Origin of the sequence: Streptomyces hokutonensis (assembly GCF_000376565.1) — a bacterium.
GTDB classification, from domain to species: domain Bacteria; phylum Actinomycetota; class Actinomycetes; order Streptomycetales; family Streptomycetaceae; genus Streptomyces; species Streptomyces hokutonensis.
Window position 1 is genome coordinate 168,438 of record NZ_BARG01000031.1, and the last position, 57,671, is coordinate 226,108.

At 70.3% G+C, this 57,671-nt stretch carries 46 protein-coding genes and 1 pseudogene (2 of these 47 cut by a window edge); 28 read left to right on the forward strand and 19 right to left on the reverse strand.

Annotation, left to right across the window (positions count from 1 at the left end):
• Positions 1-41: the 3' end of an alpha/beta fold hydrolase gene (locus SSP08S_RS18335; protein WP_019069068.1), read on the forward strand. Its footprint begins 835 nt before the window's first position; 41 of the gene's 876 nt are visible here — the last part of the coding sequence; its start codon lies off the left edge, out of view; it ends in the stop codon at positions 39-41.
• A 37-nt stretch (positions 42-78) separates the two neighbouring features.
• Positions 79-861 (forward strand): alpha/beta fold hydrolase, encoded by a 783-nt coding sequence (locus SSP08S_RS55500; RefSeq protein ID WP_019069069.1) that lies wholly within the window; start codon positions 79-81, stop codon positions 859-861.
• Here the strand turns inward: SSP08S_RS55500 and SSP08S_RS18345 are convergent.
• Together SSP08S_RS18345 and SSP08S_RS18350 are read right to left on the reverse strand one after the other, a co-directional pair.
• Positions 839-2,761: an LTA synthase family protein gene (locus SSP08S_RS18345; RefSeq protein WP_019069070.1), complete on the reverse strand. Its 1,923-nt coding sequence runs from the start codon at positions 2,759-2,761 to the stop codon at positions 839-841. The genes SSP08S_RS55500 and SSP08S_RS18345 overlap by 23 nt on opposite strands.
• A 131-nt stretch (positions 2,762-2,892) precedes the next feature.
• On the reverse strand, positions 2,893-4,512 hold the full coding sequence (locus SSP08S_RS18350) for an acyl-CoA synthetase (protein WP_019069071.1): 1,620 nt from the start codon (positions 4,510-4,512) through the stop codon (positions 2,893-2,895).
• A 166-nt stretch (positions 4,513-4,678) separates the two neighbouring features.
• Between SSP08S_RS18350 and SSP08S_RS18355 the strand changes: the two genes are divergently transcribed.
• The 8 genes from SSP08S_RS18355 to SSP08S_RS18390 all read left to right on the forward strand — a co-directional run bounded on the left by SSP08S_RS18355 (position 4,679) and on the right by SSP08S_RS18390 (position 13,775).
• Complete coding sequence (locus SSP08S_RS18355) at positions 4,679-5,479, forward strand: crotonase/enoyl-CoA hydratase family protein (RefSeq protein ID WP_019069072.1); 801 nt, start codon at positions 4,679-4,681, stop codon at positions 5,477-5,479.
• A 99-nt stretch (positions 5,480-5,578) separates the two neighbouring features.
• Complete coding sequence (locus SSP08S_RS18360; protein WP_019069073.1) at positions 5,579-6,523, forward strand: Zn-ribbon domain-containing OB-fold protein; 945 nt, start codon at positions 5,579-5,581, stop codon at positions 6,521-6,523.
• 17 nt (positions 6,524-6,540) lie between these two features.
• Entirely contained in the window at positions 6,541-7,587 is a 1,047-nt protein-coding gene (locus tag SSP08S_RS18365) for a thiolase family protein (protein WP_019069074.1), read from the forward strand.
• Positions 7,584-8,750 carry a thiolase family protein gene (locus SSP08S_RS18370; RefSeq protein ID WP_019069075.1) on the forward strand — a complete coding sequence of 389 codons (1,167 nt, stop codon included), beginning with the start codon at positions 7,584-7,586 and terminating at the stop codon, positions 8,748-8,750. The genes SSP08S_RS18365 and SSP08S_RS18370 overlap by 4 nt, the downstream gene beginning before the upstream one ends.
• Positions 8,751-8,832: 82 nt before the next feature.
• Positions 8,833-9,075, forward strand: a complete 243-nt coding sequence (locus SSP08S_RS18375; protein WP_019069076.1) for a DUF397 domain-containing protein — start codon at positions 8,833-8,835, stop codon at positions 9,073-9,075.
• 115 nt (positions 9,076-9,190) lie between these two features.
• Positions 9,191-10,096, forward strand: a complete 906-nt coding sequence (locus SSP08S_RS18380) for a universal stress protein (RefSeq protein ID WP_019069077.1) — start codon at positions 9,191-9,193, stop codon at positions 10,094-10,096.
• A 157-nt stretch (positions 10,097-10,253) separates the two neighbouring features.
• Positions 10,254-13,166, forward strand: coding sequence for an ATP-binding protein (locus tag SSP08S_RS18385; RefSeq protein WP_019069078.1), 2,913 nt, complete (start codon positions 10,254-10,256; stop codon positions 13,164-13,166).
• A gap of 111 nt (positions 13,167-13,277) precedes the next feature.
• Positions 13,278-13,775, forward strand: coding sequence for a hypothetical protein (locus SSP08S_RS18390; RefSeq protein ID WP_019069079.1), 498 nt, complete (start codon positions 13,278-13,280; stop codon positions 13,773-13,775).
• 7 nt (positions 13,776-13,782) lie between these two features.
• Here the strand turns inward: SSP08S_RS18390 and SSP08S_RS18395 are convergent, their stop codons facing one another.
• Both SSP08S_RS18395 and SSP08S_RS18400 read right to left on the reverse strand, forming a co-directional pair.
• Positions 13,783-15,753, reverse strand: a complete 1,971-nt coding sequence (locus SSP08S_RS18395; RefSeq protein ID WP_019069080.1) for an N-acetylmuramoyl-L-alanine amidase — start codon at positions 15,751-15,753, stop codon at positions 13,783-13,785.
• A 275-nt stretch (positions 15,754-16,028) separates the two neighbouring features.
• Entirely contained in the window at positions 16,029-17,171 is a 1,143-nt protein-coding gene (locus tag SSP08S_RS18400; protein WP_019069081.1) for an aminoglycoside phosphotransferase family protein, read from the reverse strand.
• A gap of 243 nt (positions 17,172-17,414) precedes the next feature.
• Here SSP08S_RS18400 and SSP08S_RS18405 point away from each other — a divergent pair, with 243 nt between their 5' ends.
• Complete coding sequence (locus SSP08S_RS18405) at positions 17,415-18,923, forward strand: DNA-binding protein NsdB (RefSeq protein ID WP_019069082.1); 1,509 nt, start codon at positions 17,415-17,417, stop codon at positions 18,921-18,923.
• Positions 18,924-18,950: 27 nt separating this feature from the next.
• On the opposite strand, the gene SSP08S_RS18410 is transcribed toward SSP08S_RS18405, so the two are convergent.
• Positions 18,951-20,378 (reverse strand): PP2C family protein-serine/threonine phosphatase, encoded by a 1,428-nt coding sequence (locus tag SSP08S_RS18410; RefSeq protein WP_019069083.1) that lies wholly within the window; start codon positions 20,376-20,378, stop codon positions 18,951-18,953.
• Positions 20,379-20,916: 538 nt separating this feature from the next.
• On the opposite strand from SSP08S_RS18410, the gene SSP08S_RS18415 reads away from it, so the two are divergent.
• Both SSP08S_RS18415 and murJ read left to right on the forward strand, forming a co-directional pair.
• Entirely contained in the window at positions 20,917-23,196 is a 2,280-nt protein-coding gene (locus SSP08S_RS18415; protein WP_019069084.1) for a M4 family metallopeptidase, read from the forward strand.
• A gap of 99 nt (positions 23,197-23,295) precedes the next feature.
• Positions 23,296-24,975: a murein biosynthesis integral membrane protein MurJ gene (gene murJ, locus SSP08S_RS18420; protein ID WP_078532456.1), complete on the forward strand. Its 1,680-nt coding sequence runs from the start codon at positions 23,296-23,298 to the stop codon at positions 24,973-24,975.
• A 40-nt stretch (positions 24,976-25,015) separates the two neighbouring features.
• On the opposite strand, the gene SSP08S_RS18425 is transcribed toward murJ, so the two are convergent.
• Both SSP08S_RS18425 and SSP08S_RS18430 read right to left on the reverse strand, forming a co-directional pair.
• A complete protein-coding gene (locus SSP08S_RS18425; RefSeq protein ID WP_019069086.1) occupies positions 25,016-25,945 on the reverse strand; it encodes an SDR family NAD(P)-dependent oxidoreductase in 930 nt (309 codons plus the stop codon).
• 39 nt (positions 25,946-25,984) lie between these two features.
• On the reverse strand, positions 25,985-26,872 hold the full coding sequence (locus SSP08S_RS18430; RefSeq protein WP_019069087.1) for an SDR family NAD(P)-dependent oxidoreductase: 888 nt from the start codon (positions 26,870-26,872) through the stop codon (positions 25,985-25,987).
• Positions 26,873-26,943: 71 nt separating this feature from the next.
• Between SSP08S_RS18430 and SSP08S_RS18435 the strand changes: the two genes are divergently transcribed.
• The 3 genes from SSP08S_RS18435 (at position 26,944) to SSP08S_RS18445 (ending at position 30,582) form a co-directional block, all read left to right on the forward strand.
• Positions 26,944-27,894, forward strand: coding sequence for a LysR family transcriptional regulator (locus tag SSP08S_RS18435; RefSeq protein WP_019069088.1), 951 nt, complete (start codon positions 26,944-26,946; stop codon positions 27,892-27,894).
• A gap of 110 nt (positions 27,895-28,004) precedes the next feature.
• Positions 28,005-28,418 (forward strand): SsgA family sporulation/cell division regulator, encoded by a 414-nt coding sequence (locus tag SSP08S_RS18440; RefSeq protein ID WP_019069089.1) that lies wholly within the window; start codon positions 28,005-28,007, stop codon positions 28,416-28,418.
• A gap of 139 nt (positions 28,419-28,557) precedes the next feature.
• Entirely contained in the window at positions 28,558-30,582 is a 2,025-nt protein-coding gene (locus SSP08S_RS18445; RefSeq protein ID WP_019069090.1) for a phosphocholine-specific phospholipase C, read from the forward strand.
• Here the strand turns inward: SSP08S_RS18445 and SSP08S_RS18450 are convergent.
• Together SSP08S_RS18450 and SSP08S_RS18455 are read right to left on the reverse strand one after the other, a co-directional pair.
• On the reverse strand, positions 30,572-31,597 hold the full coding sequence (locus SSP08S_RS18450) for a Gfo/Idh/MocA family protein (protein WP_019069091.1): 1,026 nt from the start codon (positions 31,595-31,597) through the stop codon (positions 30,572-30,574). The two genes, SSP08S_RS18445 and SSP08S_RS18450, sit on opposite strands and share 11 nt — an antisense overlap.
• 94 nt (positions 31,598-31,691) lie before the next feature.
• A complete protein-coding gene (locus SSP08S_RS18455; RefSeq protein ID WP_019069092.1) occupies positions 31,692-32,789 on the reverse strand; it encodes a baeRF3 domain-containing protein in 1,098 nt (365 codons plus the stop codon).
• A 66-nt stretch (positions 32,790-32,855) separates the two neighbouring features.
• Here SSP08S_RS18455 and SSP08S_RS18460 point away from each other — a divergent pair, with 66 nt between their 5' ends.
• The 3 genes from SSP08S_RS18460 (at position 32,856) to asnB (ending at position 37,737) form a co-directional block, all read left to right on the forward strand.
• Positions 32,856-34,304, forward strand: coding sequence for a basic amino acid/polyamine antiporter (locus SSP08S_RS18460; protein WP_174479394.1), 1,449 nt, complete (start codon positions 32,856-32,858; stop codon positions 34,302-34,304).
• A 34-nt stretch (positions 34,305-34,338) separates the two neighbouring features.
• On the forward strand, positions 34,339-35,601 hold the full coding sequence (locus tag SSP08S_RS18465; protein ID WP_026178609.1) for an arginine deiminase: 1,263 nt from the start codon (positions 34,339-34,341) through the stop codon (positions 35,599-35,601).
• A 288-nt stretch (positions 35,602-35,889) separates the two neighbouring features.
• Complete coding sequence (gene asnB, locus SSP08S_RS18470; protein WP_019069095.1) at positions 35,890-37,737, forward strand: asparagine synthase (glutamine-hydrolyzing); 1,848 nt, start codon at positions 35,890-35,892, stop codon at positions 37,735-37,737.
• On the opposite strand, the gene SSP08S_RS18475 is transcribed toward asnB, so the two are convergent.
• Complete coding sequence (locus SSP08S_RS18475) at positions 37,720-39,330, reverse strand: alpha/beta hydrolase (protein WP_019069096.1); 1,611 nt, start codon at positions 39,328-39,330, stop codon at positions 37,720-37,722. The two genes, asnB and SSP08S_RS18475, sit on opposite strands and share 18 nt — an antisense overlap.
• A 332-nt stretch (positions 39,331-39,662) precedes the next feature.
• Between SSP08S_RS18475 and SSP08S_RS18480 the strand changes: the two genes are divergently transcribed.
• Complete coding sequence (locus SSP08S_RS18480; RefSeq protein WP_019069097.1) at positions 39,663-40,313, forward strand: chaplin; 651 nt, start codon at positions 39,663-39,665, stop codon at positions 40,311-40,313.
• Positions 40,314-40,393: 80 nt separating this feature from the next.
• On the opposite strand, the gene SSP08S_RS18485 is transcribed toward SSP08S_RS18480, so the two are convergent.
• Positions 40,394-40,912, reverse strand: coding sequence for a GNAT family N-acetyltransferase (locus SSP08S_RS18485; RefSeq protein WP_019069098.1), 519 nt, complete (start codon positions 40,910-40,912; stop codon positions 40,394-40,396).
• 25 nt (positions 40,913-40,937) lie between these two features.
• The gene (locus SSP08S_RS18490) at positions 40,938-41,867 is read right to left on the reverse strand and encodes a LysR family transcriptional regulator (RefSeq protein WP_019069099.1); all 930 of its coding nucleotides are present in this window, start codon (positions 41,865-41,867) and stop codon (positions 40,938-40,940) included.
• 177 nt (positions 41,868-42,044) lie between these two features.
• Here SSP08S_RS18490 and SSP08S_RS18495 point away from each other — a divergent pair, with 177 nt between their 5' ends.
• The 3 genes from SSP08S_RS18495 (at position 42,045) to SSP08S_RS55505 (ending at position 44,689) form a co-directional block, all read left to right on the forward strand.
• Complete coding sequence (locus tag SSP08S_RS18495; RefSeq protein ID WP_019069100.1) at positions 42,045-42,944, forward strand: SDR family oxidoreductase; 900 nt, start codon at positions 42,045-42,047, stop codon at positions 42,942-42,944.
• A 92-nt stretch (positions 42,945-43,036) separates the two neighbouring features.
• Positions 43,037-43,813 carry a GNAT family N-acetyltransferase gene (locus SSP08S_RS18500; protein ID WP_019069101.1) on the forward strand — a complete coding sequence of 259 codons (777 nt, stop codon included), beginning with the start codon at positions 43,037-43,039 and terminating at the stop codon, positions 43,811-43,813.
• A gap of 57 nt (positions 43,814-43,870) precedes the next feature.
• Complete coding sequence (locus tag SSP08S_RS55505; RefSeq protein WP_245607903.1) at positions 43,871-44,689, forward strand: NAD-dependent epimerase/dehydratase family protein; 819 nt, start codon at positions 43,871-43,873, stop codon at positions 44,687-44,689.
• Positions 44,690-44,815: 126 nt separating this feature from the next.
• On the opposite strand, the gene SSP08S_RS18510 is transcribed toward SSP08S_RS55505, so the two are convergent.
• Positions 44,816-45,697, reverse strand: coding sequence for a GNAT family N-acetyltransferase (locus SSP08S_RS18510; RefSeq protein WP_019069103.1), 882 nt, complete (start codon positions 45,695-45,697; stop codon positions 44,816-44,818).
• A gap of 101 nt (positions 45,698-45,798) precedes the next feature.
• Positions 45,799-46,062, reverse strand: a complete 264-nt coding sequence (locus SSP08S_RS18515; protein WP_019069104.1) for a GlsB/YeaQ/YmgE family stress response membrane protein — start codon at positions 46,060-46,062, stop codon at positions 45,799-45,801.
• A 229-nt stretch (positions 46,063-46,291) separates the two neighbouring features.
• Between SSP08S_RS18515 and SSP08S_RS18520 the strand changes: the two genes are divergently transcribed.
• Positions 46,292-47,719, forward strand: coding sequence for a hypothetical protein (locus SSP08S_RS18520; RefSeq protein WP_019069105.1), 1,428 nt, complete (start codon positions 46,292-46,294; stop codon positions 47,717-47,719).
• A gap of 51 nt (positions 47,720-47,770) precedes the next feature.
• Here the strand turns inward: SSP08S_RS18520 and SSP08S_RS18525 are convergent, their stop codons facing one another.
• Both SSP08S_RS18525 and SSP08S_RS18530 read right to left on the reverse strand, forming a co-directional pair.
• Entirely contained in the window at positions 47,771-50,482 is a 2,712-nt protein-coding gene (locus SSP08S_RS18525; RefSeq protein ID WP_019069106.1) for a glycoside hydrolase family 2 protein, read from the reverse strand.
• Between the two features lie 171 nt (positions 50,483-50,653).
• Positions 50,654-51,838, reverse strand: coding sequence for an ROK family protein (locus SSP08S_RS18530; protein ID WP_026178610.1), 1,185 nt, complete (start codon positions 51,836-51,838; stop codon positions 50,654-50,656).
• Positions 51,839-51,979: 141 nt separating this feature from the next.
• Between SSP08S_RS18530 and SSP08S_RS18535 the strand changes: the two genes are divergently transcribed.
• On the forward strand, positions 51,980-53,428 hold the full coding sequence (locus SSP08S_RS18535) for an APC family permease (protein ID WP_019069108.1): 1,449 nt from the start codon (positions 51,980-51,982) through the stop codon (positions 53,426-53,428).
• Positions 53,429-53,436: 8 nt separating this feature from the next.
• On the opposite strand, the pseudogene SSP08S_RS63435 reads toward SSP08S_RS18535, so the two are convergent.
• Positions 53,437-53,720, reverse strand: a pseudogene (locus tag SSP08S_RS63435) (hypothetical protein); the annotation flags it as partial.
• Positions 53,721-53,791: 71 nt separating this feature from the next.
• On the opposite strand from SSP08S_RS63435, the gene SSP08S_RS18540 reads away from it, so the two are divergent.
• Positions 53,792-54,529: a phosphotransferase gene (locus SSP08S_RS18540; protein ID WP_019069109.1), complete on the forward strand. Its 738-nt coding sequence runs from the start codon at positions 53,792-53,794 to the stop codon at positions 54,527-54,529.
• 94 nt (positions 54,530-54,623) lie between these two features.
• Positions 54,624-55,394 (forward strand): ArsR/SmtB family transcription factor, encoded by a 771-nt coding sequence (locus SSP08S_RS18545; RefSeq protein WP_019069110.1) that lies wholly within the window; start codon positions 54,624-54,626, stop codon positions 55,392-55,394.
• Positions 55,395-55,423: 29 nt separating this feature from the next.
• Here the strand turns inward: SSP08S_RS18545 and SSP08S_RS18550 are convergent, their stop codons facing one another.
• On the reverse strand, positions 55,424-55,864 hold the full coding sequence (locus SSP08S_RS18550; RefSeq protein WP_019069111.1) for an SPW repeat protein: 441 nt from the start codon (positions 55,862-55,864) through the stop codon (positions 55,424-55,426).
• A gap of 90 nt (positions 55,865-55,954) precedes the next feature.
• Positions 55,955-56,557, reverse strand: a complete 603-nt coding sequence (locus tag SSP08S_RS18555) for a sigma-70 family RNA polymerase sigma factor (protein ID WP_019069112.1) — start codon at positions 56,555-56,557, stop codon at positions 55,955-55,957.
• A 155-nt stretch (positions 56,558-56,712) separates the two neighbouring features.
• Here SSP08S_RS18555 and SSP08S_RS18560 point away from each other — a divergent pair, with 155 nt between their 5' ends.
• On the forward strand, positions 56,713-57,671 hold the 5' portion of the coding sequence (locus SSP08S_RS18560) for a MerR family transcriptional regulator (RefSeq protein ID WP_019069113.1). 25 nt of this gene lie beyond the right edge of the window; only the first 959 of its 984 coding nucleotides appear in the window; its start codon is at positions 56,713-56,715; its stop codon lies beyond the right edge, outside the window.

Genomic DNA, 57,671 nt, shown 5'->3' on the forward strand with positions numbered 1-57,671 from the left:
TTCTCGACGCGGGAGGTGCGGTTCTGCCCTCGGCAGAGTAGGCGCACGGCCTGCCGCTCCGGCGATTATGTTCCCGCCATGCACACCGAGACCCGCGCCGTCGAGGCCAACGGCATCACCCTCGCGCTGCACACCTGGGGCCCCGAGGAGGCGCCGCCGGTCCTCCTGCTCCACTCCCGGGGCGCCGACGGCACCGACTGGACGCGGATCGCCGAACGGCTCGCCGGCGGATCCGACCCGCGCCGCGTGTACGCCCCCGACCTGCGAGGCCACGGAAGCAGCGACTGGCCCGGCACCGAGCCGGGAGCCACGGCCGACGTGTACGCGTACGAGGCGATGCGCGACGACATACGCGCCCTCGTCGCCGTCCTCGGTATTGAAGGGGCCGACGTCATCGGCCACTCGCTGGGCGGCATCGTCGCGTACCTGCTCGCGCAGGCGGCGCCCGACGTCGTACGGCGACTGGTCCTGGAGGATGTGCCGGCGCCGCTTCCCTTCGATCCGCCGAGGCCGCCCACCGAACGCCCCGCGGGGCAACTGCCGTTCGACTGGGCCATGATCGAGGCCACCGACGCCCGGGCGAACCTCCCCGACCCCATGTGGTGGGACCACATGGGGCGGATCGCCATCCCCACGCTGGTGATCGCGGGTGGTCCCACCAGCGGGATTCCTCAGGACCGGGTCGTCGCGCTCGCCGAACGGATCCCCGACGCCCGCCTGGTGACCGTCGACGCCGGACACCTCGTCCACGAGAACCGGCCGGAGGAGTTCCTGGCGGCGGTGGTGCCGTTCCTCGCGGAGCGGAGCGGGGAGCCGGGCGACGACCGGACGGCGACCGTCACTTCGCGAACGTCGTCATGAATTTGTCCCGGAACTTGTCCATGCTCAGCACCGGTGCGTTGTCCGCCGGCTTGAGCCCGTCCGTCCAGTTCCAGCTGGAGATCTTGTCCAGCACCTTCGGGTCGTGCGCGACGATCGTGATCGGCACATCCCGGTCGGAGGTGCCTCCGGTGACCGTCGGGACGGGCTGGTGGTCGCCGAGGAAGACGAGGACGGTGTTCTTGTTGCCGTAGCGCTGCATCCACTGGGTCAGGCTGTCCACGGAGTACTGGATGGCCTTGCGGTACTCGGTGCGCACGCGCTTCGCGCTCTTCCAGACCTCCGTCGGGTTGGTGCCCTCCTTCTTGATCTGGTTGAAGATCGTGCCGTCCCCGAGCTGGTTCCAGGGGATCGTGTGGGCGATGGGGGACCAGGGGTTGTGGCTGGAGGCGAGGATGATCTCCGCCATGATCGGGTCGCGGTTCTTCTTGCCGTACTCCAGATCCTCGAAGGACTGGAGGCTGAACTGGTCCGGCACCGGCGTCCAGCTGAAGTACGGGCCCTTGTAGCCGAGGTGCGTGGAGTCGTAGATGTTGTCGAGGCCGAAGTACTTGCCCTCGGGCCAGGCCTTGCGGACACCGGGGACGATGCCGACCGTGCGCCAGGCACCGGTCTTCTGGAAGTAGCTGGTCAGGGTCGCGCGGGTGCTGGTGGTCACGGTCCGGTACCGCTGCTGGTTCTTGACCCACAGGCCGGACAGGAACGTCGAGTGGGCGAGCCAGCTGCCGGCGCCCGTCACGGGCGACCTGAGCCAGCCGCTGCGCGAGGCGAAACCGGCCGCCTTGAGCCGGGCGTCGCCCGCCTTCAGCGTCGCGTCCATCTCCGGCGCCATCGTCGGATCGTCGATCGCGACCCGGCCGTAGCTTTCGATGAAGGTGAACAGGACGTCCTTGCCGCGCAGGCCGGTCAGCAGCTGGTTCGGCGGGGTCTTGGCGAACGCGTCGACATTGAGCTGCTTCTTGAAGACGTCGGCGTCCCCCAGACCCTCGCGGACGTACTGCACGCGGTTGGCGAGGAACGTGCTGTAGCCCTTCGTGGCGAGCGTGACGCCGCCCACCTGGAAGCTCAGCGTGAAGCACATGATCCACACAACACCGAGGACGAGTGTGGTGCGTACCGCCATGGGACGGTGTCTGGCCATCACGTCCGACAGCCGCACCATCGCGAGCGCGCTCCCCGCCAGCACGGCGATCAGCGCCACGATCACCCCGACGATCGCGAGCACCTCGCCCGAGCGGCCGACCGAGTCCTTCAGGAAGTCCGCCGCGTCGGTCAGCAGGACCCAGTCGAAGACCAGGTCGAACGGCCGGGCCAGGGTCTGGTAGAAGCCCATGTCGAGGCACTTCAGAACGGTGGACAGCCCGACGAACGCCCCCAGCACGACGGCCACGATCCGCCGTGCCCTCGCGGGCAGTACGAGCAGGACGATCGCGAGGACGATCGCCTCGACCGGGAAGCGGAAGAACGACTGGAACGTGATCCGGTCGAGCCGGTCCGGCACGAGCAGCGCGACGAACAGCAGCACACCGGCCAGCACGGTCGTGCCCACCCCTACGGCACGTGCGGTTCGGGGGTAACGAGTCCGCCAGCCGAACCAACCGGCGCGGGGCGGGAGTTGGGACGACCGCTCGGTGGGGTCGGCGGCGGATTCCGCCTCGGGGCCCGTGGGCTCAGAGGTCTCGTCGGGCGCGGCGGAGTCCGCGGACTCCGCCGCCTCGGGCGCGTCGACCGGCTCGAGCTGCTCGGGCGCGTCCGCCGAGTCGCGCGGCTCGGGTGGGCCCTGTGTTTCGGGCGGTGCGGCGGCCTCCGTCGCCGCTGTCGAGTCGGTCTCCCCGGTGGCTTTCTGCTGCGCCGATGGGTGAGAGCGAGTGAAGAGCGGCACCCGAACGTCCTTCCGTGCTGAGCCCGGTGATGGCATGGCGTACCTGGCCCGGGCCACCAGATCCGTCACCATCAGTACGGTCGCACGCTACCGTCAGTTCAACCTGGCCTGCGTGTTGACCCACTGTTGACTCATTGAGCTGCGGCGACCGCCACCTCCCGCGCCCACCGGTAGTCCGCCTTGCCACTCGGTGACCGCTGGATCGTCTCCGCGATCACCAACTGCCGGGGGATCTTGTACCCGGCGAGATGAGTACGGCAGTGCGTCTGGATGTCGTCCAGCGACGGCCGTACCGCACCCGCGCGCAACTCCACGACGGCGGCCACATGGTTGCCCCACTTCGTGTCCGGCACCCCGGCCACCAGAGCGTCGTAGACGTCCGGATGCGACTTGAGCGCCTGCTCGACCTCCTCCGGATACACCTTCTCCCCACCGGTGTTGATGCACTGCGAGCCACGGCCGAGCACCGTGACGACGCCCTCCTCGTCCACGGTCGCCATGTCGCCGAGCAGGACCCATCGCCGGCCGTCCTTCTCGAAGAAGGTCTCGGCGGTCTTCCGCTCGTCGTTGTAGTAGCCGAGCGGTACATGGCCGCACTGCGCGACCCGGCCGATCTCGCCGAGGGCGACCGGCTCGTGCGTGGCCGGATCGACCACCTGGGTACGGGAGTTGACCCGGATGCGGAAGGACTGCCCGGCCCCGGAGTCGGCCGTCGCCGTGCCGTTGAAGCCGGACTCGGACGAGCCGTAGTTGTTCAGCAGCATCGCGTTCGGGAGCAGCTTCTGGAACTGCAGGCGCACCGTCTCGGACAGGATCGCGCCCGACGACGAGACACTGAACACCGACGAGCAGTCCGTGCCCTTCATCGGCCCGTTGAGGGCGTCGATCAGTGGTCGCAGCATCGCGTCGCCGACCAGGGAGATGCTGGTGACCTTCTCCTTCTCGATGGTCCGCAGCACCTCCTCCGGCTCGAACTTGCGGTGGATCACGATGCGTTGGCCGAAGTTGAAGCCGATGAACGCGGTGAGCGTGGAGGTCCCGTGCATCAGCGGGGGAGTGGGGAAGAACGTGATCCCCGCCCCGCCGGTCGCGACCCGCTGGGCCAACTCCTCCGGTGTCTTCACGGGTTCACCGGTCGGCGCGCCGCCGCCGAGCCCCGAGAAGAACAGGTCTTCCTGGCGCCACATCACACCCTTGGGCATCCCGGTCGTGCCGCCGGTGTAGATGATGAACTGGTCGTCGCCCGAACGGGCCGGGAACCCCCGCCCGGAGGACCCGGTGGCCTCCGCGTCCGTGAAGGCCACGGCCGGTACCTCCGGGGCGTCTTGGGCCGGTGCCCCCACCCGCACCAGGTGCCGGAGCTTCTCCGCGCGCGGCAGCGCGGCGGCCACCCGCTCGGTGAACTCCGTGTCGAAGACCAGCGCGACGAGATCGGCGTCCCGGTAGAGGTACACCAACTCCTCTTCGACATACCGGTAGTTGACGTTGACCGGCACGACCCGCGCCTTCAGACAGCCCAGCACCGTCTGCAAGTACTCGACGCCGTTGTAGAGATGGAGCCCCAGGTGCTCACCCGGGCGTATCCCGGTGTCGATCAGATGATGGGCGATCCGGTTCGCCGCCGCGTCCAACTCCGCGTAGGTCAGGCGGCGTTCCGCGCCCGTCCCCGGGTGGTCGATGTACACGAGCGCCTCGCGGTCCGGGACCACGTCGACGACCGACTCGAACAGGTCGGCAATGTTGTACTCCACCACTCCTCCTGACGTCGGTTCGCCGGTCATCAGAGCAAAGGGCGCGGCAACTGTGAAGGGTCCGCGCAGAAGAAATCTGACTGAGTGTCAGAAACCCCTTGTACTGGCAGGGCGCCTCCTGCAACCTGTTCTCGTTCCGGAGGCGGTACGGCGACGGGAGACGACCATGAGCGGTACGGAACACCTGACCGTGCGGCGCGAAGGCGCCACGTTGGTGCTCACGCTCAACAGGCCTGAGGCGAAGAACGCGCTCTCGCTGCCGATGCTGGTCGGGCTCTACGACGGGTGGATCGAGGCCGACGCGGACGATGAGATCCGGTCGATCGTGCTGACCGGGGCGGGCGGTGCGTTCTGCGCCGGCATGGACCTCAAGGCCCTTGCCGGCAAGGGCATGGAGGGCCAGCAGTACCGCGACCGGCTCAAGGCCGACCCGGATCTGCACTGGAAGGCGATGCTGCGGCATCACCGGCCCCGTAAACCGGTGATCGCGGCCGTCGAGGGGTACTGCGTGGCCGGTGGTACGGAGATCCTTCAGGGCACGGACATCCGGGTGGCGGGGGAGTCCGCGACGTTCGGGCTCTTTGAGGTCAAGCGCGGGTTGTTCCCCATCGGGGGCTCAACTGTTCGTCTTCAGCGGCAGATTCCGCGGACGCATGCGCTGGAAATGTTGCTCACCGGGCGTCCGTACAGCGCGCGGGAAGCGGCGGACATCGGGCTGGTCGGACATGTCGTCCCGGACGGTGCGGCCCTCGACAAGGCTCTGGAGATCGCTGAACTCGTCAACGCGTGTGGGCCGTTGGCTGTTGAAGCGGTCAAGGCGTCTGTGTATGAGACCGCCGAGCAGACCGAGACGGATGGGCTGGCCGCCGAGCTCAAGCGAGGGTGGCCGATCTTCGACACGGCCGATGCGAAGGAGGGGGCGCGTGCTTTTGCGGAGAAGCGGTCGCCTGTTTACAAGCGGGCGTAGGCCCGTTCGTGTCTGCGGGTTCGTTGTGGCTGGGCGCGCAGTTCCCCGCGCCCCTGGGTGGGTGTGCGTGGCCCGAGCTTTTCAGTCATAGGAGATGCTGTGCCCGAAATACTCAAAGCGCCTCTGGTCCTCGAATTTCCCTTCACCCGTTCCCTCGGGCCCGTGCAAAGCGCCTTTCTCACCGGGCTGCGGGAGCGTGTCGTCCTCGGAGTGAAGACCGGCGACGGACGCACCCTCGTCCCTCCCGTCGAGTACGACCCCGTCACCGCCGAGGAGATTCGCGATCTCGTCGAGGTCGCCTCCACCGGGACGGTCACCACCTGGGCCTGGAATCACGAACCCCGGCGCGGGCAGCCCCTCGACACGCCGTTCGCATGGGTTCTGGTCCGGCTCGACGGCGCCGACACCGCCCTTCTGCACGCCCTCGACGCGCCCGGCCCCGACGCCGTGCGCACCGGGATGCGCGTCCGGGTCCGCTGGGCCGAGGAACGTGCCGGTGCCATCACGGACATCGCCTGCTTCGAGCCGTACGACGGGGACGAGACGCGCCAAACCAGCGGCCGCAGCGGTGAGTTCGAGAACATGGCCACCGGCATCGTCGCCCCGGCCCGCCTCGACTACGTCTACTCGCCCGGCCGCGCCCAGACCGACTACATCCACGCGCTCTCCGAGCAGCGCACCGTCGGTGAACGCTGCCCGTCCTGCCGCAAGGTGTACGTCCCGCCGAGGGGGGCGTGTCCCACATGTGGTGTCGCCACGGCGGAACATGTCGAAGTGGGGCCGCGCGGCACAGTCACCACGTTCTGCATCGTCAACATCAAGGCGAAGAACCTCGACATCGAGGTGCCGTACGTCTACGCGCACATCGCCCTCGACGGAGCCGACCTCGCGCTGCACGGGCGGATCGGCGGCATCCCGTACGACCAGGTGCGGATGGGGCTGCGGGTCGAGGCGGTGTGGAGCGAGGGGGGCCGTTACCCGGACCACTACCGGCCGACCGGTGAGCCCGACGCGGACTACGACGCCTACAAGGAGCTGCTGTGATGCATGGAGCTGCCGCGATGCGTGAGATCGCCGTCGTCGCCTTCGCGCAGACCGACCACCGGCGCACCACCGACGAGCTCTCCGAGGTGGAGATGCTCATGCCGGTCCTGCACGGCGTACTCGAACAGACCGGCCTCAAGACCGCCGACATCGACTTCACCTGCTCCGGATCCAGCGACTACCTCGCCGGCCGCGCCTTCTCCTTCACCCTCGCCCTCGACGGCGTCGGCGCCTGGCCGCCGATCTCCGAGTCACATGTCGAGATGGACGGCGCCTGGGCGCTCTACGAGGCCTGGACCAAGCTGCTGACCGGCGACGCCGACACCGCGCTCGTCTACTCGTACGGCAAGTCGTCCCCCGGCTCCGTACGCGATGTCCTGACCCGGCAGCTCGACCCGTACTACGTCGCTCCCCTGTGGCCGGACTCCGTCGCCCTCGCCGCCCTCCAGGCGCAGGCCCTCATCGACGCCGGTGACACGGACGAGCCCGCGCTCGCCGCCGTGGCCGCCCGCAGCCGGACCGACGCGAGCGCCAACTCCCATGCGCAGGTGCGGGGTTCGGTGCCGCAAGGGGAGTACGTGGTACGGCCGTTGCGTACCGGTGACTGTCCGCCGATCGGGGACGGAGCCGCCGCCGTCATCCTCGCGGCCGGGGACCGGGCCCGTGAACTGTGCGAACGGCCCGCCTGGATCAGGGGCATTGACCACCGCATCGAGGCACACGGTCTGGGCGTAAGGGAGTTGACCGACTCGCCGTCTGCGCGCCTTGCCGCCGAGAAGGCCGGGGCTTTTGAACGGCCTGTCGACACAGCCGAGTTGCACGCGCCGTTCACCGCGCAGGAGGTCGTGCTGCGCAAGGCGCTGCGCCTCGGGGACGACGTGCGCGTCAACCCGTCCGGTGGAGCCCTTGCCGCGAACCCCGTCATGGCCGCCGGGCTGATCCGCATCGGCGAGGCCGCCGCCCGTATCCACCGCGGCGAGTCCGACCGGGCCCTCGCCCACGCCACCTCCGGCCCCTGTCTGCAACAGAACCTGGTCGCCGTACTCGAAGGGGATCCGCGATGAGCAAGGAGCCCGTGGCCGTCGTAGGGATCGGCCAGACCAAGCATGTCGCCGCGCGCCGGGATGTGTCGATCGCGGGGCTCGTGCGGGAGGCGGCCCAACGAGCCCTGGACGACGCCGAGTTGACGTGGGCCGACATCGACGCCGTCGTCATCGGGAAGGCGCCGGACTTCTTCGAGGGCGTCATGATGCCCGAGCTGTATCTCGCCGACGCGCTGGGCGCCGTGGGGAAGCCGATGCTGCGGGTGCACACCGCCGGTTCCGTGGGCGGGTCGACCGCGTTGGTCGCCGCGAACCTCGTCGCGGCCCGTGTGCACGGCACCGTCCTCACCCTCGCCTTCGAGAAGCAGTCCGAGTCGAACGCCATGTGGGGACTGTCCCTGCCGATCCCCTTCCAGCAGCCCTTGCTGGCGGGCGCGGGCGGCTTCTTCGCCCCCCATGTGCGGGCCTATATGCGGCGCACCGGAGCGCCCGACACGGTCGGCTCCCTGGTGGCGTACAAGGACCGGCGCAACGCGCTGAAGAACCCGTACGCCCATCTCCACGAGCACGACATCACCCTGGAGAAGGTCCAGGCCTCGCCGATGCTGTGGGACCCGATTCGCTACTCGGAGACCTGCCCCTCCTCGGACGGAGCCTGCGCGATGGTCCTCACCGACCGGGCGGGCGCGGCCCGCGCACCACGTCCGGCGGCCTGGATGCACGGTGGCGCCATGCGGAGCGAGCCCACACTGTTCGCCGGAAAGGACTGTGTGTCGCCACAGGCCGGCAAGGACTGCGCGGCCGATGTGTACCGGCAGGCGGGGATCGCCGACCCGCGCCGGGACATCGACGCCGTCGAGATGTACGTGCCGTTCTCGTGGTACGAGCCCATGTGGCTGGAGAACCTCGGATTCGCCGACGAGGGCGAGGGCTGGAAACTCACCGAGTCGGGGGTGACCGAGCTGGACGGCGACCTCCCCGTGAACATGTCAGGCGGGGTGCTCTCGACCAATCCGATCGGCGCGTCCGGCATGATCCGCTTCGCGGAGGCCGCCCTCCAGGTGCGCGGCCAGGCCGGAGAACACCAGGTGGAAGGGGCCCGGCGGGTTCTCGGACACGCCTACGGCGGCGGATCCCAGTTCTTCTCGATGTGGCTCGTGGGCAGCGAACCCCCCGCCTCCTGAAAGGTCCCCCTCACGTGGCCTGTTGGCATCAGAAACCGATCGCTAGGCTGGCCGCGGACGACGAACCGGGAGGAGCACGGACGTGGCCGAGAGCACCATCCAGCAGCACCCGCTTGCGGGCTGGGACAAGCCGGAGCTGGACCTCAGTGACGCCGAGTGGCATTCAGGGAGCCGTGGACTGGGGGATGTCCAGATCGCCTTTGTCGAGGGATTCATCGCCATGCGCAACAGTGGCCGCCCGGAAAGCCCTTCCTTGATCTTCACGCCCGCGGAATGGGGCGCGTTCGTGTCGGGGGCGCGAGAAGGGGAGTTCGACCTGACCTGAAGGGCGTTCCACCTGTTTTTCCGGACACGCGACCTCGAGTGCCCTTCCGGAGCCGGCGCCTGAGCCAGGCTGGCCCCGGAGGGGGAAGTCCCGTCATCCCGGAGGTCAGGAACCCATGAGCATTCTGCCGGTCATCGCGGCGGTCGACGGTTCGGACGACAGCCTGCGCGCCCTGGACTGGGCCCTCGACGCCGCGCGTGGACGCGAGGCGCCGCTGCGGGTCGTCCATGTGTGGCAGTACGCCGCAGCCTGGACGCCCCCCGGTGTCCTGGTCGCCGGACCGCCCGGCCCGGATGAGGACGAGGTGCTCGACCAGGTCCGCACCTACCTCGACGGGCGCCCCGACCGGCCCGTCATGGAGTACCTCGGGCTACAAGGTGCACCGGGTGCCGTCCTGCCCGAACTCGGCGCGGGCGCACAGCTGTTGGTGCTCGGTTCCCGTGGCCGCGGCGGCTTCGCCAGCCTGCTGCTCGGCTCCAACGGCATGGCCGCCGCCCGCGACGCCGACTGCCCCGTCGTCGTGGTGCCCCGGCCCGGACGCACGGTGCACGACGCGCCACCGGCCGAACCCGGGCCGCGCGTGGTTGTAGGCCTGCACGTGGACAGCCCCGACGACACCACCCTCGCCTTCGCCTTCGCCGAGGCGGCCCTGCGCGGAGCCCGTCTCCAGGTCGTCGCCGCGTATCCGTGGCCGCCGCAGACCTGGGCGTCCGCCGGTGAACTCGTCCCGCCGGTCATCGACCAGGACGCCGTCGAGAACGAGACCCGCGTCCTCACCGAGGCCCTCCTGGCCCCGCACCGCAAGGACCACCCGGCCGTCCGCGTCGAGCCGTACGTCGCACCGGGCGACGCGGCCGGTCACCTCGTCGCCGCCTCCAAGGACGCGGACCTCGTCGTCGTGGGCCGCCACCGCCGACGTCTGCTGGCGCCGGCCAGGCTGATCGGCTCGGTCACCCAGGCGGTCCTGCTGCACGCGGCGAGCCCGGTCGCGGTGGTGCCGCCGCAGACCTTGGAGGAGTGAGACCGTGCCGGACCGCGCACCGGAGAAAACTGGCCAGTACGCCTTTGTCGACTAACCGGCCGCGGCACCCTCGGAAAGCGTACGCTGAGGTCCCTGTAGCTCACGGTATGCGTTCGCTCCCCGCGCGGACGCGCCCGCCGTGGCAGGGGGTATGGGGATGGGACAGCGAAGCGCGCGCGGCAACAGGACGCTCTTCGAACGGGAGGGTGAACTCCTCGCCGTGGACGACGCGTTGGGCGAGCTCACAGGCCTGCGCACGGACGGCGCCGAGCCGGGACACCGGCCCCGTGGCGCCCTGCTCGCCTTCGCGGGACGGGCCGGCATCGGCAAGACGACCCTCCTCACCGAGGTACGCCGTCGCGCCGCCGCACAGGGCTGCACCGTGCTGTCCGCGCGAGGCGGCGACCAGGAACAGCGCGTCGCCTTCCACGTAGCCCGCCAGCTGCTGCAACCGCAGTTCGCCGGCTCCGCCGACGCCGATCTCCGCACCGCGCTGGGCAGTTGGTACGACATCGTCGGCCCGGCCCTCGGTCTGTGCGCCCCCACCGAAGGCTCCCCGCCCGACCAGCAGGGCCTGCGCGACGGCCTCGACTGGGTGCTCACCCACCTCGCGGTGAAGCGCGCCCCGATGGTCCTCGTCCTCGACGACGCGCACTGGGCCGACCCCGAATCCCTGGGCTGGCTGGCCGCGTTCGCGCCCCGCGCCGAACAACTCCCGCTCCTGGTCGTCGTCGCCTACCGCCCCGACGAACTCCCCGACCACGCCGAGTCGTTCAGGGGGCTGCCCGGCCGGGCCGGCGGTCGCCCCCTCGACCTGGAACCGCTCAGCGTCGACGCCGTCGCCGGCCTGGTGCGCGAGACGCTCGGCGAGCACGCCGACGACGCGTTCTGTCGGGAGTGCTGGGCGGTCACCGCCGGGAACCCGTTCGAGACCGTGGAACTCACCGCCAAGATCCACGACCGGGGCCTGACCCCCACCGAGTCCGGGGCCTACCTGCTGCGCGATCTCGCCGCCGCCATCAAGGGCAGCGGCCTCCTCACCCGCCTCGAACGCCTCGGCACCTCGACCGTCCGCTTCGCCTGGGCCTGCGCGGTCCTCGGCACCGAGACCCGTCCGGCGCTCGCCGCCGCCGTCGCCGGACTCGGCCACGAGGAGGCCGCCGACGCCGCCGAGGCGCTGCGCGGCGCCCGCATCCTCACCAGCACGCCGACCGCCGAGGGCACCCTCGAATTCGTGCACCCGCTCATCGCCACCGCCGTCTACCGGGCCATCCCCTCCGGCGTCCGAGTGGCCCTGCACGGTCAGGCCGCCTGGTGCGTCATCAACGACGGCCAGGGCCCCTCCGCCGCCGCCCGCCACCTCATGGAGACCCACCCCGACGGCGACAACTGGGTCGTCCAGCAACTCCGCGCGGCAGCGGGCGAAACCCTCCGCGCCGGCGCCCCCGACACCGCCCGCAGCTACCTCGCCCGCGCCCTGCGCGAACCCCCGCCCTTCGACGACCGGGCCGCCGTCCTCTACGAACTGGGCAGCGCCTCCCTGCTCACCGAACCGGCGACCACCGTCAACCATCTGCGGGCCGCCCTCGAAGAACCGATCACTGACGCGGGCCTGCGGCAGAACATCGTCTACCGGCTCTCCCAGGTCCTCGCCCACAGCGACCGCCTCGCCGAGGCCTCCGACACCCTCGCCCGCGAGATCCGCGTCACCGACGACGCCCGGGTCAAACTCCGCATGCTCTCCGAGCAGTTCATGTGGGACGCCTTCCGCGCCGACGAACCCGACCACCCCTCGCGCTCCCGCCGCCTCACCAAACTCGCCGACCGCCTCAAGGGCCGCGACCTGACCGAGCGGTACATCATCGGCCTGCGCACCTGGGACGCCGTACTCCGTGGCGAACCCGCCCATGTGGCCCTCCACCATGCCGAGCGCGCTCTGGACGGTGGCCTCGGGTGGGCGGAGGCCGACCGCGGCTTCGAAGTACCGGTGCTGGTCGCCCTCGCCCACATGTACTGCGACCGGCCCGGCCGCGCCGAGGAACTCTTCGCCGCCGGCATCGCCGACTTCGAGCAACAGGGCTGGCGCGGCGCCCACTTGGCCTTCGGCTACACCCTGCTCGGCTACCTCCGCTACCGGCGCGGCCGGCTCGCCGAGGCCGAGGACTTCGCCCGCGCGGGCCTGCGCCTCGCCGAGCGGGTCGGACCCGGCACCCCCGTCTACTGGTACGGCACCGGCATCCTCATCGAGGTCCTGCTCGCCCGCGGCCGGGTCGCGGAGGCCGCGCGACTCGCCGAGGACCACGCCTTCGCGGAACCCTTCCCGGCCGCCGTCGTCTTCCCGGACGCCCAGACCGTGTACGGCGAACTGCTGCTGGCCCGCGGCCTCGTCAAGGAAGCGGCCGAGGAACTGGCAGCCGCTGGCCGCCGCCTCGACCCCCGCGGCATCCGCAACCCCGCCTGGTGCCCCTGGCAGCTCCACCTGGCCCGCGCCGAGCGCCACGAGACCCCCGAGCGCGCCGTCGCCACCGCCCACGAAGCGGTCGCCCGCGCCCGCCAGTTCGGCACTCCGTCCGCCATCGGCCAGGCCCTGCGCGTCGCCGCCGAGGTCTCCTCCGGCTCGGCCCGCGTCAAACTCCTCGAGGAGTCCGTCGCCCACCTCGAACGCTCCCCGGCCGCCTACGAGTTGGCGTGCGCACTGGTAGCCCTCGGCACCGAACTCCGCCACACCGGCCGTTCCACCGAAGCCGCCGACTACCTCTACCGAGGCCTCGACACAGCCGTCCACTGCGGCGCCGAAGGCCTCGCCGACACCACCCGAGCCGAACTCGCCGCCGCCGGCCTACGCCCCCGCCGCCTCCACACCACCGAAACAGACACCCTCACCACCGACGAACGCACAGCGGCAACCCTGGCCGCCCACGGCAGCACCGACCACGAGATCGCCGTAGAACTCCACACAGACGAACAAAAAGCGGTACGCCTCCTCTCGGCGGCCTACCAAAAACTGGGCACAGACAGGACAGGCCTGGAAACAGCACTGATCAAACCAACGGAAGGCCGAACCCCCTAGGGGCGCGGGGAACTGCGCGACAAGCCACGACGAGCCCGCAGCCGAACGACGACCCGCACCCGGCACCTGGCCACGGCCCCACCGCCGGACGGCACCCCGTACCATGTCTCCATGTCGTTCCTCCGCCGCCGCAGCGCCACCCCCGCCGGCCCCGAATTCGATGTGCTGGCCATGGACCCGGGCGACTGGCCCGGCAACCTCGGCGCCGGTCTGCTGCCCGCCCCCGACGGCACCTGCCAGGGCGTGTTCCTGCGGTACGACCTGTTCGGCGGCCGCGGCCCCGCGATGGTCATCGGCAACCTCCCGGAGGGCTCCCCGGCCCGTGACGTCGCCGAGGACGAGGTCCCCTTCGAGGTCGCGCAACTGCTCCTCGCGCTGGAGAACGACGAGGAGGTGACCGTCGTAGGCACCGAGGACATGCCGGTGATGCAGGGCGACAACCTGCTGATCGTGCGCCGCCTCAAGCTCTCCGAGAGCCGGATCTCCTGCGTCCAGTTCGACCGCAGCGACAACGTCCTGGTCACCATCGCCGCCTGGGACCGCCCCATCACGGACGACCTCTACGCCCTGCTGAAACCGCTCCCGGCGGAACTGTTCCAGCAGGGCTGAGGCCCCGCTACCGGCCCGACCGCTCCAGCGTCACATCGGCGGCCCGGACGAACTCCACCCGGTGGCCGTACTGGATCTCGTAGTAGAGATCGTTTCCTACGACGACCTTGTGCGAGTCGGTGGTGAAGGTGACCGCGTAGTAGTACTCGCCGGGCACCTTGCCGCCGACCACGTACTTCTGGCCCTTGGGCAGGGTGTACGGCAGCGGGGACACCGCCTGGACGGGCACTCCCGCCGGATAGGCCGAGGCCTCCGGGTAGGCGCGGCCGTACACGGGGACGCTGTCCAGACCGTCCTTCGGTGTGATCACCCAGCCGGCCGCCCCGACCGCCGTCGGGTGCTTCTTCGGGTTCTTGAACCAGGCCTCCTGGCCCAGGTACCAGATCGCGGTCCAGTCGCCGGAACGGTCCGCCACCGCGTACTGCTGTCCGGTGGACACCCGCGAGGACAGGTCGTTCACCCCCGTGGTCGGGGTCGTGCCGAGGCCGATGTCCTTGATCAGCGGGTAGGTCTCGCCGGGCCCGGAGTACAGCCGGACCTCGCTCGAGCCGTGCACCGCGCACGGCTGGCCCGCGGTGGCGCAGCCCGTGTACACCGGCTGGTTGGAGGTGTAGTCGGGGCGGATCGTCACCAGGCCGCCGCTCTTCTTGCCGGTCTGCTCGAAGGGGTGGCCCAGCAGGGCGAAGTAGTGCGCCCAGTCCCAGTACGGGCCCGGGTCCGTGTGCATCCCGGGGACGGTGGAGGTGGTCGGCCCGGGCACGTTGTCGTGGCCGAGGATGTGCTGGCGGTCCAGCGGGATGCCGTACTTCTTGGTCAGGTACTTCACCAGACGGGCCGACGAGCGGTACATCGCCTCCGTGTACCAGGCGTCCGGCGCGGCGAGGAAGCCCTCGTGCTCGATGCCGATCGACTTGGCGTTGATGTACCAGTTGCCCGCGTGCCAGGCCACGTCCTTGGCCTTCACATGCTGGGCGATCAGACCGTCACTGGAGCGGATCGTGTAGTTCCACGACACATACGTGGGGTCCTGGACCAGGTTCAGGACACCCTCCCACTGGCCTTCCGTGTCATGGATGACGATGTACTTGATGCTCTGCGACGCGGGCCGGTCGCCCAGGTCGTGGTTGCCGTAGTCGTTGTCCCCGAACTGGGCGTACGGGGCCGGGATCCACTCGCAGGACACCTTCTTCGGGCACTCCGTGCCGTCGGCGGAGACGGTGCGCAGCCCGGTTTCCGCCAACTGTGCGGTGTCGGGGGCGAGTTCGGGCTGTGCGGCCAGGGCGACCCGCTGCCCGGCGTCCGTGGTGCGCTGCTCGCCGGTGTGGATGACGTCGTAGACATCGTTGGCATAGGCGGCGGCCGTCGCGGTGTCGTCCGCGCCGGAGAAGCGCGCGATCGCGCCGTACCACTCGGCGGGGTCCGCGCTCAGCGGCTCGCCCAGGCCCTTCTGCGCGTCGGCCAGCAGCGCGGCGCCGCCCGCGACATTCGCGGCCTCGTCGCTACGGAGGTCGGCGGCCGGAAGTCCGGTCAGCTCGGCCGCCTTCGTCAACGTCCGCAGCCGGGCGGGGAGTTGGGCGTTGGCCGGGAGCTGCGCGGTGGGGTGCAGGGCCGCGCGGGCGCTGTCGCCGCGCGGGTCCTCGGTGCCTTCGCTCAGGTGCTCCGTCGTGGCGATCGCGGTACGCGCGTCCGTGAGGTGCATCGGGCCGTAGCCGCCGGTCACGCTCGGTGCTCCGCCGTGCGTGTCCCAGCGGGACTGGAGGTAGGAGACGGCCAGCAGCACGGTCTGGGGCACGTGGTACTCGGCGGACGCCGAGGCGAACGCCCGCTGGAGGGTGGAGGCGGCGGAGCCGGTGGCGTGCTCGGCGGGGGCCGCGCCCAGCAGGGGCAGCAGCAGGGCGGCGGTGGCGAGCGCGCCGGCGGTTCTCCGCGCGCGTCTGTGCCCGGGAGCGCGGGTGGGGTTGGTCGAGGATCCTCGCAATGCAGCCTCCTGGGACGGTGGGGTGTGACGATCCGTTCGGGGCCGGGCGTGCGTCAGTGGTACCGGCTGGCCGACGATCCGTCAATCATGCCCAGAGCGAGGTGATTTCCCTTGTCACCAGGGGATACGAGGAGTTTCGTGGCGGCGGCTTTCGGGCCTGCGGGGCGTCAGTGGACTACACCAATGGGGGAGTCGGATGTGGGGACGCACATGTGGCCGAGACACACGAAGGTCCGCGGTGCGCCGCTGCAGGGCGCCCGCGGACCTCGTCCCCGTCAGCGAGTGCCGACCGCCGCACGCACGGCCCGTCGGGCCAACTGGCAGTCGTCGTGCAGCCGCCTCAGCAGCAGCCGTTGTTCCTCGCCGGACGGCGCAGCACCCGGGTGGGCAGCTCCCGGTGCCGCCGGGGTCGTGTCGTGCATCGAACGCTGCACGGCCATCTCGTAGGTGCGGATCTCCCGGGTCAGCACCAGCATCAGGTTCACCAGGAAGGCGTCACGCGACGCCGGTCCCGCCGACTGCGCGATCTGACTGATCTGCCGCCGGGCCACGGGCGCGTCCCCGAGGACCGCCCACAGCGTGGCGAGGTCGTAGCCCGGCAGGTACCAGCCCGCGTGCTCCCAGTCCACCAGCACTGGACCGGCCGGTGAGAGGAGGATGTTGGACAGCAGTGCGTCGCCGTGGCAGAACTGGCCCATGCCCTGACGGCCCGCCGAGTGCGCGATGCCGTGCAGCAGCTTCTGCAGGTCTCCCATGTCCCGGTCGGTGAGCAGCCCCAGCTCGTGATAGCGCGAGATCCGGGCCGCGTAGTCCAGCGGGGCGTCGAACGTGCCGGCCGGCGGCCGCCAGGCGTTGAGCCGGCAGATCGCGCCGAGCGCCGCCCTGATGTCCGCCCGCGGCGGGGCCTCCGCCGGGTGCCGGTGCAGCGCGGCCACCCGGCCCGGCATCCGCTCGATGACGAGCGTGCAGTTGTCCGGATCCGCCGCGATCAGCCGCGGCACCCGCACCGGAGGGCGGTGCCGGACGAACGAGCGGTATGCCGCTATCTCGTGCCGGATCCGCTCGGCCCACGCGGGGGAGTGGTCCAGTAAACACTTCGCTACGGCCGTGCTGCGTCCGGTCGTTCCGACCAGGAGCACGGAGCGCCCGTTGCGGCGTAGCACCTGCACCGGAGCGAACTCCGGACAGATCCGGTGCACCGACGCGATCGCCGTACGCAGCTGGGCGCCCTGAGGGCCGGACAAGTCGAGTCTCCCGCTGAGCGGTTGGGTGCCGATCCCCGGAACGCGCCGCGGCCTGCCCGCACCGAGCACGGGACCGGCCGCCGGGCGCGCCGGGTCGAGGTAGGGGCCGCCGGCGCCCGGGCGGGGGTGCAGCGACCGGGGCGGGGCGGACACGGAGGACGATGCTGTGTACATGGGAGAGACAGATCCCTTCGTGTGCCTGCAGTGCCTGTCCAAGCAAGCGCGCTACCCGGCCCGGTCCCGCGGGTCCATCCTGGGGAATGTCCCTCGGTGACCGGGTCGGGGTGGCGCGTTCCTACCTGACACCAGATGCGCAGTGGCACACCATCTGGCGCACCCTGGCGAACCCTGGCGAATAGTCGCCCGGCACAGCGCACCGGGCTATGTTCAAGTCAGCCGAGAACCTGGGGGCTTGACGTGAACGGACAACCCAACTCCCGTCTCTCGGACCTGTTCGGCCTGGCCGGCTGGTCCAAGGGCGAACTCGCGCGGCTGGTCAACCGGCAGGCGGCGGCCATGGGCCACCCCCAGCTCTCGACCGACACCTCGCGGGTACGGCGTTGGATCGACACGGGAGAGATCCCGCGCGATCCGGTGCCGCGGGTGCTGGCGGCCCTGTTCACCGAGCGTCTCGGCCGTGTCGTGACCATCGAGGACCTCGGTCTGGTCCGGCACGGGCGTGTGGGGAAACGGCCCGACGACGGGAGTGTGGAACATCCCGACGGTGTGCCGTGGGCGCCCGAACGGACTGCTGCGGTCCTCACCGAATTCACGGGAATGGACCTCATGCTCAACCGACGCGGCTTGGTGGGCGCGGGCGCCGCGCTCGCCGCAGGCTCCGCACTCAGCAGCGCCATGTACGCATGGCTGCACTCCGATCCGACTCTCTCCGCCGACGCTCCCCGGTTCGACGATCCCCTGCACGCCGACCCCGCTGGGTTCGACCGCTATGAGGCCGCCCCCATCGGGTCGCAGGAGATCGAGGAACTGGAGGAGTCCGTCCAGGTGTTCCGAGCCTGGGACGCGGCCCGCGGCGGCGGGCTGCAGCGCAAGGCTGTGGTGGGACAGCTCAACGAGGTGGGCGGCATGCTGGCCTACCGGCACCCCGCCGATCTGCAGCGGCGCCTGTGGGGCGTCGCCGCCAATCTCGCCGTACTCGCGGGCTGGATGTCGCACGACGTCGGCCTGGAGCCCACGGCCCAGAAGTACTTCGTCATCGCCGCCCACGCGGCCCGTGAGGGCGGTGACCGGCCCCGTGCCGGGGAGGCGCTCTCCCGGGCGGCTCGCCAGATGGTGCACCTGGGCCGGCCCGACGACGCGCTCGATCTCATGAAACTCGCCAAGACCGGTTCCGGCGACGAGGTGCTGCCGCGTACCCGGGCGATGCTCTACACCGTCGAGGCCTGGGCACAGGCGTCGATGGGCAAGGGCCAGGCCATGCGCCGCACCCTCGGCCAGGCGGAGGACCTCTTCGTCTCCGACCGCGGCGACGTACCGTCCCCGAGCTGGATGCAGACGTTCAAGGAGGAGGACCTCTACGGCATGCAGGCCCTGGCCTACCGCACCCTGGCCGAGCACGAGCCGGGAGCGGCCGTGCACGCCCAGTACTTCGCGGAGAAGGCCCTGGCGCTGCGGGTCGACGGTCGGCAGCGGTCGAAGATCTTCGACTTCCTGTCGATGGCCTCGGCGTGCTTCATCGCGGACGACCCCGAACAGGCCGACAGGTACGCGCGGTTGGCCCTGGCGTCGATGGGATCGAACTCCTCCCACCGCACCTGGGACCGGCTGCGCGAGATGTACCGGCTCACCGCCCAGTACTCCAACTACCCGAGGATCAACGAGCTGCGGGAGGAGATCAAGCTCGCCCTGCCGAGGCCACAGTCCAGGAGCGCCAGGACCAGGAACGCCAACAGCGCCCAGGCATGAGGAGGTTGTGCCAGAACGCCTTCTGACCTAGGCGGTCCTGGCGACCAGCACGCAGGCGTCGTCCTCGCGCGCGGAGTCGCCGAACTCCTCGACGACCATGCGTACGCAGTCCTGTGCGGTACGCGCCTCGCCGAACCGCGGGGCCAGGTCGAGGAGCCGGTCCACGGCCTCCGGCCTGTCGTGCCCGGTCACCAGTCCGTCCGTGTGCAGCAGGAGTACGTCGCCCGCTTCGAGGGTCTCCTCGGCCTGTCCGTAGGACGCTCCCGAGGTGGCGCCGAGCAGGACGCCGTCCGGTGCGCTCAGCATGCGCCCCGTCCCGTCGCGGAACAGCAGCGGGGCGGGGTGTCCTGCCTGCGCCCAGGTCAGCGTGCGGGTCTCGGGCCGGTACCGGCAGCACACCGCGCTGCCCAGGGCCGGTTGGACGGTGGCGTCCAGTAACTGGTTGAGCCAGGACATCAGTTGGCCCGGCTCGGTACCCGCCATCGCCATGCCGCGCAGGGCACCGAGCAGCATCGCCATGCCCGAGGTGACGGCGACACCGTGTCCGGTGAGGTCGCCCACGCTCAACAGGGTGGCGCCGTCGGAGAGTTGGAGCGCGTCGTACCAGTCGCCGCCGATCAGCGCGTTCGTCGAGGAGGGCAGATAGCGGGCGGCCAGGTCGAGTGTCTCCGGCCCCTGGTGCGGGAGCCGCAGGGTGCCGCGCCACGGCGGCAGCACGGCCTCCTGCAGTTCGACCGCGAGCCGGCGCTCGGTCTGCGCGTGGTGCCGGTGGCGCTGCAGCGAGTCACGGGTCTCGCTCACCGTCCGCTGGCTGCGGCGCAGTTCGCTGACGTCCCGCAGCACGGCCCACATCGAGGCGGTGCCGCCGTCGGCGTCGAGCACGGGCTCGCCCATCATGTGCACGGTCCGTACGGCGCCGTCGGGCCGTACGACGCGGAACTCGCCGTCGATGGGCTTGGCGTCGACCAGGCAGTCCGTGACCATCGCCGTCAGGCCCGGCCGGTCCTCGTCGAGGACCAGGGACGGCAGCTCGTCGAGGGTGAGCGGAGGAGCGGCCGGATCGCGGCCGAGGATCTGGTACAGCTCCCCGGACCAACTCACCGCGTCCGTCAGCAGATTCCACTCGGCGCTGCCGACCCGGCTGAGCAGTGAGTCGGGTCGGGGTGCCTCCGGTACGGCAGTTGCTGCGACCGGCGTCTGGACGGCCGCCGGCACGGGCGGCGGGCCGTCCCGCAGCTGGGCCAAGTGCTCGTCGACGTCGTTGAGTTGATGCAGCGCCAGATCGCACAGCGCCCGCTGCCACCGCTCCCGGGGATCCGAACCGTCCCGCTGCGCGTCCCGCCGTACGGCGTCCACGTCGCCCATGAGCCGCCGCGCCTGCGATATCAGCGCGTCGACCGAGCCGCGCGCGGGCGGCTGGGCGGCTGGGCGGTCCGCAGAGAGATGGGACGGCATGACGCACTCCGATGCGGGGACGGTTCGACCAAGGCGGATGGAGGGACCGGTTACGACTGTCGCACAGCCCGCGACGCCCTGTAAGGGATTTGGCAACACCCGATCCGGTGGTGCTTCTGGCATATGCCAGCGTCTTCACGGACGGATGGTGCCGTGTCGGTGGCGTAGCTGCCCAGGTGGGGCAAGTCGTATACGCGGTACGCGAGTTGGGGTATGGGTCACCCGCAGGAGTCGACATTCAACCACCTGTTCGACGCTCTTGTGTTCCTGCATGGCGCAGACGTCCGGTGAGAGGCCGAAAAGTGTTGCTCGGGTGAGTGATCCGCAGTACGCAGCAGTCATTTTGAGCCGTTGCTTTGTTATAGCCATGACAATTCTGTGGGCGTGATGCCACGCTGCTGTGCACCACGCTCACCGAGCGTTCACTTCCTCCTCACCCTTCCTCCTAGTACCCGCGCGCCGCCGGACGGCCGTACCCCGGCCCGACCCGCTCTCCAGGACTCCACCGAGTCCGACCACCCCACATAAGGAGAACGCCTTGACCCGGCATGACCGTTATCCGCACCACCCCAGATACACCGCCGCTCTGGTGCTCACCGCAGTCGGCACCCTGCTGGCCGCCGGAATGCAGACCGGCGCCGCCTCCGCCGTTCCCGGCGGCGGCCACTCCCCGGCGAAGATCCTGGCCACCCCCCGGGCCGGAGCCGCCCCGGTCACGCTGACGCCGGCGAAGCACGCCGCCCTCCTCAAGAGCGCGGGCGCGGCCGTCCGGAGCACGGCGAAGAACCTCGGCCTCGGGGCCAAGGAGAAGCTCGTCGTCAAGGACGTCACGCAGGACGCCGACGGCACCACCCACACCCGCTACGAGCGGACGTACGCCGGACTGCCCGTCCTCGGCGGCGACCTGGTCGTCCACGCCAAGAGCGGCCGCCTCTCGGTGACGAAGGCCGCGAAGGCGGACCTGAAGCTGGCGGACATCACCCCGAACGTGACCTCGGCGACGGTGAAGGCCAAGGCGCTCGTGGCCGCGGCGAAGAAGGGCGGCGAGGAGGTCAAGCTCGACGGCGCCCCGCGCCTCGTCGTCTGGGCCGCCGGAGCCAAGCCCGTCCTCGCCTGGGAGGCGGTGGTCGGCGGCTTCCAGGACGACGGCACCCCCAGTGAACTCCACGTGATCACCGACGCCGACTCGGGCAAGGCCGTCTTCCAGTACCAGGGCATCGAAACGGGCACCGGTACCGGCCAGTTCAACGGATCGGTCCCGCTCAGCACCACGCTCGACCCGGCGACCTCGACGTACCAGCTCGTCGACGGCGACCGCGCCGGACACAAGACCTACGACCTGAACCAGGGCACCTCGGGCACGGGCACCCTGTTTACGGATGACAACGATGTCTGGGGCGACGGCACCGCGACGAACCGCCAGACCGCGGGCGTGGACGTCGCGTTCGGCGCCGCGGCCACGTGGGACTACTACAAGGAAGTTTTCGGCCGCAACGGCATACGCAACGACGGCGTGGCCGCCTACAGCCGGGCCCACTACGGCAGCAACTACGTCAACGCCTTCTGGTCCGACACCTGCTTCTGCATGACCTACGGCGACGGCTCGGGCAACACCCACCCCCTGACGGCGCTGGACGTGGCCGCGCACGAGATGACCCACGGCGTCACCGCCGCGACCGCCGGCCTCACCTACTCCGGTGAGTCGGGCGGTCTCAACGAGGCCACCTCGGACATCTTCGCCGCCGCGGTGGAGTTCCACGAGAACCTGCCCGCCGACGTCCCCGACTACCTGGTCGGCGAGAAGATCGACATCAACGGCAACGGCACACCGCTGCGTTACATGGACAAGCCCTCCAAGGACGGCGCGTCCCGCGACTACTGGAGCTCGACGCTCGGCAGCGTCGACGTCCACTACTCCTCCGGCCCGGCGAACCACCTCTTCTACCTGCTGTCCGAGGGCAGCGGCGCGAAGACCGTCAACGGCGTCTCCTACGACAGCCCCACCTACGACGGCGTGCCCGTCGCCGGCATCGGCATCGACAACGCCCAGAAGGTCTGGTACCGGGCGCTCACCACGTACATGACCTCGTCCACCAACTACGCCGGTGCCCGCACCGCGACCCTCCAGGCGGCGGCCGACCTCTTCGGCGCGTACAGCCCGACGTACCTCGCCGTGGCCGACGCGTGGGCGGCGATCAACGTCGGCAGCCGGATCGCGCTCGGCGTCAACGTGGCCCCGATCTCCGCACAGATCAGCGGAGTCGGACAGTCCGTGTCCCTGCAGACGAGCGCGTACACCACCAACTCCGGTGCGGGACTGACCTATTCGGCCACCGGACTGCCCGACGGACTCTCCATCGACAGCACCGGTCTGATCTCCGGCATCCCGACCACCCTCGGGAGCAGCGACGTCACGGTGACCGTCACCGACGACACGGGCGCGTCCGCCACCACCTCCTTCACCTGGCGCGTGGCGAACATCTACGCCAGCAGCACCCGGGTGGACATCCCCGACAACGCCGCCGCCGTGGAGTCCCCGATCACGGTCACCGGCCGCGACGGCAACGCCTCGGCCACCACCCAGGTCTACGTCAAGATCGTCCACACCTACCGCGGCGACCTCACCGTCGACCTCGTCGGCCCGAACGGCACCGTCTACTCCCTGTCGAACCGCGCCGGCGGCTCCGCCGACAACATCGACCAGACCTTCACCGTCGACGCCTCCGCCCAACCGGTCAACGGCACCTGGAAGTTGAGGGTCCAGGACCACGCGGCGATCGACGTCGGCTACATCGAGCAGTGGCAGCTGACTCCCTGACGCACAGCCCGCGTGACTGACCGTCCGTGACGGTCCCGGCCGCGCCCGCACCAGGTGGGCGCGGCCGGAGCCGTCACCCGGGCGTCGTAGATTGTGTCCATGATCGAGGAGACAGCGCCCGAGCGGTTACAGCGGTCGGGCACCCGACCCAGGCATGCCGCGCGGAAGAAGACGGAAGGCGGGGGCGGACTGCTGCGTTCGTCCGCGCTGATGGCGGCGGGAACCCTGGTCTCTCGCGCAACCGGCCTGATACGCCAGGTACTTCAGGCCGCAGCCTTGGGCACCGGACTGCTGGCCACTACCTACAACCAGGCCAACACGGTGCCGACGAGCCTGTACTTCCTGTTGATCGGCGGCGCCCTGAACTCCGTTCTGGTACCCCAGTTGGTCCGGGCCAGGACCGAACACCCCGACGGCGGCGCCGCGTTCGAGCAGAGACTGGTCACCCTCGTGCTGTGCGTCCTGGGCGTGGGCACCGCACTGGCCACCTGGGCCGCCCCCGAGATCATCAGCGTCTACCAGCACGACACACCCGCCACCCACGACGCCTTCCAACTGACCGTCGTCTTCGCCCGGTTCCTGCTCCCGCAGATCTTCCTCTACGGCGTCTTCAGCATCTTCGGCCAAGTCCTCAATGCCCGGAACCGGTTCGGCGCGATGATGTGGACCCCGGTCCTCAACAACGTCGTCCTGATCACCATGTTCGGCCTCTACCTGGGCCTGCTGACCGCACCGGAACAGGTGTCGGACATCACGGGCGCCCAGGTCCGGCTGCTCGGCATCGGGACCACACTCGCCCTCGCAGTGCAGGCACTCGCCCTGATTCCCTACGCCCTGGCGGCCGGATTCCGGTTCAGGCCGCGCTTCGACTGGCGCGGCACCGGGCTCCGCAAGAGCGTCAACGCGGCCCGCTGGACACTGCTGTTCGTGCTGACCAACCTGGCGGCCAGCACCGTGGTGACCCGCCTGGCCTCCGCCGCCGACGCGGCCCGGCCCCGCGACGGCGTCGGCTACACCGCCTACAGCTACGCCCAGCAGATCTGGATGCTGCCCCAGTCGATCATCACCGTGTCCCTGGTGACCGCGCTGCTCCCGCGCATGAGCCGGGCGGCGACCGAGCACCGCCTCGACGACCTGCGCGCCGACCTGTCCCGCGCACTGCGGGTCAGCGGTGTCGTCATCGTCCCCGCCGCCTTCTTCTTCCTCGCCTTCGGCCCGCAGACGGCCCAACTGCTGTTTGCCCACGGCTCCGCCGACGCCGCGGCCACCGTCCCCCTGGGCCACATGCTGCAGGCCTTCGGCCTCGGACTGATCCCCTTCTCCGCCCAATACCTTCTGCTGCGCGGCTTCTATGCCTTCGAGGACACCCGAACGCCGTTCCGGATGGCCGTGTTGATCTCGGGCATCAACATCGTGCTGGCCGTGGCCTGCCATTTCCTGCTGCCCCCGCGCTGGGCGGTCACTGGAATGGCCGGTGCCTACGCCGTGTCGTACGGGATCGGTCTGCTACTGACCGCGCTGCGCCTGCGGCGCCGTACCGCGGGACTACTCGACGGACGGCGGATCTGTCGCACCTACGCGAAACTGACCGTGGCCGCCACCGCCGCCGGAGGTGCCGGGTGGCTTCTGGCCCGCGTCTGCAACGAGGGCCTGGCTACGGGCAGTTGGGCGCCTGCCCTCTCGCTGGCGGCGGGCGGTACGGCGATGGCCGTGCTGTTCCTGCTCCTGGCGCGGCTGCTGCGGATAGGGGAGCTGCGGAGCCTGCCCGGACTGGGCTGAGTGTCGGGCGCCGGCCCGCGCGGTCACCGACGCGGACAGTTCACGCACCCTTCGCGACCAGCCCCTCAGACAGGACCCACAGTCGCCGTGCGTTGTCGGGATCCACGGCATAACGGGCCACTCCGTGCAGTGTGCCCGAGCGGCGGTCGACGACGTCGGCTTCTTTGCAGTCGACGAAGTAGCGGCCGCCGATCCCCTCCAGCAGGGGTGAGGTGGCGAGGAGGGTGGAGGTGGCGGCGCCCTGCTCCGCGGTCTTGATGAGTTCGGCCGGGACCTTTCCGCTGCCGCGTCCGCCGGTGTGCCGTTGGAGGTTGGTGTAAATGGCGCCCGGCATCAGGGCGTTGGCGGTGATGTTGTCGCCGGCCCAGCGGTGGGTGGCCTCCACCGCGAAGAGGATGTTGGCGGTCTTGGACTGGCCGTAGGCGAGCCACGGGTCGTAGGGCCGGAAGTCGAAGTCGATGTCGTCCCACACGACCGGCGACTGCTGGTGACCGGTGGAACTGACCACCACGACACGGGCGTTGCCGTCGGCCGCGAGGGCGCCGTGCAGTCCGGTGGCGAGGGCGAAGTGCCCCAGGTGGTTGGTGGCGAACTGCCACTCGCGGCCCTGGTCGGTGTACTGCTCGGGGCAGGCCATCACACCGGCGTTGTTGACCAGGATGTGCAGCGGGCCCTGCCAGGCGGCGGCGAAGGCCGCGACGGAGTCGAGATCCGTCAGGTCGAGCCGCCCCACGCGCACCTGTTCGTTGCCGGTCGTCGCGGTGATGTCCTTGGCGACCCGCTCGCCCGCCGCCAAGTCCCGTACGGCGAGGGTGACGTCGGCCCCCGTGGCGGCCAGCGCGCGGGCCGTCTCCGCGCCGATGCCGGAGGAGGCGCCGGTGACGACGGCACGGCGGCCGGTCAGGTCGATCCCGTCCACGACGTCCGCGGCGGTGCTGGAGAAACCGAAGGGGGTGGTGAGGGCAGTCATGCGTGAACTCCTTGCCGTGCTGAACTGGTTGCGCCCTGGTCAGGGGGTGAGCTTGAGGTCCTGCTCGACCAGCGGTTTGCCCGAGTGCCAGTCCAAGGCGGCGCCGAAGCGCACCAGTTCGCCGTAGAGCGCGGGATCGACGTGCTCCGCGAAGACGAGGTCGAGCACGGCACTCGCGGCCTCGGCCGGGGACTTGGCCTGGCTGAAGTCGTCGAACCAGGGGCGGGAGGTGGCCGTGTCCACCATGCCGGGGCACACGGATGCGATCAGGGTGTCGCTCGCCAGGTCGTCCTGACGGCGCTCCGCGGCGACCGCGCGGACGGCGGCGACCTGGGCCACCTTCGAGGGCACGTTCAGCCAGAGCGGCCAGCCCGCCTCGGCGGTGGTCCGGTGGTGGACGGCGCTGCGCCAGGACTCGACGGCGTACTCGACCTGGTCCAGGCTCGCGCCGTCGAAGAGGTCGTGCAGCGCGGGGTCGAGATGGCCGAGGGTGCCGAGGCTGCTGGCCACGACGAGGAACCGGCCGCCCGGGCGCAGCACCGGGCCGAAGGAGCGCAGCATCGCGTGGGTAGCGGTGTTGGAGACGTCGATGAACTCGTCGGCGCGCTCGGACTGCGACTCCCCGGGGAGCATGCGGGTCACGGCGTTGGAGATCACGATGTCGACCCCGCCGTAGCGCTGCCGCAGCTCGTCTGCGAGGTGGGCGATGGCGTCGGTGTCGGTGACGTCGAGGACCCGGCCCTCCACCCGGCTGCGGGTGCCGGGCAGGGCGGCCACCTCGCGGGCCGCGTCGGTGACCCGCCGCTCGTCGCGGCCGGTGAGCAGAACGGTGTCGTCGGGACCCATGCGGGCCGCCAGTCCCTCGACGAGGGCGCGGCCGAGTCCCTGGTTGGCGCCCGTGACGAGGGCGATGCGCGGAGCGTTCATGCCTCCACGGTAGGAACGATCACATGCATGCGTCCAACGAAAGTTACGCACCGCTAGTATGCGTAATCGTCATGGACTTCACGGATGTGTCACTCACCGCCCTGCGCGTCTTCCGCGCGGTCGCCGAACAGGGGACCTTCACGGCGGCCGCCGCGTCGCTGGGCTACACCCAGTCGGCGGTGTCCCGGCAGATCGCCGCGATCGAACGCGCCGCGGGCACGGAACTGCTGGAACGCCGCCGCGACGGCGTACGGCTGACCCCGGCCGGCCACATCGTCATGCGCAGGGCGACGGTCGTACTGGACCAGATCGACACCACCGCCCGCGAACTCTCCGGGCTGCCCACCGAGGCCGCGACCGTCCGCCTGGGCTGGCTGCCCAGCGCCGGAGCGGCCCTGCTGCCACGCGTCCTGCTCGCCCTGCGCCGCAGCGACCCGGACGTGAACGTCGTCAGCCGGGAGGGCGGCACTCCGGCCCTGGTCCGCGCCCTGCGGGCCGGCAGCCTCGACCTGGCGCTACTGGCGTCCGCGCCCCCCTTCCGGCCCCCGGACACCGAATCGCCCCCGCTGGTCCTGCGCACCCTCACCGAACGCCCGCTGTACCTCGCGGTGCCCGCCACGCACCCGCTGGCCCGCGCCGACTTCGTCGACGTGGCCGACCTGCGCGGCCGGCGCTGGATCGCCGGTTCCTCCTCCGGCGAGGACCGCCTCATGGGCGTATGGCCCGGCCTCGACGAACGCCCTGAGATCGCCCACATCGCCCGCGACTGGCTGGCCAAGCTCCAACTCGTCGCGGCGGGCTGCGGGTTGACGACCGTGTCCGCCTCCCTGGCTCCGGCCGTCCCGCCCGGCGTGCGGGTCCTGCCGGTGCGGGGCGGACCCCAGGAGCAGCGGCGACTACTGCTCGCGCGGCTTCCGGGGGCGCCCGGCGAGGCGGTCACTCGGGTGGCGGCCGCCCTGCGTGCCGCCGCACTCGACGGCGGGGACACGAGCCCCGGAGGAGGCGACTCAACGGTGGTGTGATGCACGTCACATCAACTCATTCGTGGTTCCGCGTAATGCGAACGGCACCTACGAGGTCGTACAGGCACACGGCAATCCGGCCGACCTCTCACCCGTAGCGGAGACCGCCCATGGACATCACCCTCGAACAGCCCACCCGAGCCCGGCTGATCACGGCCGACGACACCGAGATTCCCGTGTCGGCCACGCTTCGCTACCTCACCTCGGACCCGCTGGCCGTGCACCTCGACTTCCCGCCCGAGGTGTCCCTCGACGGTGACACGGTCACCTGGACCTTCGCCCGGGCACTGCTGGAGGAGGGGCTGCGGCGGCCGGCCGGGAGCGGGGACGTGCACCTGTGGCCGTGCGGTCAGGCCCGTACGGTGCTGGAGTTCCACTCGCCGTTCGGGCTCGCCCTGCTCCACTTCCACACCCCGGCGCTGCGCCGCTTCCTGCTGCGGACGTACGACGTGGTGGCCACCGGGCAGGAGGACATGGACGCGGTCGTCGACCGGGGGCTGAGCGCCTTGTTCGGAAGTGTCTGAGGGCAATTCGGCGCCAGGACAGCGGTTTTGACTTTTGTTCACCTCCATCTCACCGTCCGGGTATGGACCTTGGCGATCACCCCGTGCACCCTTGCGCGCGGTGTGCCGCTCGGGCACGCCTGTGACGAGGGCGGAGCGCATGACACCGATCAGCCGAAGAGGCTTCGTGGGGCTCGGTGCCACCGTGGCGGCGGGCATGGTGACGGGCACCGGTGTACGGCCCGCGATCGCGGCACAGCAGGCCGCGACCGGCACGATCTCGGACGTGAAACACGTGGTGATCCTCATGCAGGAGAACCGCAGCTTCGACCACTACTTCGGGCGCCTCAAGGGCGTCCGGGGCTTCGACGACCGCAGCGGCATCACCCTCAGCGGCGGCTACCCGGTCTTCAACCAGCCCAACGGCGGCGCCCGTCAGTACCCGTGGAAGCTGAGCGCCACCCCGGCCGCGGGCGGCAAGGACGGCGAGACGCTCGCCCAGTGCAACGGCGACCTGCCGCACTCCTGGTCATCGCAGCACTCCGCTTGGAACAAGGGCCGCCTCGACAACTGGGTCTCGGGCGTGGGCAATGTCCGCTCGCTCGGCTATCTCGACCGCGCCGACATCCCCTTCCACTACGCGCTCGCCGACAACTACACCGTCTGTGACGCCTACTTCTGCTCCACCCTCAGCGCGACCGGCCCCAACCGCACCTACCTGTGGAGCGGCAAGGTCGACTCCTCCAGCTACGACGGCGGTGACGAGTCCGGCCTGACCTGGCAGAACTACGCCGAGGCGCTCCAGAACGCCGGAGTGAGCTGGAAGGTCTACCAGAACGCGGCCGACAACTACGGCGACAACGCCTGCGCCTACTTCAAGAACTTCGCCAACTCCAAGGCGGGCAGCCCCCTTTACGACCGCGGCATGGCCTCCGTCCCGGCCGCCACCGGCTCGACCCCCGACGACATCGCCGCCGCCATCAAGGCCGACGTCCTCGCGGGCACCCTCCCGCAGGTCTCCTGGGTCGTCCCCAACCAGGCCTTCTCCGAGCACCCCTACGCCCCGCCCGGCGACGGCGCGCACTTCATCGGCCTCGTCTACCAGGCCCTCGCCGCCGACCCGGACGTCTTCGACTCGACCGTCCTGTTCCTCAACTACGACGAGAACGACGGCTACTTCGACCACGTCCCGCCACCCGCCCCGCCCGCCGGCACCGACGGCGAGTTCCTCAACGGCGTCCCGTACGGCTTCGGCTTCCGCGTCCCGATGATCGTCATCTCGCCCTGGACACGCGGCGGTTGGGTCTCCTCCGAGGTCTTCGAACACACCTCGGTCCTGCGCTTCCTGGAGACCTGGACCACGGCCCTCGGCAAGCCGGCCACCTGCTCCAACATCAGCACCTGGCGCCGCAAGGTCAGCGGCGACCTGACCGGCGTCTTCGACTTCGCCAACCCGGTCTACGGCTCCGTCGCGCTCCCCGCGACCAGCGTCATCGGCATCTCCACCTGCGGCCCGCTGCCCAACCCGGTGCCGACGAACAACGCCCTGCCCGCGCAGGAGACCGGCACCCGGCCCGCCCGCGCGCTGCCGTACCAGCCCAACGGGTACCTGGACCACCTGGAGTTCGGGTCGAGCGGCAAGATCCTCGCCTGGTTCGCCATGGCCAACCAGGGCGGCGCCGCCAAGAGCGCCGCCCATCTCTCGATCCACCCCAACGCCTACCGCGACACCACGCCCTGGCAGTACACGATCGACCCCGGCGGCACCGCCTCCGACTTCTTCAACATCGGCACGGGCTACGGCAGCGGCAAGTACGACCTCTCCATGGTCGGCCCCAACCGCTTCCTGCGCCGCTTCCAGGGCGATGCCACGAAGGCGGGCAAGTCCGTCGAGGTGAGCACTTGTTACGCGGTCGAGTCGGGAACCGGCAAGCTTGCTATCTACTTCAAGATGGTCAACTCGGGCTCCGCAGCCGTGAAGTTCACCATCACGTCCAACCACTACCGCAGCGACGGACCGTGGACCTACACGGTCGCTGCGGGCGCGTCGACGGAGGACTTCTTCAACGCCGTTGCTTACCAAGGCGGTTGGTACGACTTCACGGTCACTGTCGACTCCGACGCGACCTGGTCGCGCCGGTTCACCGGACACCTGGAGTCGGGCGCGGCGAGCGTCAGCGGCTGAGGTCGGCGTACAACTCCGGGCGCGGGGCGAGCTCCACGGCCACCCGGCCGCCGCTCTTCAGCGCCCGGACCCCGGCCTCGGCGACCACGGAGGACGCGTAGCCGTCCCAGACGCTCGGGCCGGTGACGCGGCCCTGCCGAGTGGCGTCGACCCAGGACTGCACCTCGCGGTCGTAGGCGTCCGCGAAGCGCACGAGGTAGTCCAGCGGCACGTCCTCGTGTGCGCTGCCGTGCGTGGTGACGACCATCGTGTGGTCCTCGCCGATCCGGGCACTGCCCGCCTCGCACACGGCCTCGCAGCGCACCTGGTAGCCGAAGCCGCTGTTGACGAAGACCTCGACGTCGACCAGGGCACCGCCCTCGGTCTCGAAGAGCACGAGCTGTGGGTCGATCAGCCCTTCCGGGGCGTTCGCCGAGGAGCGCGGGCTGAGCACCCTCACCGCCGTGAGTTCCTGCCCGAGCAGCCAGCGGGCCGCGTCGATCTCGTGCGAGACGGAGCTGTCGATGAGCATCGCCGAGGTGAAGTAGGGCGGCGAGGACACATTGCGGTGGGTGCAGTGCAGCATGAGCGGGCGCCCCAACTGTCCGCTGTCCAGCAGGGACTTGAGCCGCTGGTACTCGGCGTCGTAGCGCCGCATGAAGCCGATCTGCGCCAGCCGCCGCCCGAGCCGCGCCTCCGCCTCCACCACCCGGAGTGCCCCTGTGGAGTCGGGCACCATGGGCTTCTCGCACAGCACCGGCAGCCTGCGTGCGAAGGCCGCGAGCAGTGCCTCCTCGTGTGCGGGGCCCGGCGAGGCGATGAGCACCGCCTCGACTCCGGGGGCGTCCAGCGCGGCCACGGCGTCCTCGTGCACCGTGACCGCTTCCAGACCGGCCGCCGCCTCCTTGGCGCGCTCGGTGTCCGGGTCGGCCACCGCGGCCACCCTGGCGCCGCTCACCACCTGGTCGAGGCGTCGTATGTGGTCGGCTCCCATGTGTCCCGCACCCAGCACGGCCACGCCCAGCAGGTCACCCACGTGTGCTCTCCCTCTACGTCGACGATCACGCCGTAGCGTACGCCGTAGGGGGAGGGGGCCTCCGGAATGTGCGGGGCCCGGCAGCGCGGTGGGTTCAGTAGCGCAGCACGCCCGCGATACCGTCCGCGTCGTTCAACGTGCCGTCGGGGACGAAGCGGACCTCGGCACCGGTCTCCAGGCACTGTTCGACGATCTCGTCCACGATGTCCTCGCGGGCGTCGAGGTCGCCGCTGTCGGCCGGGACCAGATGGTCGCCGTGGTCGTCGCGGACCGTGACGCGGTAGTTCTCCTCGACGGCCAGCAGCCGCACCCGGCCCTCGCGGGCGTTCTGCCAGACCTCGTCGACGCCGGCCGCGAACTCCTTGCGTCCGCGCGCCGATTCGAGTTCCCGGGTCACGGTCTTGGTGTTCTTGCGCGCCTCCGCGTCGACCAGCGGCCGTACGGCCTGCCACACCGCGTCGGGCGTGCCGTGTGCGAGACCGCCATGGGGGATGTGGACCGCGCCGTTGGTGGAGCTGCCGACCTCGTCCAGCGCGGACAGGGCCGCCTGCTCTCCGGTGATGTAGAGCGGGCGCCGGTGCTCGCGCAGGATCCGGCCCATCGCGGTGTCGGCCTCGCGCAGGAAGTGCCGGGTGTCCTCGTCGCGGAAGGTGCTCGGGATGTCGCCGATGCGCTCCTGGCGCTCGGCGTCGAAGTTGTCCCGGTCGCGGGTCAGCGGGAAGCCGCCGGTGTGGGCCTCGGTGACCCGGTCGACACCGCCGTTCCACAGCGTGACGCGGTCGGCGGAGACGGAGAGCACCCAGAACGGCCGCTCGGAGGCCTGCGCGGAGACGAGATTACGGGTGAGGAACGTGTCGGAGAGCACCACACGTTCCGGCACCGACCTGGCGAGGGACCACACCTGGTGCTCACCGGGCGCGGCGAAAATGACCAGACCGTCCTCGGCGTGCGCGAGATCGATCTCGGCGAGGGCCTGGTCGAGCTGCCGGACGACGTCGATGCGCCGGTCCCGGGGGACCGCGGGATCGGCCTCCAGCTGCTTCTTGGCCTCGGCCAGCACATTGCGCAGCCGGACGGGATCCTGGGCGTTGTCGGGCTCGCGGCGATGTGTCGGCGTGAGCACGGAGACCGCGGGGTAGGGGCGCGGGCGCCGCAGTTCGGTGAGGGTGGCGGGACTCAGTGCGTGCTCCATAACAGCACGATAGGGCCGATTGACGGATGGGGCATATGGGGGAAGCCCGCCAGGCAATTGGGGCAAATGGTTGCTAACGTCCCACGGGTGACGCAAGCCGCCACCACCGAAACCCGGACCACGGCCGCCAAGCTGAGCCTGCCGACGCTGACCACCATGGTGGTCGGCTCCATGGTCGGGGCCGGGGTGTTCTCGCTCCCGCGCAGATTCGCGCAGGAGACGGGCGTGGCCGGCGCCCTCATCGCCTGGGCCGTCGCCGGCACCGGAATGCTGATGCTCGCCTTCGTCTTCCAGACCCTCGCCGTCCGCAGACCCGACCTCGACGCCGGTGTCTACGCCTACGCCAAGGCCGGCTTCGGCGAATACCTCGGCTTCTTCGCCGCGTTCGGCTACTGGGCCAGCGCCTGCGTCGGCAACGTGACGTACTGGGTGCTGATCATGTCGACGATCGGCACCATCGCCCCCTCGCTCGGCGAGGGCGACACCGTCCTCGCGGTGGTCCTCTCCTCGGCCGGACTGTGGCTCTTCTTCCTGCTGATCAGCCGCGGGGTGAAGGAGGCGGCGGCGATCAACCGGATCGTCACCGTCGCCAAGGTCGTGCCGATCCTCGTCTTCGTCGTCCTCGCGCTCTTCTACCTCAAGCCCCATGTCTTCGCCGAGAACTTCGGCGGCGCCGACTACGCGGGCTCCCTGTTCCAGCAGGTCAAGGGCACCATGCTGGCCACCGTCTTCGTGTTCCTGGGCGTGGAGGGCGCGAGCGTCTACTCCCGGCACGCCCGCCGCCGCGAGGACGTCGGCCGCGCCACCGTCCTCGGCTTCCTCAGCGTCTTCGCGGTCTTCGCGTCGGTCACGATCGTGTCGTACGGCCTGATGCCGATGGGTGAGATCGCCGAACTGCGGCAGCCCTCCATGGCGGGAGTGCTGGAACACGCGGTGGGCACCTGGGGGAAGGTCTTTGTCAGCGTCGGACTGATCGTCTCCGTGCTGGGCGCCTATCTCGCCTGGACGTTGATGGCCGCGGAGGTGCTGTTCGTCGCCGCCAAGGACGACGACATGCCGCGCTTCCTGAAGAAGTCCACGGCGGCAGACGTGCCCGTGCCCGCACTGGTGATGACGACGCTGCTGAGCCAAGTCGTCCTGGTCGTCACCTACTTCTCCGACGACGCCTTCAACTTCGCACTGGACCTGACGAGTTCGCTGACGCTGATCCCGTTCCTGCTGGCGGCGGGCTTCGCCGTACGGATCGCGCTCGCGCGAACCCGTTCAGGGCGGGGCGAGTTGGTGGTCGCCGTGCTCGCCACCGTCTACACCGCGTTCCTCATCTACGCGGCCGGCTTCAAGTACCTCCTCGTCTCGTTCATCATCTACGCGCCCGCCACCTTCCTGTTCGTCAAGTCCCGCAGGGAACAGGGGCGTTCGCCCTTCTCGGCCCGCGAACTGGTGATCCTCGCCGTCTCGGTCGCGGGTGCCGTCGTCGGCGTCGTCGCCCTGGCGGCGGGCTGGATCAGCCTCTGACCCCGCCTTCGACCTCCGGAAAGGTGTGTGCACCGTGACCAACCCAGACACCGTGGACCGACATGAGTACGGCGTCCACTCCGAGGTCGGCCGACTGCGCAAGGTGCTGGTCTGCGCCCCGGGCCTGGCCCACCGCAGGCTCACCCCGACCAACTCCGACGACCTGCTCTTCGACGACGTGATGTGGGTCGAGAACGCCCAGCGCGACCACGCCGACTTCGTCAACAAACTCCGCGAACGCGGCGTCGACGTGGTCGAGTTGCACGAACTGCTCGCCCAGACCATGACGATCCCCGCCGCCAAGGACTGGCTCCTGGACCGGAAGATCGTCGCCAACGAGGTCGGCCTCGGCCTCATCGACGCGACCCGCGCCTACCTGGAATCCCTCGAACCGGCCGAACTGGCCAAGTACTTGATCGGCGGCCTCGCCACCACCGACCTCCCCGACGACTACCGCACCGACTATGTCGCCCTCGCCCGAGAGTCCACCGGCGTCCGTGAATACCTGATGCCTCCGCTGCCCAACACCCTCTACACCCGCGACACGACCTGCTGGCTCTACGGCGGCCTCACCCTCAACCCGCTCTACTGGCCCGCCCGGCACGACGAGACCCTGCTGATGAAGGCGATCTACACCTTCCACCCGGACTTCGCGGGCTCCCTCGTCTGGTGGGGCGACCCCGAACTCGACTGGGGGCAGGCCACGTTCGAGGGCGGCGACATCATGCCCGTCGGCAACGGCGTGGTCCTCATGGGCATGAGCGAGCGCACCTCGCGCCAGGCCATCACCCAAGTCGCCAAAGCACTCTTCGACCTGGGCGCCGCCGAGCACGTCGTCGTCGCCGGCATGCCGAAGCTGCGTTCCGCGATGCACCTCGACACCGTCTTCACCTTCGCCGACCGCGACCTGGTCACCCTGTACCCGGCGATCATGGACGCCGTCCACACCTTCTCCCTGCGCCCCGGCGACAAGGGCCCCGGCATCGACATCGTCGACGAGGGCCCGACCCCCTTCACCGACGTCGTCGCCAAGGCGCTCGGCCTGCCCGAGCTGCGGGTCGTCGAGACGGGCGGGGACGTCTACGCCTCCGAGCGCCAGCAGTGGGACAGCGGCAACAACGCGGTCGCGCTGGAACCGGGCGTGGTCTTCACCTACGACCGCAACACCCAGACCAACACCCTGCTGCGCAAGGCCGGCGTCGAGGTCATCACCATCGTCGGCGCCGAACTGGGGCGCGGCCGGGGCGGCGGCCACTGCATGACCTGCCCGATCGTGCGGGACCCGGTGGAGTTCTGAACTGCCGGGCGAACCGGGGATGTTGGTGAACTCTTTGCCCGTGGCCGGTTCCTGACGAGCACCGCCCGGTGGGACGCCGATCGGCGGATCTCGCGGACGCAAAGCACGGCCGAAAGCGGTGGGGTGGCGCGGCCGTTCAGGTTACGGGCATGTTGACCGACCTCGACACCGTGACTCACTCTCGACGCATAGGTGCTAGATACAACTGGTTCGTTCAGGCAACCTCGACTTGAGGAAAGACCCAGGTGAAACGAGGTTGCCCGGCCGGCCGGACGCAGGAGGTAACGCATGTGCGGCATCACCGGATGGGTCTCCTTCGACCGTGAACTGCGCACCGAGGCCGCGACATTGGATGCAATGACCGAGACGATGGCCTGCCGCGGCCCGGACGGCCGCGGCGTCTGGGCACAGGGCCCCGCCGCCCTCGGACACCGCCGGCTCGCGATCATCGACCTGCCCGGCGGGCACCAGCCGATGACCGCCGACACGGTGGACGGCACCGTCGCCCTCGTCTACTCGGGGGAGACCTACAACTTCACCGAACTGCGCCGCCAACTCGCCGACCGGGGCCACCGGTTCATCACCGACTCCGACACCGAGGTCGTCCTGCGCGGCTATCTCGAATGGGGCGACGCCGTCGCCGAACGCCTCAACGGCATGTACGCCTTCGCGATCTGGGACGGCCGCCGCGACCGACTCGTCATGATCCGGGACCGCATGGGCATCAAGCCCTTCTACTACCACCCGACCTCCGACGGCGTCCTCTTCGGCTCCGAACCCAAGGCGATCCTCGCCAACCCGCTCGCCCGCGCCCGGGTCACTCTGGACGGTCTGCGGGAGCTCTTCACCATGATCAAGACACCTCGACACGCCATCTGGGACGGCATGTTCGAGGTCGAGCCGGGCACCGTCGTCACCGTCGACCGCGCGGGCCTGCGCCGCCGTACCTACTGGCACTTGGAGACCCGCCCGCACACCGACGACCGCGAGACGACCGTCGCCACCGTCCGTACCCTCCTCGACGACATCGTGCGCCGCCAGCTGGTCGCCGACGTGCCCCGCTGCACCCTGCTCTCGGGCGGCCTGGACTCCTCCGCCATGACCGCCATCGCCGCCCGCCAACTCGGTGAGCACGGCGAGAAGGTGCGCAGTTTCGCCGTCGACTTCGTCGGCCAGAGCGAGAACTTCGTCGCCGACCAGCTCCGCGGCACCCCCGACACGCCGTACGTCCACGACGTGGCCCAGGCCTCGGGCACCGACCACCAGGACATCGTGCTCGACGCCCAGGCCCTCGCCGATCTCGACGTACGGGCGAGGATGATCCGCGCTCGCGATCTCCCCATGGGCCTCGGCGACATGGACTCCTCGCTGTACCTGTTGTTCCGCGCCATCCGCGACCAGTCCACCGTCGCCCTGTCCGGCGAGTCCGCCGACGAGGTCTTCGGCGGCTACCAGCAGTTCTTCGACGAGGAGGCCCGGCGTGCCGTCACCTTCCCCTGGCTGGTGCGCTTCGGCCGGGACTTCGGGTACGACTCCGACGTCCTGCGCACCGACCTGACCGAGGCGCTGGACACGCCGTCGTACATCGCCGACGGCTACCGCACGGCCGTCGCCGGCGTCCAACGCCTCGACGGCGAGAGCGACTTCGAGTACGGCATGCGGCGCATCTGCCACCTGCACCTCACCCGCTTCGTCCGCATCCTGCTCGACCGCAAGGACCGCGCGAGCATGGCCGTGGGCCTGGAGGTCCGGGTGCCGTTCTGCGACCACCGGCTCGTCGAGTACGTCTACAACACGCCCTGGTCCCTCAAGTCCTACGACGGCCGGGAGAAGACCCTGCTCAGGGAGGCCACCGCGGACGTCCTCCCGAAGTCCGTGTACGACCGGGTCAAGAGCCCGTACCCGTCCACCCAGGACCCCAAGTACGCGGTCGCCCTCCAGGACCACGCCAAGGACCTGCTCGCCCGCCCCTCCCACCCGGTCTTCGACCTCGTGGACCGCGAGCGGCTCCGCCGGGTCGCCCACAGCGACGCCCCGATCAGCACCCAGGCGGGGCGGCGCGGTCTGGAACGCGCCCTGGACCTGGCGCTCTGGCTCGACCTCTACAAGCCCGAGATCTCACTCGCCCGAGGCTGAGGTGTCCGGCTGGCAGGAACTCCCGCTGGGCGGCAGCGAGCCGTAGAGCAGGAAGTCGTTGACCTTGGTGTGCACACACTTGGACGACGCGTAACCGGTGTGGCCCTCACCCTTGTTGTCGAGCACCACGGCCGAGGAGCCGAGCCGGTGTGCCGTCTCCACGGTCCAGCGGTACGGCGTCGCCGGGTCGCCCCGGGTGCCGACGAGCAGCATCTTCGACGTGTCCACGTTCTTGACGTCGTCGCGGATGTAGTCGGTGCCCTTGGGGCGGCCGTAGCACATCAGGACCTCGGTGAGCCGGTAGCGGCCGAAGACCGGTGACGCGGCCTGGTACTCGGCGCGCAGTCCGGCCAGGTCCTTGGTGATCCGCTCGGCGGTGGGGCGGTCGGGGTCGTCGGCGCAGTTGATGGCCATCAGCGCGGCCGGGAGGTTGTCGAGCGGGACGTTCTGCGCGTCGACGAGGCCGCCGCCCGACTCCTTGCCGCCGCTCCGCAGTCCGGGCAGCCCGGACCCGCCGGACGAGAACGCCATCACGGCGCGCGTGTCACCGTCCTCCACCAGCGAGGCGATGGCGCGCTCCAGCGTCGGCCACAACTGCTTGCTGTAGAGCGCCTGGCCGATGGCGCCCACCAGATCCTGACCGGAGAAAGTGTCACCGAAGTCCGTCTGCACCGGATCCTGGTCGAGCGAGTCGACGAGTCCTACGACCCGGTCCGGCGCCGACCGCGCGTCCGTGCCGAACGGACAGGCGATGTCCTGCACACACCAGTTGAGGAAGTCCTCCAGCGCGGTCTGCTGCCCCTCGGCGCCCGCCATGCCCTGCTCGGACAGAGGCTCGGTGAGGGTGTCGACGCCGTCGAGCACCAACCGGCCCACCTTCTTGGGGAATTGGGCCGCGTAGACCGAGCCGAGCCGCGTTCCGTAGGAGAAGCCCAGGTAGTTGAGCTTCTTGTCGCCGAGGGCCTGGCGCATCACGTCCAGGTCCCGGGAGGCGTTGACCGTGCCTATGTGGGGCAGGACCGGGCCGGAGTACTTGGCGCAGACGGCCGCCGCCTTCCGCAACTGCTTGAGGACGACCTTCGGATCGCCGCTGTCGATGTCCGCCGGGTCCTCGTCCGTCGCGGCCGAGCCCTGGTCGGCGCCCGCGCCGCAACTCACGGGCGAGGATTGGCCGACACCGCGCGGATCGAAGGTGACGACGTCGTAGCCGTTCGTCAGATCCATGAACTCCTTTCCGTCCGAGGCGAGTTCACTGACGCCCGCACCGCCGGGACCACCGAAGTTCAGCAGCACCGAACCCCTCGACTTCCCGGTCGCCCGGTATCGCGCCAGCGCGAGATCGAGCGTCGCCCCGTGGGGCTTCGCGTAGTCGAGCGGGACGGTGACCTTCCCGCACTGCAGATCCTTGGGCGCGTCCGCGTCCTTGCACGCGGCCCACTTCACCTTCTGCCGGTAGAACCGGGACAGGTCGGGCCGCGGCCCGTCGTCGGCCGTGGCGAGCGTGGGCAGCCCCGCGCCGAGCAGTGCCAGCGTGAGGATCCCGGTGAACGCGCAGCGCCGGAACGCGGGCCGCGATGACAGCCTGGCCAGCATCAATGCCTCCAAGGGCGCGCTGTGACCGGCGCCCTCGATCACGATAAACGGGCCTCACTGGGCCCGCCTCCCGGCGGGCGGAACGGTCATCTGTGCCGTATTCTGCGCCCCTTCAATAGGCATAAGGGGTTTTCCGACAAATGGTTTTCCGGTTGACCCGGGGTGTCGGGGGGGTGTTGTTACGAGTAGTTCGATAACCGTGACGCTCGATGGAGTGAAAGGCCGATAAGCCATAACTCGGATGGTGCGCCCACGTTTTATTCGGTGCGGGTGACAGCCCGCGACCAAGTCTGGAAGGCAGGGAGCCTATGAAACGGGTTACCCGAAACGGGATGATCGTCGTCGCCGCCGCGTCCGGTGCGATGGCCGCCGCGCTGCCGGCGTTCGCCGACTCCGCCGCGGACGGCTCGGCGGCCGGTTCGCCGGGTGTGGTCTCCGGCAACACGATTCAGCTCCCGGTGCATGTGCCGGTGAACGTGTGCGGGAACACCGTGAACGTGGTGGGGCTGCTCAATCCGGCCGCGGGCAACAGCTGCGCCGATGAAGGCGGCGGCGCGAAGAGCCCCGCCGGGCCACGCGGAGGAGCCTCGGCACACGGCGGCGCAAAGGATTCGCCCGGTGTGCTGACCGGAAACGGAGTACAGCTCCCGATCCATCTCCCGGTGAATGTCACCGGCAATTCCGTGAATGTCGTGGGCGTCGCCAATCCCGTCGTGGGCAACCACTCGGAGAACACCTCCGGCGACCACCCCCACCACCCGGCGCGGCCGACGCCCGAGCCGCCGGCACCGACTCCGGCGCCGGCGAAGCCGCACCCGGCACCCGCCACGGAGGTGCGGGGGCATCCCGCCCCGCCCGCCGCCGCGGCCTCACTGGCCCACACGGGCACGGACGACCTGTTCCCGGCCGCCGCCGCGAGCGCGGCGCTCATCCTGGGCGGCGCCGCCCTGTACCGGCGTTCCCGCCCCGGGGCGGGCCGCTGACCCCGAGCACCGCGCCGGACGGAAGGCCCCACCGGGCAGGCGACCGGTGGGGCCTCCGCCGTTCGAACTGCCTCGATGGATCAGGGGAGTTCGCCGCGCAGGATGCTGTACCGCACCCCGTCCCGCCACCGCCCGTCCCGGTACGCGACGCTGCGCAGGACGCCCTCCCGGGTGAACCCGGCCTTCTCCAGGGCGCGTTGCTCGGCGATGTTCTCCGCCTCCGTGTCCGCCTCGACGCGCATCACCAGGGTGTGCGCGAACAGATAGCGCACCAACTGCCGTTGCGCCTCGGTCCCGACACCCTGTCCGCGCGCCTCGGGCAGCAGGGTGATGCCCATGTTCCAGTAGTGGCAGTTCGGCGTCGTGGTGACCTTCCGCCAGGCGACGAACCCCACGGGCTTCTCCGCCCGGAGCACCATCAGATACGACCGGTCACCGCCGAGCAGACGATCCTCGGACCACTGCCGCCGCCAGCGCCGGACATCGCTCCAGCCGTACCACTGGAACTCCGACGCGGCCTCCGGGTCGCCGAGGAAGCGCTCCATGACGGCCAGGCCGGCTTCGTCCACCGGTCGCAGCGCGATGTGGTCCAAGGTCATGCGGGACAAGCGTAGAGGGCCTCAACTAGTGGGCGCCGTCCGGGTGTTCCCCGGAATCGGACGGAGCCTTGAGGAGTGCGTGGGCCGCCTTCCGGAACGCGGACAGCAGCCGGTTGTGCTCGCCGGCCCGGGTCGCGAGGGCGACATGACTCGGCTCGACGCCGTGCAGGGGGATCGCGACGATGTCGGGGCGGATCGTCTGCCCGGGGCGGACGCCGGCCGCGATGGCCACGGCCCGTCCGTCGGCCACGAACTCGAACTTGTCCTCCAGGGCCCGGACGACCGGACCACCGGGCGCCGGCCGGCCGTCGGGCCGGGGATCGATCCGCCAGAACGCGGCCCACGCCGGGTCCGCGCCCGGGATCTGCGGCACGGGCTCGTCGGCGATGTCGTCCACCGTCACGGACTCCTTGCCGGCCAGGCGGTGATCGAGCGGCACGAGCAGAACGCGCGGCTCGTCGTAGAGGATCGTCACCTCCAACTCGTCGGTGGAGAACGGCAGTCGGGCCACCACTACGTCCACCCGCCGCTCGAACAGGGCCGCGCGTACGTCGTCGTAGGCCAGATGTACGACGTGCACATCGGCGTCCGGATGCCGGCGCCGGACCTCGCGCACCGCCGGGGTCACGAACAGGTTCGCCATGTATCCGACGGTGAGACGGCTGGGCTCCGCGGCGGCGCGGGTCTCGGCGGCGGCCTGGGCGGTGGCGCGCAACAGCCCCTTGGCGCGCGGCAGAAAGACCTCCCCGGCCTCGGTGAGCCGAGTGCCCTGCGGGGTGCGGTCCAGCAGCCGGGCACCCAACTGCTCCTCCAGCCGCCGGACTTGACGGCTCAGGGAGGGCTGGGTGATGTGCAGGGCCTCGGCGGCACGACCGAAGTGACGCTGCTCGGCGACGGCGATGAAGTACCGCACGAGCCGCAGTTCGAGATCGGGCGCGGGAGGGAGGTCCGTCATGCCTCAAGCGTACTGCGCGAACCGCTGCCCATCTCGCCGAAAGGGTTGCTGATCAGCTGTGATGCCTGATCAGCATTGCCTCATGCGAAACAAGCTTTGGACCCTGGATCGGTGTCCTGACCACGATGGAAGCACAGCACCACCCAGTTCGACACCCATCCATCGAAGGAACGCAGCATGCGTGTATTCGTCACCGGCGCGACCGGATTCATCGGCTCCGCCGTGGTCCGTGAACTGCTCGACGCAGGGCACACGGTCACCGGTCTGGCCCGCTCCGACGCGTCCGCCGAGGCGCTGACGGCCGTGGGCGCCGCCGTGCACCGGGGTTCGCTCGACGACCTCGACAGCCTGCGCCGCGGCGCCGAGGCGGCGGACGGGGTCTGCCATCTGGCGTTCATCCACGACTTCACCGACTTCGCCGCGAACTGCGCCACCGACCTGCGCGCGATCGAGGCGATCGGCGAGGTGCTCGCGGGCACCGACAAGCCTTTCGTGGTGACCTCGGGCACCCCCGGGCTCGACCAGGGGCGGGTGGCCACGGAGGAGGACAGGGTCGACCCGGAGTCCTTCTCGGCGATTCGGCAGCCCTCCGAGATCGCGGCGGTCGCGCTCGCGGAGCGCGGGGTACGGTCCTCGGTCGTCCGGCTGCCCCGGTCCGTGCACGGCACGGGCGACAAGGGATTCGTCGCGGGGCTGATCGCCGTCGCCCGCCAGAAGGGCGTGTCGGCGTACGTCGGCGACGGCACCAACCGGTGGCCCGCCGTGCATCGCCTCGACGCGGCCCGGCTGTACCTGTGGGCCCTGGAGTCGGCCCCGGCGGGCGCGCAGTACCACGCGGTCGGCGACGAGGGGCTGCCGCTCAGGGAGATCGCGGAGATCATCGCCGCTCGTCTCGACGTCCCGACGGGCAGCGTGACACCCGAAGAAGCGGTCGCGCACTTCGGCTTCCTGGGCCTCGTCGCCTCGCTGGACTGCCCGGCGTCGAGCACGCTGACGCAGAAGCAGACGGGGTGGCAGCCGGTGGAGGTGGGTCTGCTCGCCGACCTCGAAGCGGGCCACTACTTCGACGTGAAGTAAGTGGAGTAGGAAGAAGGGCTCCCGCCAGCGGCGCCACGCCCCCGGCGCGTAATTCCGTTGCCGGGTGCGTCCGAGGATGTTGAAGTGGACGCATGGATCATGCCGAGGTGCTCGCCCTCCACGACCGCGACCTGCGCGAACGCGCCCAACCCAACGAGCCGGGTGCCCGTGTGGAGCGGACCGGGGGAGTGGTGCGCCAGGTCGCAGGCGCGGACGGCTGGAACGGCATCCTGTGGACGGACCTGGACGAGACCGACGCCGACGCGGCGATCGCCGAACAGATCGCGTACTTCACCGGACTCGGCCGCGACTTCGAGTGGAAGCTCTACGGCCACGATCTGCCGACCGATCTCGGACAGCGGCTGACGGCGGCCGGGTTCACCCCCGAACCGCAGGAGACCCTGATGATCGGCGAGATCGCCGCACTCGCCCTCGACGCCGAACTGCCGGACGGCATCCGCGTGTTGCCCGCCACCGACCGCGCGGGCGTCGACCTCGTGGCGGACGTCCACGAGAAGGCCTTCGGCACGGACAGCTCCCGGCTGCGCTCCAGCCTGCTCGCCCAGCTCGCCGCGGACCCGGACACGGTCGTCGCCGTCGTCGCCCTCGCCGGGGACGAACCGGTGAGCGCGGCGCGGATGGAGCTCGTGCCCGGCACCCAGTTCGCCGGCCTGTGGGGCGGCGGCACGGTGGAGAGCTGGCGGGGCCGAGGCATCTACCGCGCCCTGGTCGCCCACCGCACCCGCATCGCGGCCGACCGCGGCTACCGCTACATCCAGGTCGACGCCTCCGACCAGAGCCGCCCCATCCTCGAACGCCTCGGCCTCGCCCCGCTCACCACGACCACGCCGTACGTGTACGAGCCGTAGAACCGCAGCTCAGCGGCGGGATGTCACATCCGCGCCGACCCGATCCGTCGCATCGGCATGACGACGAATCCGAGCAATCAGAGCCGGCAGAACATCCTCGTCGCGGGCGCCAGTGGCGTTCTGGGCAGGCACATCACCAAGGCCCTCGCCGATGCCGGCCACAAGGTCACCGGCCTCGGCCGGGGACCCGGCAACGGCATCAGCGCCGACCTCATGGACCGCGACGGACTGCTCCGCGCGGTCGACGGCCACCACTTCGACACGGTCGTCCACGCCGCGACCGCCCTGCGCAAAGCACCCCTGCGCCACCGCGACATGCACGCCACCAACGCCCTCCGCATCGAGGGCACCGCCCACCTCGTCGAGGCCGCCCGGGCCACCGGCGCCCGCCGGTTCATCGCCGAATCGATGGTCTTCGGCTACGGCTACGGGGACTTCGGCCCCCGCCCGCTCACCGAGGACGACCCCTTCGGCCCGCGCGGCACCACACCGGAGCTGGAGAAGCACATCGAGGGCATGCGCACCAAGGAACAACTCACCTTCACGGCACCGGACCTGGAGGGCATCGCCCTGCGCTTCGGCCTCTTCTACGGCCCCGGCGGCACCGACGCCATCCTCCCCATGCTGCGCAAGCGCCAACTCCCCGCTCCCGACGACCACGGCCGGTCCTGCCCTGGGTGGAACTCACCGACGCGGCCCGCGCGGTGGCCGCCGCCGTCGAACACGGGCGCCCGGGGCAGGCGTACAACATCACCGACCGCACCCCGCTCGGCTTCCGCGCCCATCTGCTGTGCGTGGCACGGGAGTTCGGGCTGCCGAAGCCGATCGCGCTGCCGCTGTGGACGGTCCGTCCGATGGGCTACGCGCACACGATGATGACGAGCAGCCAGCGTGTCTCCAGCGCGAAGGCCGAACGCGAACTGGGCTGGACGCCCGCCTACCCGTCCAGCCTCGACGGCCTCGCCGCGCTGCGCGCCGCACGCTGATCTGTGGGGGCGATGCCTACAGGTCGAGCTGGTACTCCACCGCCCGATGTGTCGGCAGATAGCCGAGCGCGTCGTTCACCGCACGCATGGGCGCGTTGCCGTCCGCCGTGTCCGTGAGCAACCCGGCCAGCAGCGGGTGGAGTTGACGCGCCCGCTGGATCGAGGCGGCCTTCATCCAGTGGGCGAGACCGCGGCCACGGTGGGCGGGCAGTACGGCCGTTCCGTAGTGCTGCGCGTCGCCGCGTCCGTCGCCCGGCACGACCAGTTCGGAGAAGCCGACGACCCGGCCGTCGGTGGTGTCCACGGCGGCGACGGTGTGCAGGAGTTCCCCGCGGCGCGCGACCGCCTCGGCCGCCGCGACCAGTCGTTCCACATCCCATGCGACGGTGCCGTAGTCGGTGTCCTGCATCGGCATGTCGTCCATCGCGCTGCGCGACTCGGCGTAGGAACGGGCGAGTTGGGCCGGAACCGTGCCGTGCCATTCCGTCAACTCGTAGCCGGGGTGCGGGCGTTGGGCATGCTTGCCGATCACCGTGAGATCCGCGTCGGCCAGTGACAGTCGGGCGTACGTCAGGGTCAGTACCGGACGGAAGCCGCGGGCCGGCAGGAACTCGTCCGCGGGTGAACCCTGTTGGGTCTGGGTGACGATCGAGCGCCGGCCCTCCGCCCGGGCGGCGGTTGTCGCGGCCTCCAACAACCGGGTGCCGATGCCCTGTCGACGCTCGGCGGGGTGGACCGAGAGCTCCAGTTCACCGAGATGCGCCTGCCCCTCCTTGAGGAACAGGCGCAGCGAAGCCGACCCGACGGGTACGCCGTCGCCGTCCTGGGCGAGCCAGACGAGACGACGGCTCGACGGGCCGGACTCCGGATCGACGAGCGGGATGACGCGTGGTGACAAGAGTTCTCCGGGAGGGATACGCGAAGCACGGGACCGGGCGGCGGGCTCGCAGTAGCTTGCCGCCGCCGGGTCTCACCCGCAACGCAATTCCCGTCCCCCGCTCAGCGGCGCACCCTCGTCCGGTCCAGCGCGGCGATGCCCACGGCCGCCAGGCCGATCTGGATGAGCCACTCGATCCAGTCGATGCCCTTCGTGTCGGCGACCCCCAGGCCAGAAGCGATCGCCGCGCCGAGCAGCGCGGCCACGATGCCGACCACGATCGTCAGCACGACGCCGATGTGCTGACGCCCCGGAACGACGAGCCGTCCCAGCACGCCAATGATGATGCCGATGATGATGGCACTGATGATGCCCGAGATCTCCATCTCCGCCCCTCTTTGTCGATGTCCTCGCTCTCACCTTGTGCCCGCTGCGGGCTCGGCCACTCCGCCGAGTTCTGTCGGCTGTTATTGCCACGACTTTCTGTTCACGACCCCTTCATGCCATGTACCTTTCAATCGTTCAACGCGTGTAGAAGTCCCCCACTACCGTTCTACGCGCGCAGATCAGGCGCCCGCACCGCACCTTTCCCATCCCCTCACGGAGGTTCGCCGGATGCTTGGATCCAGAAGATCCCGCCGCAGACTCACCACCGCCCTCGCCGGCCTGGGACTTTTCGTCACGGGGGCGGCCCTCCAGGTCACCACGACGGCCACGCCCGCGCACGCGGCCACCACCCACCGCATCCTGTTCGACGACGGCCACGCCGAGGAGGCGGGCAACGCGGACTGGATCATCTCCACCAGCAAGCCCGACCCGCTGGCCCAGGACTCCTCCCCGTCCGCCGAGACCGACTGGACCGGGGCGCTCTCCTCGTGGGGCGTCGCCCTGCAGAAGACCGGCAGCTACAGCCTGAAGACCGCCACCAGCGCGCTCACGTACGGCGGTTCGTCGACGACCGACCTGTCGAACTTCGACACGCTGGTCCTGCCCGAGCCCAACACGCTGTTCACGACGGCCGAGAAGACCGCGATCATGACGTTCGTCCAGAACGGCGGCGGCCTGTTCATGATCTCCGACCACACCGGCGCCGACCGCAACAGCGACGGCGAGGACGCGGTCGAGATCCTCAACGACCTGATGACCAACAACAGCGTCGACTCGACCGACCCGTTCGGCTTCTCCATCGACACCCTCGACATCAGCTCCGGCTACCCCGCCGCGATCAGCGACAGCAGCAACGCGGTCCTGAACGGCGCCTTCGGCACGGTCACCAAGAGCCTGATCGCCGACGGCACCACGGCCACGCTCAAGCCCGCCGACAACGCGAACGTCAAGGGCCTTGTGTACCGCAGCGGTTACTCCGGCAACACCGGCGCGTTCTTCGCGACCAGTACCTTCGGCAGCGGCCGCGTCGCCTTCTGGGGCGACAGCTCGCCCATCGACGACGGCACCGGCCAGTCCGGCAACACGCTCTACGACGGCTGGAACGACACCGGCGCCACCAATGCCGCCCTCGCCCTCAACGCCACCGCGTGGCTGGCCGGCGACGGCAGCACCGGCGGCGGAGGTGGCGGAGGCGGTGGCACCTGCACCGCCGCGCAGCTGCTCGGCAACCCGGGCTTCGAGTCCGGCAACACCACCTGGACCGCCAGCAGCGGTGTCATCACCAACTCCAGCAGCGAGGCCGCCCGCACCGGCTCCTACAAGGCCTGGCTCGACGGCTACGGATCGGCCCACACCGACACCCTGTCCCAGTCGGTGACCATCCCGTCCGGCTGCTCCGCGACCCTCAGCTTCTATCTGCACGTGGACACCGCGGAGACCACCACCAGCACCGCCTACGACAAGCTGACGGTCACCGCCGGATCCACCACCCTGGCCACGTACTCGAACCTGAACGCGGCCTCCGGATACGTCCTGAAGTCCTTCGACGTCTCCTCCCTGGCCGGCACCACCGCCACGATCAAGTTCAGCGGCGTCGAAGGGTCCACCCTCCAGACGTCGTTCGTCATCGACGACACCGCGCTCAACGTCAGCTGACGACGACCGGTGGGGCCCGGCGGCGGCCGGGCCCCACGGGTTTTCAGGTGTTCACGCCGCCGGGACGGTCAGTTCCGGTGTGTTCCAGCCGGAGACCCGCACCCGGGGCGCGGACCCGTGCAGTTCGGACGTCCGGTAGGTCACCGTCAGCGTCTTCGACTCCCCGGGCCACAGGCTCACTTCGTTGTCGGACCACGTCACCGGAAGCACCGGCTTGCCCGCCGAGTCCACGAGATGGACGTCGGTGAGGAGTGAAGGAGTCCTCCCCTTCCCGGAGTTGCGCACCGTGACCGTCGTGGTCGAGGTGCCGTCCTTGCCCGCTGCGGTCGACGCCGTCGCCGAAACCGGCACCTGCGCCATCGAGTTGAGCCCCTTGAGATCGGCGTAGCTCGTCGTCGGCGTGTAGTACCAGTCGGTGTGCGCCCAGTCGAGCGTGTCGGGCTCGGCGGAGAGCCAGTACACGTTCCGGCTCACCTCTTTGCCGGACGCGTCGCTCAGCGTCAGCCGCACCAGGTACGTCGTCGACAGTCCGGCCACCGACGAGGGCAGGGTGAGCGCGGTGCTGTGCGCGCCGCCGCCGGAGACCGTCACCCCGGCCACCTGCTTGTCGTACTTCTGCGTGCCGTCCGTGTTGAACAGCGTTGCCCGCGCCGTGAGTTGCGAGACGGACGCGTTCCGGTTGTTCACCACCACGACCGAGCGGTTGTCGTAGGAGTACTGGATGTGCAGCGGTTCGTTCGCCTTCTTCGCGCCGAAGTAGGCGCCGCCCTGGTCGAGGTAACGGTCCATCAACTGCCAGTGCAGGGAGGTCCAGCCGCTGTTGAACATCCAGTAGACGACTCCGGTCGCCGGCTTCGAGGCGTCGGTGGCGTTGCGCTCGTACGCCTCGAACTGGGCGCGCACGTTCTCGTACTGGGCGAGCTGGGCCTTGCGGACGTAGTCGGTGAGGCTCGTCGGCGGTCCGTAGCGGCCGGTGAGAGCGTTGTCGTAGAGCTTGAGGGTGTTGAAGACCGGGGACGGGGAGCGGTGGTACTGCTTGGCGCCCGGGTCCTTCCAGAGGGTGGCCAGTTCGGCCGGGGTCATCATGCGGCGCAGGGTGTCGAGGGTGGGGATGTCGGGGCCCGCGCTGGTCTCGGAGTTGAAGCCGGTGGCGCCGCCCTCGCGCTTGGCGTACCAGTAGTCGGGCGGGATCCAGTCGTACGGGCCGGTCATCTTCATGCCCGAACTGCCGCTGACGGGTGAGGAGTTGTCGGAGGCGGCGGCGACCGCCGGGGTCTTCCAGTCGGCCGCCTTCAGCGCGTCGAGATAGGTCTTCTCGATTGTCGCGTCGGGGGCGAAGTCGCTGCCGATGAGGAACGAGATCACGCTCGGGTGGTCGCGCAGCCGGGCGGCCTCGGCGGCCATCGACGCCTTGGCGACCGGATAGTCGGCGGCGGTCCACTTGTCGCCGGTCTCGTCGCCGTTGACCTGGCCCTCCCACTTGTCGCAGCACTCCCAGCCGGGGAGGGTGAGGATGCCGTAGCGGTCGGCCAGGTCGAAGAACTCGTCCGGCTCGATGTGCCCTTCCAGGCGGATGGTGTTCAGGCCCAGGTCGAGGGCGTACTTCAGGCGGTCCTCGACGTAGGTCCGGTCCCAGCGCAAGAACTCGTCCGGCGACCAACCGCCGCCCTTGATCAGCAACTTGCGGCCGTTGATCCGGTACTGGCGGGCGCCGTCGGGGTTCAGCGGGGCCTGGACGTCGCGGATGCCGAAGGTCTGGTGCGCGGTGTCGGAGGGGGTGCCGTTGACGGAGGCGGTGAGGTCGAGGCCGTAGAGCGGCTGGCCGCCCATGCCGGCCGGCCACCACACCTTCGGGGAGTCCAGGCGGACGGCGAAGGTGACGGTCTTCGTCTGGTGTGCGGCGAGGGAGACGGTCGTGGCGAAGGTCCTGCTGTCGATGCTGCCGCCGACCTGCGCGGTGACGGGCGCGTTCGTGTCGTTGCGTGCCTGCGCCTTGACCGTGAGGTCGGCGGTGGCGAGCGACGGGACGGCCAGTTCGGTCACCACATGTGCGTCGCGCAGGGCGACCGGGCCGCCGCGACGGACGAGGACGTCACGGACGATGCCCATGTTCTGGTCGGGCGGCGGCTGGAGCCAGTCGATCCAGCCCATGGTGAGGTTCTTGTTCGGGTCGTTCGGCCGAATGCGGAAGGCGACCGTGTTCGTGCCGGAGCGGACGAGCGAGGTGACGTCCAACTCGTGTTGTGTGTAGGCGCCGTTGACGTCGGCGGACTTGGCGATCTGCTTGCCGTTGACGTAGACGTCGGCCGCCGAGATCACCCCGCTGAAGTCGAGGTAGGTGCGCCGGGTGAGGTCCGAGACCGTGAAGTCGCTGCGGTACCACCACGGGACCTCGAAGGCGGCCTTCGGGATCTTCCGCTGGTTGGTCGAGTAGAAGGGGTCGGCGTACACGCCGTCGGCGATCAGGGCCGCGAGGACCGTCGAGCGCGCGCCGGCCGGGTACCAGCCGGTCGCCCGATAGCCGGGGGAGGAGACGGCCGCGGGGGAGTCGGTGACCTTGGCGGACGACTGGATCGCGTAGCCGGACAGCGGGGTGGCGCTTCCGGCGGTCGGGCGTACGGCGGTCACGGGGGCCCGGGTGGGCGACGGCTCCCGGGCTCCCGCCCACGCGCTGGTGGTGAGGGTGCCGAGCAGGCCGAGGGCCACGGCGGCCGTGGTGAGACGGCTTCCGAGCAGTGGGGGGACGGCGGGGCGGTGGAACACGGGGACTCCAGCCTCGTCAAGTTAGGAAACTTTACTAACTGCGACAGAAGGTAGGCCGGACGATGGGGCGTGTCAATCACCGCTGCCCGTGGGTGAGTTGTCCAGGACGCCGGGCGGTGCTGGTGGGGGAAGCTGTTCGGGACGCCGAATGGTGCTGGCGGGCGAAGGCGTTCAGGACGCCGAACGGCGCTCGAAGACGAGGTCCCGGGCCGTGCCCAGCGCGGTGGCCACCGCGCCCAGCAGCACCGCGTCCTCGCCCAGCGCGCTCGGCACGATCTTCGGCCGCAGCGGAGTGAGGGCGCGCAGGTTCTCCCGCACCGGACGGAGCAGCAGATCCACGCTGTGCCCGACCCCGCCGCCCAGGACGACCAGGTCCGGATCGAGCACCGCCGCGGCGGCGGCCACCGTGTGCGCGATCCGCTCGCCCTCCAGCTCAACTGCCTTGACGGCCGCGGGATTTCCCTGCCGGGCCGCGTCGAACACGGCCTTCGCGGTGAGCTGCTGCCCGGTCATGCCGAACATCCGGGCCGCCTCGACGACGGCCACCCCGGAGACCGCGTCCTCCAGCGTCTCCGGCTTCTGCTGCCCCGGCCACGGCAGGAACCCGATCTCCCCGGCCCCGCCGTGCGCCCCCGTGAACAGCCGCCCCTCGCTGACCACACCCATGCCGAGCCCGGTGCCGATCATGATGTAGGCGAACAGCCGGCTGCCCGCGCCGACGCCGTACGTGTACTCGCCCAGCGCCGCGAGATTGGCGTCGTTGTGCACCTCCAGCGGGACGCCCAGGTCCTCCCGCATCCGGTCGAACAGCCCCGCCCGGCCCCAGCCCGGCAGATGCATCGCGTACCGCACCCGCCGCCGCTGTTCGTCGTACACACCCGGCGTTCCGACCACGGCGTGCACCACCGCGGCCGGTGCGACCTCGGAGTTCGCGACGACCTGGTGCGCGGTGGCGACCACCAGCTCGGCCATCGCGCCCGAGCTGCGCGCCCGGTTGCGGACGTCGGCGCGGGCCACCACCTCGCCGTCCAGATTGGCCACCGCGACCCGCAGCCAGCTGCGCCCGACGTCGATCCCGAGCGCGTAGCCGGCGGCCGGATCGGGGGCGTAGAGGACGGCGGTCCGGCCGCGCTCGGGGGCGCGGGTGCCGACCTCGTGGACCAGGCCCGCCTCCGCGAGGGCGGCGAGCGCGCTGGAGACCGTCGGCTTCGACAGGCCTGTCTCGCGGGCGAGTTGGGCGCGCGAGGCGGCACCGGAGGTGCGCAGGCGGTCGAGCAGCAGCCGCGCGTTCGTACTGCGCAGCCGCTGACGGCTCCACGGCTGGTCCGGTCGGTCCACGGCGTCACTGGCGGGCATCGCATCATTCTCCGGCATCCGGGACAGCCTCTTGACGAGTCTAGTAAGGCTCCTTAACTTTATCGCCCAGTCAGCCACCGGATACCGGCCCGCACGCCGCACCCCGCTTCCCCCGAGTCACGCACCCCCTCAGGAGCCCCCATGTCCGGTAGTCCGCCCCCAGAAGGCGGCTTCGTCCGTCGCGTCGGCCTCTTCCAGGCCACCGCCATCAACATGAGCCAGATGTGCGGCATCGGGCCGTTCGTGACCATCCCGCTCATGGTCGCCGCGTTCGGCGGCCCGCAGGCGGTGATCGGCTTCGTCGCGGGCGCGATCCTCGCCCTCGCCGACGGGCTCGTCTGGGCCGAGCTGGGCGCCGCGATGCCCGGCTCCGGCGGCAGCTACGTCTATCTCCGCCAGGCCTTCCAGTACCGCACCGGCCGGCTGATGCCGTTCCTGTTCGTCTGGACCGCGATGCTCTTCATCCCGCTGATCATGTCGACCGGCGTGGTCGGCTTCGTGCAGTATCTCGGCTATCTGGCACCGGACTTGGGCAAGACGTCGGGCGACCTCATCGGCCTCGGAGTGATCGCGCTGGTGATCCTGCTCCTCTGGCGGGGTATCGAGAACATCGCCCGCATCACCGCCGTGATGTGGACCGTGATGATCGCCTCGGTGTTCCTGGTGATCCTGGCCGCCGCCACCCACTTCAGCGCCGACCTCGCCTTCACCTACCCGGCACACGCCTTCGACCTGGGCAGCAACACCTTCTGGCTCGGCTTCGCCGGCGGCCTGACCATCGGCATCTACGACTACCTCGGCTACAACACCACCGCCTACATGGGCGCCGAGATCAAGGACCCCGGCCGCACCCTGCCGCGCTCCATCCTGTTCTCCATCGTCGGCATCATGGCGATCTACCTCATGCTCCAGATCGGCACCCTCGGCGTCATCGACTGGCAGCGGATGACCCACGCGAACGACATCGCCTCCACCTCGGTGGCCTCGGCGGTCCTGGAGAAGACCTGGGGCAAGGGCGCCGCCGACACGGTCACCGTCCTGATCCTGATCACCGCCTTCGCCTCGGTCTTCACGGGCCTGCTCGGCGGCTCCCGGGTGCCCTACGACGCGGCCCGCGAACGCGTCTTCTTCCGCCCCTACGCCAAGCTCCACCCCAAACACCGCTTCCCGATGCTGGGCCTGGCCACCATGGGCGTGATCACGGCGATCGGCTTCCTCATCGGCCGCCACACCGACCTCGCGACCCTGATCCAGCTCCTCACCACGGTCATGGTCATCGTCCAGGCGCTGGCCCAGATCATCGCGCTGACGGTCCTGCGCAAACGCCAGCCGACCCTCCGCCGCCCCTACCGCATGTGGCTCTACCCCGTGCCGAGCATCGTCGCCTTCGTCGGCTGGTGCGTGATCTACGGCTACGCCGACAAGAACTCCCCGGGCCGCCACCCCATCGAGTGGTCCCTCGCCTGGCTCGCCCTCGGCTGCGTCGCGTTCGTCGTCTGGGCCCGCTTCGAGAAGGTGTGGCCGTTCGGCCCGAAGGAGATCACGGAGGAGTACCTCACGGAGACCGTGCCCGAACCCGCCGCTCCCTGACGGCTGTTGACCCATCCCGTCGCGGCCGGCACCTCACCCGCGACGTCCACGACGGAGCGCCCGTCGGTCACCACCTGCACGGTGTCCACGGGCGCCCGCTCGTCCAACAGGCTCGACCTACGCGCACTGTTGGCCATTTCGCGCTCCAACTCGCCCCGATCTCCCGCCCGTTGAGCCGCTCCGAGGCGGTGATGTCCGAGGCGGTGAGCAGCACCCGTACGATCCGCACGTCCGCGCCCATCGCCCGCCGGAACCGCCCCGCCGCCTCCGCGAGCACGCACACCGTGTTCGTGCGCGTGATCCATACCGGCAGCGTCCCGAGCGATACTCGTGCGGTCGAACGATTTCGGGGAGGCGGGCCACGTGGAGGAGCCGGTGCTCGGCGGAGGCGCGGTCAACGAGGTCGTACGGGTCGGGGCGACCGTACGCCGTACTCCCTCCCAACGGTCGCAGTACGTCACCGAGTTGCTCGCGCTGTTCGAGCGGCGGGAGTGGGCAGGGGCGCCGCGCTTCCTCGGTACGGACGAGCGAGGGCGGGAGGTGTTCCAGTACATCGAGGGCCGGGCGGCCGTCAGCCCCGAGGAGCGGTCGGCGGCCCGCAGTGACGACAGCCTGGTCCGTGTCGCACAACTCGTCCGCGCCTTCCACGACTTGACCCACGGCACGCCGGAAGCGGGCGACCGCGACGTCGTGTGCCACAACGACCTGGCTCCCAAGAACACCGTCTACGACACCACTTGGCGCCCTGTGGCCTTCGTCGACTGGGATCTCGCCGCCCCCGGTGAGCGGGTCCACGACGTCGCCCACGTCTGCTGGCAGTACCTGGACCTCGGCCCGGCCGTCACCGACGTGCGCGAGACCGCCCGCCGGATCGCGCTGATCTGCGAGACGTACGGCCTCGACGACACCGGCCGGCTCCTGGACGGGGTCCTGTGGTGGCAGGACCGGTGCGCGCGAGGCATCGAGTCCGGCGCCGAGCGCGGTGAACGCGGCATGGCGGCCCTGCGGGCGAGCGGTGTCGTCGACGACATCCGGGATGCACAGGACTGGGTGGCCGCGCACCGCCGCGAGCTGGGCGCGTTCCTGGGCCGAGCGCCGTAGAACCGCATGCGTTGGACGAAGCCGAAGCCGTTTCCTTGACATGCAGGTAACTGCCTGCATAACGTTGAGTGTGCGATCCGAACATGACCCAGGGATGGACGCGGTCTTCAAAGCGCTGGCCGACGAGACCCGACGGCGGCTGCTGGACCGGCTGCACGAGCACAACGGGCAGACGCTCGGTGAGCTGTGCGGGCGTATCGAGATGACCCGCCAGTCGGTGACCCAGCATCTGGCCGTCCTGGAGGCCGCCAACCTGGTCAGCACGGTGCGGCGCGGGCGGGAGAAGCTGCACTACCTCAATCCGGTCCCGCTGCACGAGATACAGCAGCGCTGGATCGACAAGTTCGAGCGCCCGCGCCTGCGCGCGCTCGGAGACCTGAAGCGACGAGCCGAGGAAGCCATGACCGACAAACCGACATTCGTCTACGTCACCTACATCGCGAGCACCCCCGAGAAGGTCTGGGACGCCCTCACCGACGCCGACCTGACCGCCGCCTACTGGGGGCACAGCAATGTGTCCGACTGGCGGCAGGGCTCGCGCTGGGAGCATGTGCGCATCGACGGTTCCGGCATCGCCGACGTCGTCGGGACCGTCGTCGAGAGCGACCGCCCCAACCGCCTGGTGACCACGTGGACCTCGCCGGAGAACGAGGGCAAGGAGGACACGTACTCCCGTGTCACGTACGACATCCGGCGGCACGAGGACATCGTGCGCCTCACCGTCACCCACGAGGACCTCGCCGACGAGGGCGAGCTGTCCGACGTGTCAGGCGGCTGGCCGGCGGTGCTGTCCAACCTGAAGTCGGTCCTCGAAACCGGCAGCCCCCTCCCGCAGTCACCGTGGCTGGTGCCGGGCGACCACTGAAGGGGGCGTGGTTTCCTCCTCCGAGCGCTCTACGGTTTGGGGGTGCTCCGCGCCGCCGTCGCGGCACACACGATGCCGAGGAGCACGGCCAGCCCGCCGATGATGACGTTGTTCAGGATGACGCCCTTGTCGGGGCTGTCGCCGACGATCCACGGCGAGACGATCATCCAGACACCCAGGGCGCTCATCGCCCAGCTGAGGCCGTACATGCGCTCCGGTGCCCTGGTGAACCCGAGGGCCAGCAGGCCGATCGCGATGCCGACGATCAGGTTGTGCGGCACGAGCGCCGGCTGGCTCGTCGTGTAGTGGAGTATCCACGGGGATACGGCGCAGTACAGACCGAGCAGGAACACCGGTCCGTCCACGAGCGCCACATCGCGTCCACCGAGCATGCGGGCGTAACGCGCCTGCATTTCGGAGACATCAGGGTGGCTCGCTATGTCACCTCTGGTGTGCGAGACGTTGGCCATGACTCGTCTCCTTTGACTTGGCTGGCCTGACCGCGTCCGGTGCGGTGTGCGGTAAGAGCCGCTTCACTCCATTCTGCTCTTATTAATCCTTTATGTGTAGTGCTCAGCCTGTTCGTCGTGCCGAAGGCCGCGGCGCAGCTGGTGGAGGCCGCGCCGGGCATGGCTCTTCACCGTGCCCAGCGGCCAGCCGGTGCGGCGCGCGATCTGGGTCTGGGTGAGGTCCTCGTAGTACGCCAGCCGCAGCACGCGCTGCTGGGGCGCGGGCAGTCGGGCCAGTTCCCGCAGGACGAGGAGGCGGTCGAGGGCGGCCTCGGGCCGCTGGTCGGTGGGATCCGCGACAGTCAGAGTGGCCCCGGCGGCGGCCGCGAGGTGCAGGCGGCGGCTCCTGGCGGACAGCGCGTCGGCGATCCTGCGCCTGGTGATGCCGACGATCCAGCCGCCGATCGTGCCGCGCTCGGGACGGAAACCCAGCCGTCCGCGCCACACCCCGAGAAACACCTGCTGGGTCACGTCCGCGGCCTCGTCGGCGTCCCCCAGCGAGCGCCGGGCCAGCATGTGCACAAGGGGCGACCAGCGGTGATACACGGCGGCCAGACAGTCCTCGTCGCCCGCCACCAGGCCCCTGGCCAGTTCCTCGTCGCTGCGCGCCTCCGCCACCGGGCTCGGGCGGACGGTGCTGTGCTGCGGGCCCATGACGACGGCTCCTCACGTCGGGCGGCGACCGCCCCGGGCCGCTCGGCACTACGACGGTGGGGGATGTCTGCCGGGACATGCCCCGGTTCGTCCATCCTGGGAGCCGGGGATCAAGCTCATCAACTCGCGTCGATTCTGCGTCGTATAGTCACGGGATGAGCGAGTCGCCCGCCGACCGGGACGCACCGAACCGTTCCTCTGCCGAACTCCCCCTGACCACCGGCGCGTTGGCCCGCCGACTGGGCGTGGCACCCACCACGCTGAGGTCCTGGGAGCAGCGCTACGGCATCGGGCCCGCCGTCCGCGCCGAGGGACGGCACCGGCGCTGGACCCCACGTGACGTGGCACTGCTGGAGGAGATGTGCCGCCTGACCTCGTCGGGCGTGCCCCCGGCCGAGGCGGCTCAAGCGGCCCTGGAAGCGGCCGGTGCCCACGCGGAGCGCCCGGCCCGGACCTCCGGCCGCTCGCGGGCGCCCGGCACCCTGCCGCTCGGCGATGTGCGCCAGGAGTGCCGGGGTCTCGCCCGCGCCGCCGTCCGGCTCGACTCACCGGCCGTCGAACGCCGACTCGCCGACGCCGTCGACCGGTACGGCGTGGTCGTCGCCTGGCAGGAGGTGATGGTGCCGACCCTGCACGCGGTGGGACGCAAGTGGGCCTCGTCCGGGGACCGTTACGTCGAGGTCGAGCATCTGCTGTCCTGGCAGGTCTCCACCGCCCTGCGCCGCCACACCCCCACTCCGGGCCGACAGCCGGACGCTCCACCCGTCGTCCTGGCCTGTGTACCCGGTGAACAGCACACCCTGCCGATCGAGGCGCTCAACGCCGCACTGGGTGAACTCGCCCTGCCCACAAGGATGTTCGGCGCCGCCGTACCTGCCGAGGCACTCACCGCGGCGGTACGGAGGCTGGGACCTGCGGCCGTCGTCCTGTGGGCCCAGGCGCGCTCGACGGCGAGCCCGCCGCTGGCCCGGCAGGTCGCCGACATCCGCTGGGGAGTGAAGGGGGCCCGGCGACAGCCCTCGGTGGTGCTGGCCGGTCCCGGCTGGTCCGGCACCTCGGCGCGGAACGCGGTACGGCCGGCCACACTCACCGACGCCGTGGACCTTCTGTCGGC

What these genes read in the sequence shown, in the direction of transcription:
- SSP08S_RS55500 (WP_019069069.1), top strand. Translation starts at nt 79, where the DNA reads ATGCACACCGAGACCCGCGCCGTCGAGGCCAACGGCATCACCCTCGCG.
- SSP08S_RS18355 (WP_019069072.1), top strand. Translation starts at nt 4,679, where the DNA reads ATGAGCGGTACGGAACACCTGACCGTGCGGCGCGAAGGCGCCACGTTG.
- SSP08S_RS18365 (WP_019069074.1), top strand. Translation starts at nt 6,541, where the DNA reads ATGCGTGAGATCGCCGTCGTCGCCTTCGCGCAGACCGACCACCGGCGC.
- SSP08S_RS18370 (WP_019069075.1), top strand. Translation starts at nt 7,584, where the DNA reads ATGAGCAAGGAGCCCGTGGCCGTCGTAGGGATCGGCCAGACCAAGCAT.
- SSP08S_RS18380 (WP_019069077.1), top strand. Translation starts at nt 9,191, where the DNA reads ATGAGCATTCTGCCGGTCATCGCGGCGGTCGACGGTTCGGACGACAGC.
- SSP08S_RS18385 (WP_019069078.1), top strand. Translation starts at nt 10,254, where the DNA reads ATGGGACAGCGAAGCGCGCGCGGCAACAGGACGCTCTTCGAACGGGAG.
- SSP08S_RS18390 (WP_019069079.1), top strand. Translation starts at nt 13,278, where the DNA reads ATGTCGTTCCTCCGCCGCCGCAGCGCCACCCCCGCCGGCCCCGAATTC.
- SSP08S_RS18400 (WP_019069081.1), bottom strand. Translation starts at nt 17,171, where the DNA reads ATGTACACAGCATCGTCCTCCGTGTCCGCCCCGCCCCGGTCGCTGCAC.
- SSP08S_RS18410 (WP_019069083.1), bottom strand. Translation starts at nt 20,378, where the DNA reads ATGCCGTCCCATCTCTCTGCGGACCGCCCAGCCGCCCAGCCGCCCGCG.
- murJ (WP_078532456.1), top strand. Translation starts at nt 23,296, where the DNA reads ATGATCGAGGAGACAGCGCCCGAGCGGTTACAGCGGTCGGGCACCCGA.
- SSP08S_RS18425 (WP_019069086.1), bottom strand. Translation starts at nt 25,945, where the DNA reads ATGACTGCCCTCACCACCCCCTTCGGTTTCTCCAGCACCGCCGCGGAC.
- SSP08S_RS18430 (WP_019069087.1), bottom strand. Translation starts at nt 26,872, where the DNA reads ATGAACGCTCCGCGCATCGCCCTCGTCACGGGCGCCAACCAGGGACTC.
- SSP08S_RS18435 (WP_019069088.1), top strand. Translation starts at nt 26,944, where the DNA reads ATGGACTTCACGGATGTGTCACTCACCGCCCTGCGCGTCTTCCGCGCG.
- SSP08S_RS18440 (WP_019069089.1), top strand. Translation starts at nt 28,005, where the DNA reads ATGGACATCACCCTCGAACAGCCCACCCGAGCCCGGCTGATCACGGCC.
- SSP08S_RS18445 (WP_019069090.1), top strand. Translation starts at nt 28,558, where the DNA reads ATGACACCGATCAGCCGAAGAGGCTTCGTGGGGCTCGGTGCCACCGTG.
- SSP08S_RS18455 (WP_019069092.1), bottom strand. Translation starts at nt 32,789, where the DNA reads ATGGAGCACGCACTGAGTCCCGCCACCCTCACCGAACTGCGGCGCCCG.
- SSP08S_RS18460 (WP_174479394.1), top strand. Translation starts at nt 32,856, where the DNA reads ATGGTTGCTAACGTCCCACGGGTGACGCAAGCCGCCACCACCGAAACC.
- asnB (WP_019069095.1), top strand. Translation starts at nt 35,890, where the DNA reads ATGTGCGGCATCACCGGATGGGTCTCCTTCGACCGTGAACTGCGCACC.
- SSP08S_RS18475 (WP_019069096.1), bottom strand. Translation starts at nt 39,330, where the DNA reads ATGCTGGCCAGGCTGTCATCGCGGCCCGCGTTCCGGCGCTGCGCGTTC.
- SSP08S_RS18480 (WP_019069097.1), top strand. Translation starts at nt 39,663, where the DNA reads ATGATCGTCGTCGCCGCCGCGTCCGGTGCGATGGCCGCCGCGCTGCCG.
- SSP08S_RS18485 (WP_019069098.1), bottom strand. Translation starts at nt 40,912, where the DNA reads ATGACCTTGGACCACATCGCGCTGCGACCGGTGGACGAAGCCGGCCTG.
- SSP08S_RS18490 (WP_019069099.1), bottom strand. Translation starts at nt 41,867, where the DNA reads ATGACGGACCTCCCTCCCGCGCCCGATCTCGAACTGCGGCTCGTGCGG.
- SSP08S_RS18495 (WP_019069100.1), top strand. Translation starts at nt 42,045, where the DNA reads ATGCGTGTATTCGTCACCGGCGCGACCGGATTCATCGGCTCCGCCGTG.
- SSP08S_RS18500 (WP_019069101.1), top strand. Translation starts at nt 43,037, where the DNA reads ATGGATCATGCCGAGGTGCTCGCCCTCCACGACCGCGACCTGCGCGAA.
- SSP08S_RS55505 (WP_245607903.1), top strand. Translation starts at nt 43,871, where the DNA reads ATGACGACGAATCCGAGCAATCAGAGCCGGCAGAACATCCTCGTCGCG.
- SSP08S_RS18515 (WP_019069104.1), bottom strand. Translation starts at nt 46,062, where the DNA reads ATGGAGATCTCGGGCATCATCAGTGCCATCATCATCGGCATCATCATT.
- SSP08S_RS18520 (WP_019069105.1), top strand. Translation starts at nt 46,292, where the DNA reads ATGCTTGGATCCAGAAGATCCCGCCGCAGACTCACCACCGCCCTCGCC.
- SSP08S_RS18530 (WP_026178610.1), bottom strand. Translation starts at nt 51,838, where the DNA reads ATGCCCGCCAGTGACGCCGTGGACCGACCGGACCAGCCGTGGAGCCGT.
- SSP08S_RS18535 (WP_019069108.1), top strand. Translation starts at nt 51,980, where the DNA reads ATGTCCGGTAGTCCGCCCCCAGAAGGCGGCTTCGTCCGTCGCGTCGGC.
- SSP08S_RS18545 (WP_019069110.1), top strand. Translation starts at nt 54,624, where the DNA reads ATGGACGCGGTCTTCAAAGCGCTGGCCGACGAGACCCGACGGCGGCTG.
- SSP08S_RS18550 (WP_019069111.1), bottom strand. Translation starts at nt 55,864, where the DNA reads ATGGCCAACGTCTCGCACACCAGAGGTGACATAGCGAGCCACCCTGAT.
- SSP08S_RS18555 (WP_019069112.1), bottom strand. Translation starts at nt 56,557, where the DNA reads ATGGGCCCGCAGCACAGCACCGTCCGCCCGAGCCCGGTGGCGGAGGCG.